General features: G+C 70.7%; 48 protein-coding genes (2 of these 48 only partly in view). 6 read left to right on the top strand and 42 right to left on the bottom strand.

Translation table 11 applies throughout. The features are described from left to right. Positions 1 to 2,681, bottom strand: partial view of a non-ribosomal peptide synthetase/MFS transporter gene (locus AP234_RS13565; protein WP_083502067.1) — the 5' portion only. Its footprint begins 2,896 nt before the window's first position; the window shows 2,681 of its 5,577 coding nt (coding positions 1-2,681); the start codon lies at positions 2,679 to 2,681; its stop codon lies beyond the left edge, outside the window. Between the two features lie 470 nt (positions 2,682 to 3,151). Between AP234_RS13565 and AP234_RS13560 the strand changes: the two genes are divergently transcribed. Genes AP234_RS13560 through AP234_RS13550 form a run of 3 tightly spaced genes read left to right on the top strand, consistent with a single transcriptional unit; the run spans position 3,152 to position 6,293 of the window. Next, positions 3,152 to 4,084: a thiamine pyrophosphate-dependent dehydrogenase E1 component subunit alpha gene (locus AP234_RS13560; RefSeq protein WP_055479967.1), complete on the top strand. Its 933-nt coding sequence runs from the start codon at positions 3,152 to 3,154 to the stop codon at positions 4,082 to 4,084. After that, entirely contained in the window at positions 4,081 to 5,142 is a 1,062-nt protein-coding gene (locus AP234_RS13555; RefSeq protein WP_235558157.1) for a transketolase C-terminal domain-containing protein, read from the top strand. Before AP234_RS13560 ends, AP234_RS13555 begins: the two co-directional genes overlap by 4 nt. After that, entirely contained in the window at positions 5,139 to 6,293 is a 1,155-nt protein-coding gene (locus tag AP234_RS13550) for a 2-oxo acid dehydrogenase subunit E2 (RefSeq protein WP_055479966.1), read from the top strand. The genes AP234_RS13555 and AP234_RS13550 overlap by 4 nt, the downstream gene beginning before the upstream one ends. A 76-nt stretch (positions 6,294 to 6,369) precedes the next feature. On the opposite strand, the gene lhgO is transcribed toward AP234_RS13550, so the two are convergent. The 5 genes from lhgO to AP234_RS13525 all read right to left on the bottom strand — a co-directional run bounded on the left by lhgO (position 6,370) and on the right by AP234_RS13525 (position 12,654). Next, on the bottom strand, positions 6,370 to 7,575 hold the full coding sequence (gene lhgO, locus AP234_RS13545) for an L-2-hydroxyglutarate oxidase (protein WP_055479965.1): 1,206 nt from the start codon (positions 7,573 to 7,575) through the stop codon (positions 6,370 to 6,372). A gap of 44 nt (positions 7,576 to 7,619) precedes the next feature. After that, positions 7,620 to 8,135 (bottom strand): MSMEG_6728 family protein, encoded by a 516-nt coding sequence (locus AP234_RS13540; RefSeq protein WP_235558156.1) that lies wholly within the window; start codon positions 8,133 to 8,135, stop codon positions 7,620 to 7,622. 121 nt (positions 8,136 to 8,256) lie between these two features. Then, positions 8,257 to 9,162 carry a hypothetical protein gene (locus AP234_RS13535; protein ID WP_152990398.1) on the bottom strand — a complete coding sequence of 302 codons (906 nt, stop codon included), beginning with the start codon at positions 9,160 to 9,162 and terminating at the stop codon, positions 8,257 to 8,259. 112 nt (positions 9,163 to 9,274) lie between these two features. After that, positions 9,275 to 11,392 carry a tetratricopeptide repeat protein gene (locus AP234_RS13530; protein ID WP_055479963.1) on the bottom strand — a complete coding sequence of 706 codons (2,118 nt, stop codon included), beginning with the start codon at positions 11,390 to 11,392 and terminating at the stop codon, positions 9,275 to 9,277. Between the two features lie 11 nt (positions 11,393 to 11,403). Further along, a complete protein-coding gene (locus AP234_RS13525; RefSeq protein ID WP_235558155.1) occupies positions 11,404 to 12,654 on the bottom strand; it encodes a hypothetical protein in 1,251 nt (416 codons plus the stop codon). A 536-nt stretch (positions 12,655 to 13,190) separates the two neighbouring features. On the opposite strand from AP234_RS13525, the gene AP234_RS13520 reads away from it, so the two are divergent. Further along, positions 13,191 to 15,494, top strand: a complete 2,304-nt coding sequence (locus tag AP234_RS13520) for a BTAD domain-containing putative transcriptional regulator (RefSeq protein WP_055479962.1) — start codon at positions 13,191 to 13,193, stop codon at positions 15,492 to 15,494. A gap of 235 nt (positions 15,495 to 15,729) precedes the next feature. Here AP234_RS13520 and AP234_RS13515 read toward each other — a convergent pair whose 3' ends face one another. From AP234_RS13515 to AP234_RS13425, 19 genes are all read right to left on the bottom strand, one after another. Next, a complete protein-coding gene (locus AP234_RS13515; RefSeq protein ID WP_055479961.1) occupies positions 15,730 to 16,374 on the bottom strand; it encodes a maleylpyruvate isomerase family mycothiol-dependent enzyme in 645 nt (214 codons plus the stop codon). Positions 16,375 to 16,396: 22 nt separating this feature from the next. Then, a complete protein-coding gene (locus tag AP234_RS13510; RefSeq protein ID WP_055479960.1) occupies positions 16,397 to 16,996 on the bottom strand; it encodes a TetR family transcriptional regulator in 600 nt (199 codons plus the stop codon). A 403-nt stretch (positions 16,997 to 17,399) separates the two neighbouring features. Continuing rightward, complete coding sequence (locus tag AP234_RS13505; protein ID WP_055479959.1) at positions 17,400 to 18,632, bottom strand: MFS transporter; 1,233 nt, start codon at positions 18,630 to 18,632, stop codon at positions 17,400 to 17,402. A 137-nt stretch (positions 18,633 to 18,769) separates the two neighbouring features. Then, positions 18,770 to 19,945, bottom strand: coding sequence for an epoxide hydrolase family protein (locus tag AP234_RS13500; protein WP_055479958.1), 1,176 nt, complete (start codon positions 19,943 to 19,945; stop codon positions 18,770 to 18,772). Between the two features lie 308 nt (positions 19,946 to 20,253). Next, positions 20,254 to 21,030 (bottom strand): IclR family transcriptional regulator domain-containing protein, encoded by a 777-nt coding sequence (locus AP234_RS13495; RefSeq protein WP_055479957.1) that lies wholly within the window; start codon positions 21,028 to 21,030, stop codon positions 20,254 to 20,256. A gap of 142 nt (positions 21,031 to 21,172) precedes the next feature. After that, a complete protein-coding gene (locus tag AP234_RS13490; RefSeq protein ID WP_055479956.1) occupies positions 21,173 to 22,315 on the bottom strand; it encodes an ABC transporter substrate-binding protein in 1,143 nt (380 codons plus the stop codon). Between the two features lie 86 nt (positions 22,316 to 22,401). Then, positions 22,402 to 23,253: an ABC transporter permease gene (locus AP234_RS13485; RefSeq protein ID WP_055479955.1), complete on the bottom strand. Its 852-nt coding sequence runs from the start codon at positions 23,251 to 23,253 to the stop codon at positions 22,402 to 22,404. Between the two features lie 3 nt (positions 23,254 to 23,256). Next, positions 23,257 to 24,048, bottom strand: coding sequence for an ABC transporter ATP-binding protein (locus tag AP234_RS13480; protein WP_162842201.1), 792 nt, complete (start codon positions 24,046 to 24,048; stop codon positions 23,257 to 23,259). A gap of 84 nt (positions 24,049 to 24,132) precedes the next feature. Next, a complete protein-coding gene (locus AP234_RS13475) occupies positions 24,133 to 25,233 on the bottom strand; it encodes a Gfo/Idh/MocA family protein (protein WP_055479954.1) in 1,101 nt (366 codons plus the stop codon). A 34-nt stretch (positions 25,234 to 25,267) separates the two neighbouring features. Beyond that, complete coding sequence (locus AP234_RS13470; RefSeq protein WP_055479953.1) at positions 25,268 to 26,029, bottom strand: N-acyl homoserine lactonase family protein; 762 nt, start codon at positions 26,027 to 26,029, stop codon at positions 25,268 to 25,270. Between the two features lie 9 nt (positions 26,030 to 26,038). After that, a complete protein-coding gene (locus AP234_RS13465; RefSeq protein WP_063842890.1) occupies positions 26,039 to 27,334 on the bottom strand; it encodes an acetyl-CoA hydrolase/transferase C-terminal domain-containing protein in 1,296 nt (431 codons plus the stop codon). Beyond that, positions 27,331 to 28,446 (bottom strand): NAD(P)-dependent oxidoreductase, encoded by a 1,116-nt coding sequence (locus AP234_RS13460; protein ID WP_055479952.1) that lies wholly within the window; start codon positions 28,444 to 28,446, stop codon positions 27,331 to 27,333. Before AP234_RS13460 ends, AP234_RS13465 begins: the two co-directional genes overlap by 4 nt. After that, positions 28,443 to 29,240 carry an enoyl-CoA hydratase-related protein gene (locus tag AP234_RS13455; protein ID WP_055479951.1) on the bottom strand — a complete coding sequence of 266 codons (798 nt, stop codon included), beginning with the start codon at positions 29,238 to 29,240 and terminating at the stop codon, positions 28,443 to 28,445. Before AP234_RS13455 ends, AP234_RS13460 begins: the two co-directional genes overlap by 4 nt. A 19-nt stretch (positions 29,241 to 29,259) precedes the next feature. After that, a complete protein-coding gene (locus tag AP234_RS13450; RefSeq protein WP_055479950.1) occupies positions 29,260 to 30,765 on the bottom strand; it encodes an AMP-binding protein in 1,506 nt (501 codons plus the stop codon). A gap of 16 nt (positions 30,766 to 30,781) precedes the next feature. Then, positions 30,782 to 32,251 carry an aldehyde dehydrogenase family protein gene (locus tag AP234_RS13445; protein ID WP_055479949.1) on the bottom strand — a complete coding sequence of 490 codons (1,470 nt, stop codon included), beginning with the start codon at positions 32,249 to 32,251 and terminating at the stop codon, positions 30,782 to 30,784. A 23-nt stretch (positions 32,252 to 32,274) separates the two neighbouring features. Next, positions 32,275 to 33,108 (bottom strand): SDR family oxidoreductase, encoded by an 834-nt coding sequence (locus AP234_RS13440; protein ID WP_055479948.1) that lies wholly within the window; start codon positions 33,106 to 33,108, stop codon positions 32,275 to 32,277. Then, positions 33,105 to 33,545: an OB-fold domain-containing protein gene (locus AP234_RS13435; RefSeq protein WP_083502066.1), complete on the bottom strand. Its 441-nt coding sequence runs from the start codon at positions 33,543 to 33,545 to the stop codon at positions 33,105 to 33,107. The genes AP234_RS13440 and AP234_RS13435 overlap by 4 nt, the downstream gene beginning before the upstream one ends. Continuing rightward, positions 33,542 to 34,726, bottom strand: a complete 1,185-nt coding sequence (locus AP234_RS13430) for a thiolase family protein (RefSeq protein ID WP_055479946.1) — start codon at positions 34,724 to 34,726, stop codon at positions 33,542 to 33,544. The genes AP234_RS13435 and AP234_RS13430 overlap by 4 nt, the downstream gene beginning before the upstream one ends. A 2-nt stretch (positions 34,727 to 34,728) precedes the next feature. Continuing rightward, positions 34,729 to 36,849: a CoA transferase gene (locus AP234_RS13425; protein ID WP_083502065.1), complete on the bottom strand. Its 2,121-nt coding sequence runs from the start codon at positions 36,847 to 36,849 to the stop codon at positions 34,729 to 34,731. A 237-nt stretch (positions 36,850 to 37,086) separates the two neighbouring features. Here AP234_RS13425 and AP234_RS13420 point away from each other — a divergent pair, with 237 nt between their 5' ends. Together AP234_RS13420 and AP234_RS13415 are read left to right on the top strand one after the other, a co-directional pair. Beyond that, positions 37,087 to 37,422 carry a TIGR04076 family protein gene (locus tag AP234_RS13420; protein ID WP_055479944.1) on the top strand — a complete coding sequence of 112 codons (336 nt, stop codon included), beginning with the start codon at positions 37,087 to 37,089 and terminating at the stop codon, positions 37,420 to 37,422. Beyond that, on the top strand, positions 37,419 to 38,426 hold the full coding sequence (locus AP234_RS13415) for an LLM class flavin-dependent oxidoreductase (protein WP_055479943.1): 1,008 nt from the start codon (positions 37,419 to 37,421) through the stop codon (positions 38,424 to 38,426). Before AP234_RS13420 ends, AP234_RS13415 begins: the two co-directional genes overlap by 4 nt. Before the next feature lie 88 nt (positions 38,427 to 38,514). Here the strand turns inward: AP234_RS13415 and AP234_RS13410 are convergent, their stop codons facing one another. The 17 genes from AP234_RS13410 to AP234_RS13335 form a co-directional block, all read right to left on the bottom strand. Continuing rightward, positions 38,515 to 38,922: a nuclear transport factor 2 family protein gene (locus AP234_RS13410; RefSeq protein WP_055479942.1), complete on the bottom strand. Its 408-nt coding sequence runs from the start codon at positions 38,920 to 38,922 to the stop codon at positions 38,515 to 38,517. After that, entirely contained in the window at positions 38,919 to 40,118 is a 1,200-nt protein-coding gene (locus AP234_RS13405) for an amidohydrolase family protein (protein ID WP_055479941.1), read from the bottom strand. Before AP234_RS13405 ends, AP234_RS13410 begins: the two co-directional genes overlap by 4 nt. After that, positions 40,115 to 41,830, bottom strand: coding sequence for a hydantoinase B/oxoprolinase family protein (locus AP234_RS13400; protein WP_055479940.1), 1,716 nt, complete (start codon positions 41,828 to 41,830; stop codon positions 40,115 to 40,117). The genes AP234_RS13405 and AP234_RS13400 overlap by 4 nt, the downstream gene beginning before the upstream one ends. Further along, a complete protein-coding gene (locus tag AP234_RS13395; RefSeq protein ID WP_055479939.1) occupies positions 41,827 to 43,905 on the bottom strand; it encodes a hydantoinase/oxoprolinase family protein in 2,079 nt (692 codons plus the stop codon). The genes AP234_RS13400 and AP234_RS13395 overlap by 4 nt, the downstream gene beginning before the upstream one ends. 3 nt (positions 43,906 to 43,908) lie before the next feature. Next, positions 43,909 to 44,910 carry an ABC transporter ATP-binding protein gene (locus tag AP234_RS36200; RefSeq protein WP_152990395.1) on the bottom strand — a complete coding sequence of 334 codons (1,002 nt, stop codon included), beginning with the start codon at positions 44,908 to 44,910 and terminating at the stop codon, positions 43,909 to 43,911. Next, positions 44,907 to 45,875, bottom strand: a complete 969-nt coding sequence (locus AP234_RS36195; protein WP_063842889.1) for an ABC transporter ATP-binding protein — start codon at positions 45,873 to 45,875, stop codon at positions 44,907 to 44,909. Before AP234_RS36195 ends, AP234_RS36200 begins: the two co-directional genes overlap by 4 nt. Then, positions 45,872 to 46,753, bottom strand: coding sequence for an ABC transporter permease (locus AP234_RS13385; protein ID WP_083502064.1), 882 nt, complete (start codon positions 46,751 to 46,753; stop codon positions 45,872 to 45,874). The genes AP234_RS36195 and AP234_RS13385 overlap by 4 nt, the downstream gene beginning before the upstream one ends. Continuing rightward, entirely contained in the window at positions 46,753 to 47,763 is a 1,011-nt protein-coding gene (locus AP234_RS13380; RefSeq protein WP_055479938.1) for an ABC transporter permease, read from the bottom strand. The genes AP234_RS13385 and AP234_RS13380 overlap by 1 nt, the downstream gene beginning before the upstream one ends. Next, positions 47,763 to 49,427 (bottom strand): ABC transporter substrate-binding protein, encoded by a 1,665-nt coding sequence (locus tag AP234_RS13375; RefSeq protein WP_055479937.1) that lies wholly within the window; start codon positions 49,425 to 49,427, stop codon positions 47,763 to 47,765. The genes AP234_RS13380 and AP234_RS13375 overlap by 1 nt, the downstream gene beginning before the upstream one ends. Positions 49,428 to 49,535: 108 nt before the next feature. Further along, positions 49,536 to 50,123 carry a cupin domain-containing protein gene (locus tag AP234_RS13370; protein ID WP_055479936.1) on the bottom strand — a complete coding sequence of 196 codons (588 nt, stop codon included), beginning with the start codon at positions 50,121 to 50,123 and terminating at the stop codon, positions 49,536 to 49,538. Positions 50,124 to 50,213: 90 nt separating this feature from the next. Beyond that, positions 50,214 to 51,677: an FAD-dependent oxidoreductase gene (locus AP234_RS13365; protein WP_063842888.1), complete on the bottom strand. Its 1,464-nt coding sequence runs from the start codon at positions 51,675 to 51,677 to the stop codon at positions 50,214 to 50,216. Next, positions 51,674 to 51,961 carry a (2Fe-2S)-binding protein gene (locus AP234_RS13360; RefSeq protein ID WP_055479935.1) on the bottom strand — a complete coding sequence of 96 codons (288 nt, stop codon included), beginning with the start codon at positions 51,959 to 51,961 and terminating at the stop codon, positions 51,674 to 51,676. Before AP234_RS13360 ends, AP234_RS13365 begins: the two co-directional genes overlap by 4 nt. Before the next feature lie 23 nt (positions 51,962 to 51,984). Beyond that, entirely contained in the window at positions 51,985 to 53,169 is a 1,185-nt protein-coding gene (locus AP234_RS13355; RefSeq protein ID WP_055479934.1) for an NAD(P)/FAD-dependent oxidoreductase, read from the bottom strand. A 4-nt stretch (positions 53,170 to 53,173) separates the two neighbouring features. After that, positions 53,174 to 54,097, bottom strand: coding sequence for a dihydrodipicolinate synthase family protein (locus AP234_RS13350; protein WP_055479933.1), 924 nt, complete (start codon positions 54,095 to 54,097; stop codon positions 53,174 to 53,176). Between the two features lie 201 nt (positions 54,098 to 54,298). Next, positions 54,299 to 54,835, bottom strand: a complete 537-nt coding sequence (locus AP234_RS13345) for a cupin domain-containing protein (protein ID WP_055479932.1) — start codon at positions 54,833 to 54,835, stop codon at positions 54,299 to 54,301. A gap of 197 nt (positions 54,836 to 55,032) precedes the next feature. Continuing rightward, positions 55,033 to 56,454, bottom strand: a complete 1,422-nt coding sequence (gene pntB, locus AP234_RS13340; protein ID WP_055479931.1) for a Re/Si-specific NAD(P)(+) transhydrogenase subunit beta — start codon at positions 56,452 to 56,454, stop codon at positions 55,033 to 55,035. 1 nt (position 56,455) lies between these two features. Next, a protein-coding gene (locus tag AP234_RS13335; RefSeq protein ID WP_055479930.1) for a Re/Si-specific NAD(P)(+) transhydrogenase subunit alpha crosses the window boundary here: on the bottom strand, positions 56,456 to 57,671 show its 3' portion. It continues 320 nt past the right edge of the window; only the last 1,216 of its 1,536 coding nucleotides appear in the window; its start codon lies off the right edge, out of view; its stop codon occupies positions 56,456 to 56,458.

The following is a 57,671-nucleotide window of genomic DNA, read 5'->3' as shown; positions in this document are numbered from 1 at the left end:
CCGGGCACGAACGGATCCGGGATGAACCGGTCGGCGGTGAGGTCGGGACGGCCGAGGTAGCCGCGGGCCAGTCCGGCGCCGCCGATGCACAGCTCACCGGCGACCCCGCGCGGGACCGGCCGGTGCCGCCCGTCCAGGACGTACAGGCCGGTGGCGGAGATGGGGCGGCCGATCGGCGGGCGCAGGCCGTCGTCGCGTAGCTCTGCGGCGCTGGCGATCACCGTGGCCTCGGTGGGCCCGTAGGTGTTGAACAGCCGGACCCGGCCGCCGAAGTGGCGGTGCCAGGCGGTGACCGCGGCCGCCTGCGCCTGGTCGGCGCCGATGATGGTGAGCCGCAGGCCGGGGGGCCACTCCACGGTCTCGATGTCGGCGACCAGCTCGTGCCAGTACGGCGTGGGCAGGTCGAGGACGGTGATCTGCCGGCCCGCCGGAGTGCGCAGGAAGTCGGGCAGGAACGCGCCGCCGCCGGGAAGCAGCACGAGCCCGGCGCCGGAGGTCAGGCAGGGGTAGATCTCCTCGACGTGGGTGTCGAAGCTGACCGTGGCGAACTGGAGCACCCGGTCGGACGGGTCCAGGCCGTAGGTCTCCCTCATCCAGTGGACCCGGGCGGCCAGCGCGCGGTGTTCCACCACGACGCCCTTGGGGCGGCCGGTGGACCCGGAGGTGTAGATCACGTATGCGGCCCGGCCGGGGTCGGGCTCGGGCAGCGGATCGGCCGTGCCCGCCGGCAGGTCGCCGTCCACGCACAGCACCCGGTCGGCGGTGAAGCGGTCGCGCAGGGCGGTGCCGGTGAGCACGGTCACCGCCCCGCTGTCGGCGAGCATCTCGGCCAGCCGCTGCGCGGGGTAGGCGGGGTCGAGCGGCAGGTAGGCGCCGCCCGCCCGCCAGACGGCCAGCAGCCCGGCCACGAGTTCGGGACCGCGCTCGAGGGCGACGGCGACGATCGACTCCGGGCCGACGCCGGCGGCGCGCAACGCCCGGGCGATCCGGTCGGCCCGGGCGTCCAGCTCCGCGTAGCTCCACGCCCCTGATCCGCCCGTCGTCCAGGTGACGGCGGTCGCGTCGGGGTGGGCCGCCACGGCGGCCGCGATGAGCTCCGGCACGGTGGCGGCGGGGACCGTACCGGTGCCGGCGCCCCACTCCAGGACCTGCCGCCGCTCCGGCTCGGAGAGCAGGTCGATCTCCGAGAGCGGCGCGTCCGGGTCGGCCGCGACGACGGTCAGCAGCCGGACGAACCGGTCGGCCAGCATCTCGATCGTGGTCCGGTCGAACAGGTCGGTGGCGTACCCGAACACCAGGTTCAGCCCGTCCGGCACCCGCCACGCGTCCAGCGACAGGTCGAACTTGGCCGCGGTGTACCCGGTGTCGAAGCCGGTGACCTCCTCGATGCCCGGCATTTCGGGGCGCTGCCATCCCTCGTTCTGCGTGTGCAGCACGAACATCGTCTGGAACAGCGCCGTACGGCTGAGGTCGCGCTGGACCCGCAGCTCGGTCAGCACCCGCTCGAACGGGATGTCCTGGTGGTCGAAGGCGTCCAGCACCGCGGCGCGGGTCCGCATGAGCAACTCGTCGAAGCTGGGATCGCCCGACAGGTCGCCACGCAGCACCAGCGTGTTCAGGAAGAACCCGATCAGGGGTTCCAGCTCCACCCGGTCGCGCCCGGAGGTGGGCGAGCCGACGCAGATGTCGTCCTGGCCGCTGTGCCGGGACAGCAGCGCCTGGTAGGCGGCGAGCAGCGTCATGAACAGCGTCGCGCCCCGCCGGCCGCCCAGCTTCTCCAGCGCCTCCGTCGGCCGCGCGTCGAGGAACACGGTGACGACGTCGCCGTGCGAGGAGTGCACGGCCGGGCGCGGCCGGTCGGCGGGCAGTTCGAGGGCGGGGGCGTCGGCCAGCCGGGTGGTCCAGTAGGCCAGCGACCGGTCCGCCGCTTCTCCCGCCAGGCGCTCCCGTTGCCAGGCGGCGAAGTCGCCGTACTGCACGGCGAGCGGCGCCGGGGCCGCGTCGTCCCCGGCCAGCCGCGCGGTGTAACGGGCGGCCAGCTCTCCGGCGAACACGTTCAGCGACACGCCGTCGGCCACGATGTGATGGCACACCACGCACAGGACGTGGTCCTCCGGACCCAGCCGCAGCAGGGTGACCCGGATCAACGGGGGGCTGGACAGGTCGAACGGCGTGTTGGTCCGCCGTGCGACCTCCTGCCTGGCCCACTCCTCCGCGTCGGGGGCCTGCCCGCCGTGCGGCCCGGGCGCGGGGCGGGACAGCAGCTCGATGGGGACCGGCGATCTCGCCGGTTCGACGGCCTGCCCGGGTCCGTCGAACCGCGCGGGCTCGACGGTCCGCACGGGTTCGACGATCTGCACGGGGCTGCCGTCATCGGAGCGGAAGCCGGTCCTGAGGGTCTCGTGGCGGGCCACGACGTCGTCGAGCGCGCGCTGCAGCGCGGCGGTGTCCAGCGGCCCGCGCCAGCGCTGCGCCAGGCACATGTTGAACGCCGGGTCGCCGGAGTCGAGCTGGTCGAGGAACCAGATGCGTTCTTGGCCGTAGCTGAGCGGGATCGGGGCGTGCGGATCCCGTGGCGGGATCGGCGCGAGAGCGGCGCCCGTGCCGCGCAGCCGCTGGAGGAGCAGCGCACGCTTGGCCGGGCTCAGCGCGGACACGCGAGACTCCGGGTTTTCGATCATCTTTCTCCTGGTGTAGGCGGAACCCGCGAAGGACGCGCCAGGGACAGGGCCGACGACGGCTCCCAGAGGTCAGCCAAGATCGTGGGATCGCTCCCACGTGGCAGCAGGCTAGGGACGGCCCCCACAAGCGTCAAGGCGATCAGGTGATATATCCCGATTTTTGGATGCCCGAAAGGAGTTCGCAATTCAGATATTGAGCTATGTTTCGGACATTGAGGGCAATATGGCCATCAGATATAGCGGGATTTCGGAATCACCTTGACACCCCAGCGGGCCGCTCCATACGGTTTGGGAGCGCTCCCAACGCATCCGCCAAAAACCGCCTGCCGACTCGGCCCGCCCATGCGCCGGCCGGATCGGCGGCACACGTGCGCCTCGCCCGGTCCCCGTTTCCGACCACGGCGAACGCACGGCCACCCCCGGCAACCTCCTCCGACGCTGGACCCGACGACGGGAAGGTTCGTCACCTCATGACCAGCACGATCTTGGACCGCGACACGGTCCCGCTGTCCCCGCCCAGCGGGGAGGATCTGGACCGTCTGCTGCTGATCCGGCACTTCGAGCTGACCCTCCTGCGCCTGTTCGGCGAGGGCCGGCTCAACGGCACCACGCACACCTGTTTAGGTCAGGAGTACGTGCCGGTCGCGCTGCGCCCGCTGCTGGACGACGACGACTACGTGTTCAGCAACCACCGCGGGCACGGTCACTTCCTGGCCAGACACGACGAGCCGCACGGGCTGCTGGCCGAGATCATGGGCCGGGAGGGCGCCCTCTGCGCGGGGGTCGGCGGCAGCCAGCACATCTACCACCGCAGGTTCCTGTCGACCGGCGTTCAGGGTGAGAGCATGCCGGTCGCCGCCGGGGTCGCGCTCAGCCTGAAAAGGGCCGGGGACGGCGGGCTCGCCTGCGTGCACATCGGCGACGGGACCTGGGGCGAGGGCGCGGTCTACGAAGCGCTCAACCTCGCGGCGCTGTGGCGGCTGCCGCTGCTGGTCGTGGTCGAGCACAACGGCATCGCGCAGTCCACCCCGACCACCGCACAGATGTCCGGCACCATCGCGGCGCGCGCCGCCGCCTTCGGCGCCGCCCATCACCGTACGGACTCCATCGACCTCAACCTGATCCGCCTCGAACTGGCCGAACCGGTGCGGCGGGTGCGCGAGGAGGGCCGCCCGACCGTGATCGAGTTCGTGACCCGGCGGGTCGGCCCGCACAGCAAGGGCGACGACACCCGCTCGGCCGAGGAACTCACCCGGGTGCGGGCGGCCGACTGGTACGTGCGCTACGCGGCCGCCTTCCCCGAGGTCTTCGCGGCGGCCGACGAGGCGCAGCGCCTCCGCATGGCACGGATCACCGACGAGGTGGCCGCCCGCCCGCCGTCCGTGTGGCGGGCCGCCCCGTGAGCGTACGGATCAGCGAAGGCGCACCGAACGCGGGCACGCCGGCCACGGGCGCCGCCCGCACCCCCCGGATGGCCGATCACCTCAACGCGGCGCTGCACACCCTGCTGGAGTCCGATCCGCGCGTGTTCGTCCTCGGCGAGGACATCCGCGACCCGTACGGCGGCGCCTTCAAGATCACAAAGGGGCTGTCCAGCCGGTTCGCCGACCGGGTGCTGTCCACCCCGCTCAGCGAGGGCACGCTGGTGGGCGCGGGGGCCGGGCTGGCCCTGGCCGGTGAGAAGGCGATCGTCGAGATCATGTTCTCCGACTTCGTGACGCTCGCCTTCGACCAGATCGTCAACTTCGCCGCGAAGTCCACCACGATGTACGGCAGGCCGGTGCCCGTGCCGCTCATCGTCCGCTGCCCCACGGGCGGGCGGCGCGGCTACGGCCCGACGCACAGCCAGAGCCTGCAGAAGCACTTCGTCGGGGTCCCTGGGCTGTCGCTGCACGAGCTGAGCCCGTTCCACCACGCCGGTGAGCTGCTCACGCACCTGCTGTCACTCGGCGAGCCGTGCGTGCTGTTCGAGGACAAGGTGCTCTACACCGAACGGATCTTCCGCGACGGCGTCGTGGACGACCTGTTCCGCTTCGATCTGGTCGGCGGGCCGTCCGGGTGGGCCCGGGTCGGCGTGCCGGGTGAGACCCGCTACGACTGCACGCTGATCGCGCCGGGCGGGCTGACCCGGCGCGCGCTGGCCGCCATGCGCGCGCTGCTCATCGAGGACGACCTGCTGTGCCGGCTGCTGGTGCCCGCCCGGCTCTACCCGCTGGACCTGGCGCCGATCCTCGGTGACGTGACCGGCCACGTCTGCGTGGTCGAGGACGGGACGGCCGGAGGCACCTGGGGTGCCGAGGTGGCGCAGACCCTCTATCCGCGGCTGTGGTCGCGGCTGACCAGGCCGATCGGCCTGGTCAGCGCCGCCGACAGCGTCATCCCCACGGCGGCGCACCTGGAAAGCGCGGTCCTGGTGGGCGAGGACACGATCCGCCTGGCCGTACGGGAGGCCCTTTCTTGATCGACATCAGGGTGCCCAAGCTCAACAACAACGACAGCAGCTATCTGCTGGTGGAGTGGACCGTCGAGGATCGCTCACCGGTGCTGGAGGGCGATCCCATCGCGGTCGTGGAGACCTCCAAGGCCGCGGAGGAGCTGGTCGCCGAGGCCTCCGGCGTGCTGCACCACGTCATCGCGGTGAACGCCGAGTGCGCGCCCGGCCAGGTGATCGCCCGCCTGTCGGCGCCGGACGCGGCGGCCGGGCCCGCCCCCTCCCCCACCGCCGAGCCTGACGGCGTCGCCCTCGTTCCGGAACCGGCCGAGCCGTCGCCCGCCACCCCCGCCGCCTCGACCACTCCGGCCGCCCCGGTCGGCGGCGAGCCCGTGATCACGGCTCCGGCGCGGGCGCTGATGGCGGAGCTGGGCGTCGACGCGGAAGACGTACGGGCGCTCGGCACGCGCGTGATCCGGCGCGCGGACGTGCTGGCCGTCGCGCGCGACACGATCGCGCTGACGAAGGCGCAGCGGCGCACCGCCGAGGTGGTCGAGCTGTCGCACCGCACCGTGCCCGCCGCCTACTCCGTGGTCCGGGTCGAGGTGACCCGGGCCCTGCGGCTCGCCGCCGAGCGGACCAGGGCGCTGCGCGCCCTGGTGGGCCTGCCCGAGCTGCTGGTCAAGGCGGCGGCGAGCCTCGTGGAGCGCTTCCCGCTGTGCTTCGCCACTCCGCTGGACGCGGCCCGGGTGCGACGGGCCGGCACCGCCGACATCGGCGTCACGATGGACGTCGGCGAGGGGCTCTACGTCCCGGTCGTCCACGACGCCGGAAACCGCCCGCTCGGCGAGATCGCCCGAGAGCTGATGGGCTATCGTACGGCCGCCTTCCGCGGCACGTTCCGCGAACGCGACCTCACCGGCGCCAACCTCACGGTCACCCTGCACAACGACGACGGCGTCGTACTGGCCGTGCCGATCGTGTTCCCCGGGCAGATCTGCGCGCTGTCGCTCGCCGGGCCGTACCGCGAGGCCGTCGTCGCGGACGACGGCCAGGTGGGCACGCGGGACGTCGTGAACCTGGGGCTGGCCTACGACCACCGCTATGTCAACGGCCGCGACGCCGTGCTGTTCCTGCAGGCGCTGCGCGAACTGCTCGAATCCCCAGATGTCATGACGTGAGGCCGCCTCGCGGCGGGGGTCCCGTCCCGTCCCCGCTCGATCGGTCGTCGCGGGAACCCATCCGTTCCACGGGTTTTCACGAGCTCACTTCGCCGTCGATGACGTCGACGACGTACTCCGCGATCGCCATGGACGAGGTCGCCGCGGGAGAGGGCGCGTTTCGCACGGTCGTGACCGGTCCGAGCCGGTTGATGCGGAAGTCGTCGACGAGGCCGCCGTCGCGGTCGAGCGCCTGCGCGCGCACCCCCGCGCCGGCCCGCACGACGTCTTTCGCGCCTATCTCCGGCACATAACGCTGGGCGGCCTTCATATAGGCACGTTTGGAGAGGGATCCGTACATTTCCCTGACTCCGGTCAGCCAGTGGCGGCGCGCCATCCGCCACATGCCGGGCCAGCTCGCGATGCCGAGCAGATCCGCCGGGGAGATCGCCGTACGGCGGTAGCCCTCGCGGGCCAGGGCCAGGACCGCGTTCGGGCCGACGTCCACCGCCCCCGAGATCCGCCGGGTGAAGTGCACTCCGAGGAAGGGATATCCGGGGTCGGGAACGGGGTAGATCAGCCCGCGCACCATGTGCGCCTTCTCCTCGGAGATGAGCATGTACTCACCCCGGAACGGGATGATCCGCGGCTCGGGCGCGTCACCGGCCAGCCCCGAGACCCGGTCGGCGTGGATGCCGGCGCAGACGATCAAATGGTTCACCCGGACGGCCCGCTCGCCCGAGCCGATCTCCAACTCCCCGCCGACCCGATCGATGCGGGTGACGGGATAGGAGAACCGCACCTCGCCCCCGGCCGCGACGATGTCGTCGGCGAACGACCGCGCGATGCGGGGAAAGTCGGTGATGGCGGTCCTGGGCGAATGCAGGGCCGCCAGGCCCGTGGCGTACGGCTCGATCTCCCTGATCTCCTCGGGACCGATGCGCCGCAGACCGGGCACGGCGTTCACGTCGGCCCTGGCGTAGAGATCGTCCATCCGCGCCACGTCCGCCTCGCTGACCGCGACGACGAGCTTGCCGCACTCGTCATAGGGCAGGCCGCGCCCGGCGCAGTACTCGCGCAGCATGTCCCGGCCCCGGGTGCACAGCCGGGCCTTGAGACTGCCCGGCTTGTAGTAGATGCCCGCGTGCACGACGCCGGAGTTGTGACCCGTCTGGTGGACGGCCACCCGGTCCTCCTTCTCCATGACGACGACACCGGTGCCCGGCCTGCGCCGGGTGATCTCCCGGCCGATCGCGAGCCCGACGATGCCGGCCCCGACGATGCCGACGACTTCGTCAGCCATACGTGTCTTCCGTTCTCTGGTTGTGGGTCCTGGACCAGGTCGGCCTATTGGAGGCTCGCGTCCGGTGGCGGCAGGCACCTCGGCGGGCGGTCGGAGGCGGGCCAGACGTAGGGGAGGTCGTCGGGCTCGTCGCCGAAGATCGGGCGGTAGAACTCGGGAGCCTTGCGTAACAGGACGGAGCGGTGGCTCAGGTGCAGGTCTCTGTCGCCGAGCCAGGGCGGAAGTTCGCCGGCCTCCCCCAGCAGGCGTTGCCGGCGCGGCGTCGCGAGGTCGCAGCGCTCGGCGAGCTCACGCACCATGCTCGCCGAGCAGGTGTCGGCCCGGCCCAGCGAGCACCACTGATCGCACACCTCCAGGCCGTACCTGACCAGGGCCTCCTCGTAGCCCGCCCACATGCGGACGACCGGATGGTGGCGCCAGCCGTACCCCCGCACGGTCAGCGCACGCAGGATCTGCAGTGCCTCGACTCTCTGCTTGCCGAGCCTGAGCGGGTCGAGCACCCGCGCCGTGCGGGCGAAATCGGGATAGGGCAGGAAGGTCTGCATCGCCGTCCGCTCCACAGCTCTCCACCGGGCCGCCCGCCCCTCGCGGCGAGCGCCCGTCCTGCCATCGTACGGGGGCACGCGCTTCGCAGCCCGAGGACGTCGTCGCCTTGGGGGCCCTGAGAGCGGCCCGGGTGTTCTACTTTTCCGTCCACTTTTCGTACGTATCGTCCCCCGGGAGCACCCAGACCTTCGTGTCGGGCCTGGCGATCGTCCGTACCAGCGTCGCCTTGCCGGTCGCCTTCGATACCCGGTAGATCGCCACTCCCGTACGGGTCTTCGACCGGACGATCAGGCGTCCCGCCCTGTCGAAGTCGAGGTCGTCGATGTACTGTCCGCGCGGCAGCCCCACGGCCACCGTACGGCTCGCGCGGCCGGTGCGCAGGTCGAGCAGGCGCAGTTCGCGGTACTTCTGCTCCTTGCCGACGGGCACGGCGGCCGTGCGGTGGTCGTTCGCCAGCGCCGTCGGCCACAGCCGCGTCTTCAGCCGGGTCCTGGCGCGGAGCCCTCGATCGAACACCGTCAGCCGATCCCCCGCCAGGAGCAGCCGCCCGCCGTCCGGGCTGAATCCGATGAAGCCCCACGCGTCCGTCTTCCCCGGAGGCGGCGACGTCTTGCCCTTACGCAGGTCCACGAAGACCCCCACGCCGGGGGCCGAGGTCGTCGTGACCACATAGCTTCCGTCGTCCGACACCGACGGCCATTCCTCGTCGATCGCGAACGCCGTGATCCGCCGCGACACCACCCTTTCCCTGCCGTTCAGGGTCCGCTCGACGAACAGCCCGTCCGATTTCCGGTAGTAGAAGAAATGCCGCCCGTCCCCGCTGACCAGGAACGGCGCAGAGGCGCCGGCGTTGACCGCGTCCTTTGGCGCCTTGGTGAGCGCCTCTGGCACCTCCACCACGTCTCCGTCTGTCAGCACCAGCTCCCAGGTCTGCGTTCGCTGCGCGTACGCGATCGTGATCGGCGCGGTCGCCGCGGCGGGCTGTCCGGTCAGGGTGACCGGCGTCAGGAGCAGCGCCGCGAGAATCGGTTGCAATCCCATGTTTCATGAGATGCCGGAAATCGTTGGAATGTTGCGGACCTTCGCCGCAGCCGGTCGCCGTCCGCCGTCCCGGAGCATCGCGCACGATCCGGGACGGCGGCTCGCCTCAGGATCAGGCCGACAGGTCGGCGCGGGCCTGAGCGCGCAGCGTGGTCAGGCAGGTGTCCAGGCGTTCCCGGGTGTCCTCGTCGCCGGTGGCGGCCAGCACGATCTCGTAGTCGGCTGCGGCGTCGGCGTAGCGGCCGGACTCCTGACGGACGACGGCCCGGTTGAACCGCATCTCGGGGGTGCCCGACAGTTCCACCGCCCGATCCAGGTCGTGCGCGGCCTCCGTGAGGTCGCCCAGGGCGTACGCGACCTCGCCCCGCAGCGCCCACGCCTCGGCGAGCCGTCCGTCGCGGTCGATCGCGGCCGACAGTGCCTCACGGGCGCCGCCCCGGTCGCCGCGCTCGGCGAGCAGCCGGCCTTTCAGGCACAGCAGGTGGGCATTGGCCGGGGCGAGCCCGAGCCCGGTCGTGACGTCCGCCCAGGCGTCGTGGGACCGGCCCAGCTCGCACAGCAGCCCGGCCCGGTTGATCCGGGCGTCCAGATGCGCCGGGTCCAGCTCCAGCGTGTAGCCGAAGTCGGCCAGCGCCCCCTCGACGTCGCCGAGTTCGAGCCGGGCGTCGCCGAGGTTGTAGTACGCCTCGGGGAACGGCGGCGACAGGCGCAGCGCCTGCTCGTAGGCGGCGATCGCCTCCTCGTCCCGGCCGAGCCTGCGCAGGATGTTGCCCACGTTGAAGTGGTGCTCGGGGAAGTCCGGGTCGAGCTCGACGACGGTCTGGTAGTCGCCGAGCGACTCCTCCAGCCTGCCCATCATGCCGAGCACCTGGGCGCGGTTGTAACGCAGCACCGCCCGGTGCAGGACGTGCTCCCCCGGGGCGAGCTCCCGGTTGAGCCTGGCCATGCCGTCCTCGAGCATGCGCAGCGCCTCGTCCGCCCGGCCCTGACGCACTTCGACCAGCGCGAGGCCGTTGTGCCCGAAGACCGTGTGGAAGGCGCGTTTCTTGGGATCTTCGGCAAGGGAGGCGATGGCGATCGACAGGTTCATCCAGGCACGCGCCCGCTGGTAGTCCCGCCGCGGCTCCGGATAGTGCCGGGCGTACAGCATCGCGGTGCTGTAGGCGAGCTCCATGTGCACGAGGGGATCGGTGCTGACGGCCCGGGCCTCGTCGTAGATGGCCATCGCCTCGTCGGCCCGCCCGAGCGAGGCGAGCGTCGTACTCGTCGCGTTGGTGAAGTGCCACCACTGCTCTTCCTGGGCGTACCGGTCCACGATCGCCCTGCCGCGCAGCCCGAGGTCCGCCGCCGCCTGGTAGAGGCCGATGCCGCGGCAGTGGTCCATCGCCGTACGCAGCGCGGTCAGGCCCGCGCCGGCGGGGTCGGCGCCGTGCTCGGCGTGATAAGGGATCGCGCCCAGCGACAGGGAGAACTCGCCCCGGCCCGCGAGCGTCGCCGCCCGCTCGTCGTGCAGCCGCGCCCGCTCCGCTTCGTCCAGCCGCAGGTAGGCCGCGAGCAGCCGGGGGTCGTCCGCCGTCCCCTCGCTGTCGACGTACGCACGCGCGCCCTCCGCCGCGTCCGGACCGGGGCCGGGGTCGGCGCTCGCCGGAGCGTCCACGCCTGTCGCGTGGCGTTCCAGGACCCCGGCCAGGGAGATCGGAATCTCGCCCGGCGGGTCGGCGATCGGCTCGTGATCCGTGCCGACCACGACGGTCAGCCCGCCGAGGTCGCCGCGGCGCAGCAGTACGGCGACGAACTCCTGGTCGGTGGGGTCGGCCTGGTACACGTTCTCGAAGACGAGCGTGCGGGGCTCGCCGCCAGACGCCCGCAGATGGTCGCGCAGCAGCTCCGCCAGGCCGTTGGCGATGTTGAGGGTGTGCAGCCGGGAGTAGAACCGAGTGCGCTCGCCCTTCCGTGCGGTCCACTCCAGCGACGTCCACATCGGGGGCACCAGGTGGGCGAGCTCCGGAGCGCTGGTCAGGATCTCGATGTTGTGCGCCGGCCCCAGCTCCGGCCGGCGCCGCAGCGCGTCCGGCACGATCAGCCGCATCAGCGCGCCCGCGGCGGTGTACGGCCCGCGCAGCCGCCGGTGGGCGTCGAGCACGGCCAGGACCGGCGGGAGGTCCAGTCCCTCCAGGAACCGTTCGCGGTCGCGGCGCAGGCTAGCCCTGATCCAGTGATGGTTGCCCATGGTGCTCCCTTTCAGGCGATGACATGGTCGAGCCGCCGGGCCCGGCCGCGGTACCGCTCGCGGGCCGCCACCCACGCGAGGACGACGAGTTGCCCGAGGATGAAGCCGGAGAAGACGAGCGAGTCCAGCAGCTCCGGCCAGGACGCGCCGTGTCCGGTGAAGCGGCCGAGGACTCCGGCGAACATGCGGTGGACGATCGGGACGATCGCCACGGCGAACGTGGTGAGGCTCACTGTGTAGCCCGCCACGATCAGCCAGGAGTACCAGCGTGCGACGCGCCGGTCCACGGGGTGCCAGTCCGACTCGTCCATGAGCCGGCGCCGGCGGCCGAGCAGCCGGTTCACCCGGTTGCGCAGCATGCGCATGGCCGTCGTGTGCAGATCGACGCAGCCGAGTGCGGTGGAGACGAGGACGTACAGGTCGGTGCGCAGGTACAGGGAGAACTGCCACAGGATGCGGAGCATGACGGCGAAGGCGAACGCCAGGCAGAACCGGCCCCCGGGCGAGGGCGCGCCTCCCGCGCCCCGGGTGAGGTCGGCCGCGATCGTGAGGACGGCCATCACGACCACGTCGGCCAGCATCCCGGCCACGATCGGCAGGTACCGCTTCCGGCGCGGCACGGCGACCAGGCCGTCCAGCGACGTCTCCAGCACCACGAAGTAGAGCCTGCGGGAGATCCGCAGGCGGGAGCGCAGACCGAGCCGCCGTCCGGCGAGCGCGTGGAAGCCCTCGTGCAGCAGCAGCTGAGGGATGGCCGCGACGAACAGCGCCGCCTGGATCACCGAGTAGTAGTCGGTGAAGAAGACGTTGCGGTAGCTCGGCACGAGATCGGGCCGGCGCGCCATCGCGATCAGCGCCCACGTGACGAGCAGGCCGTAGCAGATCCACGCGGGAACCGAGAAGAGCGCGGCGCCGAGCCGCCTCCAGCGTGGGGGGACGTCCGCCGGACCGTCCGCCGGACCGCCCGGAAGGTCCGACTCGCGGACGAAGCCGAGCTCGCCGAGCGAGGCGACCAGATCATCGATGTCGAGACTCTCCCGGTAGCGGGTCTCGTACCAGACCGCCACCTCACGCGGCGGCGTCCCCTGCTCCAGCCGGCGCAGCACCTCGGCTCCGTCGGGGGGGAAGATGCCGTAGGAGTCGATGTCCGGCCTGCCCACCGTCACCTCGTCGCCCTCCTCGAGGTAGACGAGCGGGTGCAGCGGAAGCGGACGGTCGAGATCGATCACGGGCCCGTCGTCCACGGCCTCTGCTTCGGTCACGGGCGGCCCTCCTGGTTCGGGATAAGGGCGGCGGGATGCGGGCGGTGGTGAACGGAGCGCCGAGCGCGGGCATGCCGTACCCGGCGCACCGCCCGGAACCCGCGTCAGTTCGCGTTCTTGTAAATCGAGCACGCCGCGGCGGTCAGGCGGACCGGGCCGGTCTTACGAATCTTGATCTTCTTCATCTCGCACCTCCTCCCGCTGTCGCAAGGGCTGCCTCCAACCATGACCGCCGGGGCTGGAGCGGCATCGGCACCGTGCTGGAACCGGCCGGGCCGGCGGCGCGGGTGCGTCCAGTCGACCGTCAGTGGAGTGTCAGCACGTACGGATGACCACGGCGGCCGCCCATCACGCCCACCTGGTGACCAGCGCGTGTCACTCACGGTCACACCTGAATGCTCACCGAGGAGACGGCGATCGGGCATGGCGAAAGGCAGAGGAGTTGGCCGTTATTGGACACACGACGACCTCGATTGATATTCGGCCGAATCATATGATGAATTCCCGACATCGCCGCAGATCTTCGCCGGAGAGAAATGACCGAGATACGGTTCAGCCTCCTGGGTTCATTACGGGTATGGCGCGGGGAGACCGAAATCACGCTCAACTCCGAAAAGCAAAGGGCCGTGCTCGCACTGCTGCTACTCAAGGCGGGGACACCCGTACGCCGCAAGGAGATCATCGATGCCGTCTGGGGCGATGGCGCGCCCGATTCCGCGGTCAATCTGGTGCAGACCTACGTGGGACGGCTGCGCCGACGCCTCGATCCGGCTCATGTCGCCCACTCCCGTCGCTCCTGGCTCACCGGGCTGGGCTCGGCCTACGTGATCCGGCTCGACCGGTGCGACACCGACCTCGTGCACTTCCGGGCGATGGCGGCCGAGGCCGGGAAGGCCGTCTCGCCCCGGGAGTCCCTGGGGTTGTCGCTGCGGGCGCTCCAGATGTGGCAGGGGCCCTGCCTGTCCGACCTGGACCATGTGCTCAAGGGACACCCCTGGGTACGCGCGATCGACCAGGAACGGGTCGACGTCCTGTTGCGCTGCGTGAAGATCGGCCTCGACCTCGGCCTGCCGAACGAGGTCCTCCCCCAGTTGCGTGCCGTCGCCTCGGGCGAGCCGCTGAACGAGGTCGTGCACTCCTGGCTCGTGCTCGCCCTCGCAGCGGCCGGAGCGCAGGCCGAGGCACTGGCGGAGTACGAGTCGATCCGCGCGAGGCTCGCCGACGAGCTCGGCATCGATCCCGGTCCGCAACTGCGTGAGGCGCACCTGCGTGTGCTGCGGCAGGACGCGGGGCCGTCCTCTCTTTTCGGGCCGCCGTCCACGGCGAGCCCGCCCAGGCCGTGCCTCCTGCCGGCCGACATCGCCGACTTCACCGGCCGGGAGAAGCTGGTGGAACGGATCGGGGACGCGCTGACCGGCCGTACGTCCGGACCCGTCGCGGTGGCACTCGTCACCGGGCCGGGCGGGGTGGGCAAGACGTCGGCGGCCGTGCGGGTCGCCCACCGGCTGAGTGACGCCTTCCCCGACGGCCAGCTCTACGCCGACCTGTCGGGCACCGGCGGGCGGCCCGCCGACCCCGTCCGGGTGCTCGGGCGGTTCCTCCGCTCCCTCGGCGTCCACGGCACTGCGCTCCCCCAGGAGCTGGAGGAGCGCGTGGATCTGTACCGCAGCCAGCTCGCCGGCCGCCGGATCCTCGTGGTGCTCGACGACGTCGGCGACCACGCGCAGGTCAGGCCCCTCCTGCCCGGCACGTCCACCTGCTCGGTGCTGGTGACCAGCCGGTCGCGGCTGGCCGACTGGCCGGGGGCCTCGTCGTTCGATCTCGGCACGCTGCGGCCGGAGGAGTCGCACGACATGCTGGCGGCGATCCTCGGGCGTGGGCGCGTCGAAGCGGAACGCGACAGCGCCGCCGAACTCGTCCGGCTGTGCGGTGGCCTGCCGCTGGCGCTGCGCGTCGCCGGGACACGCCTCGCCGCCCGCCCGCACTGGACGCTGGGCCGCCTCGCCGCGCGCCTGTCGGCAGGCGGGCTGGAGGAGCTCGCCCTGGGGGACCTGGACGTCAGGGGCAGCGTCGCGGCCGGCTACCACCGGATCGGCGAGGCGGCGCAGCGCGCCTTCCGGGTGCTCGGACTCCTGGAGCTCCCCTCGTTTCCGGCCTGGGCGATCGCGATGATGCTGGAGACGACGCCGGAGTCGGCGGAGGAGCTCGCCGACACGCTCGCCGACGCCCGGCTGCTGGAGGTGACGACGCCGGACGGCACCGGGCGGACCCGTTACCGGTTCCACGATCTGGTCCGCCGCTTCGCGCGTGAGCAGGCCGCCGCGCACGAGAGCGACGCCGCCGTCCGCATCATGATCACGCGTACTCTCGCCGCCCTGCTCTCCCTGGCCCAGGAGGCCGACGATCATCTGCCGTCGCGCCTGTACCCCGCGGTCCGCGGCAGGGCGCCGCGCTGGCCGCCTCCGGGCGAGGTCCGCGCGAGGGCGGCCGCCGACCCGCTCGGGTGGTTCGCCGACGAACGGGACGCTCTGGTCGCGGCCGTGCTGCAGGCGTCCGCCCTCGGCCTGGCCGAGCTGGCCTGGGAGCTGGCCGCCTCGCTCCTGAACGTCGCGGCCGTACGGTCGCACTGGGCCGACGTCGAACGCACCCATCGGGCCGCCCTGACGGCCTGCCACCGAGCCGGAGATCTGCTCGGCGAGACCGTGATGCTGCATGGGCTCGCCGAGGCGCATCAGGCCGGCGGACGCCGCGGCGAAAGCCTCGGCTCACCGGCCGCCGAGCTCGGGCTCCCGGCCACGGCGGACGGTGTGCTCCTCCGGAGGACCGGCCTTTCTCCGTGAATTTCCGGAAGCCGGCATGACGGATGGTTATTACCTATGGTAAATATCGGTCGACAAAGAGTGGACGCGGGTGGAAATCGGCGGGCCGCACCGCACGGATGTGCAATCACCCGCCATCGCGAGAACGTGGTCTTCAACCCGGCCCGGCGTCGATCGAAAACCCGTATAATCCCCCCGGTAATCCGCGCCCGGAATGGCCCGAAGTCCCCCGGCCGCGGCCATGGCAGTGGCCCTGCTACGGCAGTGGCGCGAGGCGTGCCCGCAGGGCGGCCGCGCCGGCGCCGTCGAGCAGGGCCATGGCGGCCGGTCGGCCGGTGAGCAGGAGCAACAGCGCACTGATCGGCCCCGTCACCTCTTCGCCCTCGCCGGCGCTCCAGCGGACGTCGTTCGCGACCAGCCGGAACCCGGCCAGTCTCCGGCGCGCGTGGAACATCCGGTCCCGGCTCCACAGCCGGTCGGCGGCGGCCAGCGCGGCGACCGGCGGCGTGTCGATCCGGCGGTCCAAGGGCAGGGCGATGTCCTGCGCGTGCACGAGGTAGTCGATGGCGGTCTCCCGGAATGTGACGCTCGGGAGGGGCCGCCACACACCGATCCGGCCACGGATCTCGGCGATGATCTGCTCGGTCGGCCGGCTCGCGTGCCGGCACGCCATGGCTCGGATCCCCGCGTTCATGCCGCCCGATCTGACCGCGTCCAGCATGGCCCCCGGCAGCGCCGACCAGCTCATGTTCTGCAGGGCGACGTGGGCGGCGACGTCTCGCACCGTCCAGCCCTCGCAGAGCGACGGGCGCCGCCACTCCGCCTCTGACAGATCCTCCAGCAGGTCGACCAGGCCGCGCCGCTGCACGTCGATCGCCTTCCACACGTCCTCGCGGTCCATGCTCCCCTCCTTCTGCGTGAGATCACGCGGGTTCGGCTCCGCCGCCGGCCACCGGTGAAGCCGTCCGATGGCCGATCAATGACTCGATCAGCGCGGTGATCTTTTCAGCCGGATCGAAGCCGGGGGCCGGGACGGCCAGCTGGTGCAGCACCAATCCGCTGATGTAGTTGCCGACCACGTGCACGTCGCGCCCCGGGTCGCGCGAACCGGCGAGCCGCAGCCAGTTCGCGAACCAGGCGTTGACCCGGCTCCCGGTGGCGGCCAGCTGCGCCCGGAGGGCGGGTTCGTGCGCGGCCTCGACGAGGATGGCGTAGCGGGCCAGCGTCAGCGTCCGGTTCCGGCCCGCTGAGTCGCGCGCGAACTCGGCCAGGACGCGGCCCAGCTCGGCGGGGGTGGCGGGGAACGTCCGGGCCGCCATGTCGTCGAAGTCCGCCCGCTCGCGCGCGGAGAACCGCTCCACCACGGCATTGAAGAGGGCGTCGCGGGTGGAGAAGTAGTTGGCCGTGGAACCCGCTGCCACCCCCGCCGCGGCATCGACGGCCCGATGCGTGACCGCCCGCACCCCGCCTTCGCCCAGGAGGCAGATCGCGGCATCCAGGAGACGTTCACGCCGGTTCGACATGGATGGACACTACTACGGTTGTTCAAAACACAACAGTAGTTGTTTCGCTAGAATGCTCGGCGGCGACATGGAACGGAGCCCCTCACCTGTGTCGTCGGATGGGTGGGATCGGTGCTGCGGGAAACTTCGCGGTCTGGCGGGCGACAAGCTGATCTCGGTCGATCAGGTGTTGTGATCGCCGACGCGATCAGCGAAGAGTGGGCGCGGCGGAAATCGGCGTCCCGTACCGCACGGGCATGTAATCGTCCCGCTGTGCGAGAACGGACCTGACCCGACCGCGATGGAAAACCTGAATAATCTCCTGGCATATCGATGCCCGGAATGGCGCCGACCTCCAGGCGAATCCGCCTCGGACAGATCCCCCAGCAGGTTCACCGGGCTGCGCCGCTGCGCGCCGATCGCCTTAGCGCACATCCTCGCGGTCTGTGCTCTCCTCCTGCTGCGTCAGATCACGCGGGTTCGGCTCCGCCCTCTCCGGGGTGCGGACGACGAATGCCGCGATCGCAACCGCCAGTGGCAGTAAGGCAGTGATGAGAAGAACAGGTTGATATGACTCCGCGAGCTCCCGACCCAGCGCGAGCATCAATGGGCCGAAGGCGGAGACCCCCACGGTAATGCCGTGCACGGTGCCGCGGATCGCGCCGAGATGTACTGTTCCGAAATGTCGCGCGAAGACGGCCGCTTCAATGGCGCGTATCCCGTTGGCAGCGGCGCCTATCGCGAGACTGTAGACCACCACGGTGGGGCCGCGTGAGAGCCAACCGGCTCCGATGATCCCCAACACGACGAAGATCATGGTCAAGGCGAGCAGGACGCGTGCGGACAAGCGATCGGCGAGCCAGCCCGCGACAAGGGTGGTCAGCAGTCCGGCGATGGTCTGCGGTAGGAATGTCGCGGCTGCCTCGCTCTGGGTCAGGCCCCGTTCGCCAAGCACCGATACCTGGTGGAAGTGGAGGGCGGCGGCGACCAGGGCCACGATCGCCACACCACCGGTGACGACCCAGAACATGCCGGTACGCAGCGTCCGCCGCAGGGTCCAGTCTTCGAACTCTGCGGGCCGCCGAGCCGGCGGTACCCCGACCGCCGTACCCTTGGCCGGTCGGCGGGGCAGGAGGAGCAGCACTGCCGGAACGACCAGCGTGACCACCGAGACCCCTTCGATGATCCACACGGTTCGCCATCCCCACGCCGAGACCAGTCGCTCTACGAGCACGGGTGCCAGCGAGATGCCCGCCGCGCCGAAGGCCGAGCTGATCCCGATCCCGAGACCGCGGCGTTCGTGGAGGTAGGCGGCGACGATGGTGGTGGCCGCGAGTTGCAGCGCTCCCTGACCACTCACACGGATACCTACGAACGCGACCGTCAGCCCGACGATATCGGTGGCGACACTCGATGCGATGAGGATCACTCCGAAACAAAGCGCGATGGCACCGGTGGCCCGGCGGAGCCCGTAGCGGTCGATCGTCCGGCCGAGGAAGGGCACGAGCATCGCGCAACCAAGCGTTCCCACCAAGTATGCGGTGGAGACCGCCGAGCGGGAGACGCCGAGGGAGGCGATGAGCGGGTCGACGAACACGGACATGGTGGTGGTCTGTGCCGGCGCGGTCATCATGAAGGCGATCGAAGACGCTGTCACCACCTTTGGTAGGTCTGCGCTTTCCGCTCGATGGGGGGAGACGCGGGGAAGCGAAGGACCAACTTCTGGAAGCACCGTGAACCGTCCTCCGTCGGTCTACTCGACGCATCAGTAGAGAATCGGCGCAAAACTTGGCATCAGCGGAAACGATGGAAGAACTTCCTGATGTCCTCGACGAGCAGCAGCGGCTGTTCCATCGCCGCAAAATGTCCTCCCCTGTCGAATTCCGACCAGTGCACGATGTTGTTGTCACGTTCCGCGGTGGACCTGATGGGCTGGGCGATGTCATGCGCGAACACCGCGACGCCGGTGGGCGTCTCCGACGGAGCCGGTGGACCCCAACTCCCGGAGCGGGAGAATTCGTAGTACAGCCGGGCCGAGGAACCGGCGGTGCCAGTGAGCCAGTAGAGCATCACATTGGTCAGCATCCGATCACGATCGACGGCGTCTTCCGGTGCGTGCTCCGAGTCGGTCCACTCCTTGAACTTTTCGACGATCCAGGCCAGTTGGCCGACCGGAGAGTCCGTCAGCGCGTATGCCAGGGTCTGTGGCCTCGTCGCCTGAATCTTCATGTAACCGGACAGCTCCGCGTGGAAGCGATGCCGGCGGGCCAGCCTGGCACGGTCCTCGTCATCGAGTCGGGCCATCTCGGCCGGATGGTCCGGTGCCGCGGCGACCATCATGTTCACGTGCACCCCCACGACATGCTCACGATCCTGAGCGCCGAGTTCCCAGGAGATCCTCGCCCCCCAGTCCCCGCCCTGCGCCCCGTAGTTCCGATAGCCGAGCCGTTCCATCAAGACCGCCCATGCAGCGGCGATCCTCCGGACATCCCATCCCGTCTCGCGGGTGGGCCCGGACAGCCCGAAACCGGGGATGGACGGCACCACGACGTGGAAGGCGTCAGCGGCGGCGGCGCCATGTGCGCGTGGATCCGTCAGCGGGCCGAGGACGTCCAGCATCTCCACCACCGACCCCGGCCAGCCATGCGTGATGATCAGCGGTAGCGCGTCCGGCTCCGGGGAGCGTACGTGGATGAAGTGCACGTTCGCTCCATCAATCGCGGTGGTGAACTGTGGCAACTCGTTGAGCCGTGACTCGTGTTCCCGCCAGTCGTAGACCGTCCGCCAATACTCGACAAGTTCGCGCAGATAGCCGAGCGGTGTGCCGTAGTCCCAGCCGACACCGGGAAGCTCGTCGGGCCAACGAGTCCCGGCGAGCCGGTTTCGCAGATCATTCAGGGCGGCCTCCGGAACCTCGATCTTGAACGGGCGAATCTCGCTATCGCCACAGTTCGGGTGCATTACGCTCATTTCGTTATCCATTTCGAGTCAGGAGAGATGATTTGGACCGGTCAGGGCTCGTCGGGTGGGGAATGACCCGAATCGGTGCAGCAGCACCATGAGCCTGCGGGCGCGCGTCGGCCGGTGTGCGATGTGGGAAGTCGTCGCTGCGGGGAGCCGAGGGCTCCCGGTCCTGAGGGGTCACTTCTCATACGGCATAACGAAGGGCAGCGGAACCCATCACACCGGACGGGTGATGCCGTCCTGGTGGCCCCTCACCGGTTGGTCGTCACCGGTGATCGGTCTTCAGCGGCACGGCCGGCGGGCCGGGCCTCCTCTCAGGGGATCATCTGGCCGATGGCACTCGCCGCGCGGCGCAGCGTCGACGCCAGCGGCGAAGTGTGGTCCATCTGATCTCCGAGGTCGACTCCGGAGACGCTGATGGCCGCGACCGGTGCCTGCCGCCGGGACAGGATGACCGCCGCGATCGCCTCGACTCCGGGCACCGCCTCGCCTCTCGACAGGCCGATCCCCCCGGCGAGCCGCACGCTTTCCAGGATCGGGGCCAGTTCCTCGCTCAACTCGGCGCCGACGACCTCCGCGAGCTTGTCCGGTTCGTAGTACGCGAGCATGCTCCGCCCGGTCGCCGTGCTGTGGATCGGAAAGGTGTCGCCCACGGCGAGCACAAGGTCGAGCGGGGTACGAGGGGTCCAGATCCGTTCGATGACCGCGGAGACGTCGCCGACAGCGATGGACAGGGTCGCCGTCCAGGGCTTGTCGGCGATCTCGCCGGACTGCATTTCGACCATGTACGGCAGCGCCAGCCGTCGGACGAGCAGGTCGTCGTGGTATCGATTCGCGAGGAGAACCGAGGCGGGTCCGATCCGGAACAGGCCGCGTTCCTCGATCACCATGTCCTGCTGGAGCAGCGACCGCAGCAGCCGGTGGACCACGGTGCGGTCCAGACCGCTGCTGCGGGCGAGGTCCTGAACCGACATGGGGGAGCTGGTGTCACGCAACAGGTTCAGCACGTCGAAGGCCCGAGTCACCGACTGCACCACCGACCGCCGGGACGCCTGATCTTCGGCATTCGCCTGAGCCCTGCTTGTCGCCACTTGCCCCTCCTCAACTCATCACACTCTAAAATAGTGCTTAGAGCGTGCGTAATGCGCATTTTCTGTGCGCTCAACCGATCAGTTGTCGCGACGCTCCGGCTTGGCATCTGTCGGCCGCCGCGTCTTCCCGCGCCTTCGCGGTTCACACTCGGGCAGGTGGCCGCCAGCCCAAGGCCGACAGCGCGGCATCGACGAACCGCATGTCGACCACGTCGTCGAAGGGGAAATCCCCTGCGTCGGCATCCGCGACGAGACCGTGGTCGAACCAGGCGGCGAGCGAGTCCCGGGTGACATGGGGTGAGCCCCACGAGCTCTGAAGCAGCTTCCAGGCATAGTTCCAGATCGGCTCTTCGAGCTGGCTGAACCTCGTCTTGCGAAGCAGCGCCCCGGCCTCGTCGGGGTCGTCCAGGAGCGCACGCATCCCCCGGACCTCGGCCCGCATGACGGCCTCGTAAAGGTCCGGGTTCGCGGCCACATCCTGCTCGCGGGCCTGCAAGGTCATGCCCTGCAGGCGATCAGCGCCGCTGATCTCTCCCTCCTGGTTGATCAGAAGAGGAACCGCGTCCAGTTCGAGCACCGCCTTCTCCGCGACCGGGGGAACCCCGACGAAGCCGTCGATCTGGTCGTTGGCCAGCGCCGCCAGCGAGTTGCCTGCGGTCTGCAACGGTACGATCTTCGCATCCTTGACGGGGTCGAGGCCGGCCTGTTTCAGGGCGATCCTGGTGAAACCGTCAGTCTGGCTGCCCGGCGCCGTGATGCCGTACCGGCCGCCCTTGACCTTGCCGATGGCCGTCTTGCGGTCGTCGAGCGGGCTCTCGGCGGTCACCCCGATGCGATCCGCGAACTTCTTACTGACGACGAACATCGACGGCATGCTGTTGGTGTGTGCCAGCAACACCTTCAGCCGTTGCCCCTTGCTCACCGCGGAGAGCAGTTCACCAGGCGCGGACAGGTTGGCGTCTCCCGCTCCGGACAGCAGCCCGGTCAGCGCCGCGGGACCTCCGCCGAGGAGGACCCGCTCCACCGCGAGTCCCTCCTCCTTGTAGAAACCCTTGTCCTCGGCCAGATAGGTGATCGACCACAGGACAAGAGGATCCTTGGACGCGTGGATCAGCTTGACGGTGCGGGGCTTGCCCCCGCCGCCTGCCGAGGTGGTTCGGTCGTCACCGGCACAGGCCGACAACGCCGGTACGGCGGCCGCCGCGGCGCCGGCCACGCCGGCCCAGCGGAGAAACTCGCGGCGGGAGGCCATGGCCATGGGGAACTTCGAGTTCGGGGACGTCATGGTGGATCGTTCCTTCCTGTGATGACGGGGAATTTCGGTGACCGCCCCCTGATGGCCATCCCCGGAGCTGAATTCGATCGTCGGGATCAAGCGCTGTGCAAGCGCCAGCGGAGAGCGCGCCGCTCCAACTGGCTCACGCCCCAGGTGAGGGCGAGGCCGAGTACGGTCGTGACCAGCAGGCTGGCGAACGACCCGGCGGTGTCGTACTGGTTGGCGGTGACCGCGATCAGATATCCGAGGCCCTCGTTCGAGGTGAACATCTCGGCGATCACCGCGCCGATGAGCGCGAACGGAATGGACATCCGCAGCCCGGCGAACACCCATACCAGCGCGGAGGGAATGAACACCCGCCGGACCACATCGAGCCGGGAGGCCCCCATGACCCTGATCACGTCGATCAGATCGCGGTCGACATCGCGGGCACCGGCGAACGTGTTCAAGAAGACTGGAAAGAACACCAGGGTCGCCGCGAAAAGGAGCTTCGTTTCGAACCCGATGCCGAACCACAGGATGAACAGCGGGATCAGGGCGACCCGGGGGATCGAGTTCAGCGCGACGAGGTAGGGATCGAGGATGCGCGCGATGAGCGGACTGATCCCGAAGGCCAGGCCGACCAGGATGCCCGCACCCGCTCCGGCCGCGAAACCGGCGGCCGTTTCGAGCAGCGTCACCCATACCGCCGGCAGCAACTGCCCCTCGACCGCGAACCGCAGCAGCGCCGACCAGATCGCGCTCGGGCTGCTGATCCAGAAGCTGGAGATCACCCTGTCGCTGACCAACTCCCAGACCACCAGGCCCAGAACCGCCAGCGCTGAACGGGAGACGGCCACGATGACCGTCTGCCGACGCCGCGCCCTGACGCTGGGGTCGACCAGGAAGACCTCGTCGACCGGGGACCGTGAGCCGACGCCTGCCTGGTTCACTGCCGTGTCGGTCATCGCTCAGACCTCCTGTCCCTGGCGGATGTCCTCGCGCAGCGCGGACCACAGTCGTTCGAAGTAGTCGCCGAAGCCGGCGGCGAAGCGGATGCCGAAGACATCGCGCGGCCGGGGAAGGTCGATGTGCTCGATGGCCCGGATGCGGCCCGGCCGGGACGACATCACGATCACCCGATCGGCGATCGAGATGGCCTCGGTGAGGTCGTGGGTGACGAACACGAGCGTCTTGCCGGTCCCCTCCCACATCTGCAGCAGTTCCGCCTGGAGGACGAGCTTGAGCTGGGCGTCGAGCGCGCCGAACGGCTCATCCATGAGCAGAACGTCCGGTTCGTAGACGAGCGACCGGGCGAGCTGGGCCCGCTTGCGCATGCCGCCGGACAGCTCACTCGGGTAATGCTTCTCGAATCCACCGAGACCGACCATTTCGATGTAGCGGGCGACGCGCTCGCGACGATCGTCCCTCGATGATCGCGCGCGCTCGCCGAGTCCCAGCGGAAGCGCGACGTTGTCCTCGACGGTACGCCACGGCAGCAGGTTGTCCTTCTGTGTGACGTAGCTGACCTGGGTGTTGACGCAGGTGAGTGGCCGGCCTCGGTAGATCACCTCGCCTGTGCCGGGCTCCATGAGCCCGGCGCTGAGGTTGAGCAGCGTCGACTTCCCGCAGCCGCTCGGGCCGACGATGGCGAGCAGTTCGCCCTCCTCCACCTCGGCCGTTACGTGAGCCAGGGCATGAATCCGCTGCTCACCTTTGAAGAAAACCTTGGACAGGTCCCGATATTCCAAGATCGGGGTCATACGCACCATCCGCGTTTTTGATTCGGTACGTCAGGTCGGGATTTTCTGTCCCGGTATGTGCGCATTGCGCTTAACATGTGCGCTCTAGTATGAGTATCGACTCACGGCACTGTCAACGGCCTGGGCGGCGATATCGGCCAAGAATTTGTGCAGGTTGACGGCGGACCGAAAATCGGGCAGAGGCACGTCCGCGTGTCCGGTACGGATGGCTGCGGCCATCGCCGCATAGGCCGAGGCGACGTTGTGTCCGGGATGCCCTGCGGGCAGCGGCGAGCCGTAGGACAGCTCCGGGCTCGGCTCCACCGTCTCGGCCGTCCGGGACCCGAACGGCGTCAGGCTGAGCGTCAGTCCGCCGAACTGGGGCTGGCCGGTTCCCGCGAGGCGCAACAGGCCCTCCGTGCCGAGGATCTCCAGTTCGAATGATTCGTTGGGACCTGTCTGGGAGAATTGGGCGACCGCGACGACTCCGTCGTAATCGAGCACTGCGACGAGGTTGTCCGGCGCGTCCCTGGGCAGCCTCTCTCCCGTGTCCGTCACGAACTCCGGAACGGCCGACCACAGACGGGCGGCGCCGACCCGGGAGGGCCCCAGCACCATGCCCAGCATGTCGAGGGTGTGACCTCCCTGGATGCTCAGCACGTTCGCGGCCACGCCGCGATGACGTAGGTGCGCTCGGTGCGCCGGTCGTGGCATCAACCCATGGGGCAGGAACAACCGCAGGTTGGCCGTCAGCGGCCTGCCTATACGGCCCGCCGCCAGCAGCCGCGCGGCCGTGCGCACCTGGGGCGAGAAGCGCCCCTGCAGGCCGGCCAGGTGTACCCGGTCGGGTCTGCCGTCCGACAGCACCCTGAGTCGTTCGGCCTCCGCCACGTCGACCGCGAGCGGCCACTCGCAGTACACGTGCTTGCCTGCGGCGATCGCCGCCTCGACGATCGCCGCGTGCCGGGGCACGCGAACGGTCACGGCCACGATGTCCACGGTGTCGTCGTCCAGAACCGCGTCCAGTTCGTGGGTCGCGTCGACCCCCCACCGCTGCGCGGCGGCGGCAGCGGATGCCGGGTTCGAGGTCACCAGGCGGCGCAGACAAAGATCGCCGAAGGCCGCGATGGCGGGAAGGTGTGCCGTGCCGCTCCAGTGGTCGGCGCCGGCGCCGACCACCGCGACGCCCAACGCGGATGCGTTCATGGAAACTCCCAAGGATCAGGTGCAGTGGATGGCATCAGGTGTAGAAGGCGGGACCGTGCCGCAGCGCCGACTGCTGGTCGAGGTCGTGCTGCACCCACAGGGTCGCGTTCTCCTCGGCGAGCACGCGATCGGCCAGTTCGAGGCTGCGTACGGTCTCCTGCGGATCGCTGTTGAACGTCGGCACGACGCGTCGTGTCCAGTTCTCCATGCTGTGGACCAGATCGCCGGAGACGAGCACGGAACCGGTGTCCGGCAGCCGTACCAACAGTGACTGGCTCCCCGGCGTGTGGCCCGGTAGGCGCTTGATCACCACGGTGCCGTCGCCGAAGACGTCATGGTCACCGTGGAGTGGAGCCACCGGCCGCTCGCGCAGCACAGCGTAGGTCTGCGGATCGAATCCATGATCGCCAGGCGAGGCGCCGAAGGCGGCCGCGTATTCATCCCCCTGTACAAGTAATGTCGCGCCGCGGAACAGTTCCACGTTGCCGACGTGGTCGGGATGGAAATGCGACAGCGCGAGGAAGTCGATCTCGTGCGGTGGATGTCCGAGGGCGGTCAGCCGATCCGCCAGCGGCTCGGTCACATGGAAGACCGCCACGCCGGGGATCGTGTGCCCCTCCGCCACTCCGGCCAGCCTGTCGGGGAGCCCCGTGTCCCACATGAGGGTTCCCCGGGGATGGACGATGAGATAGCAGGAGTCGGAGATCCATCGCCGGACTCCCGGCCCCGCGTCCGGCTGGAATCGCGCCCAGTCCAGGATCTCGATCCGCCCACCGTCGAGTACGTACAGCTTCATCGTCTGCTCCTATCTGTATCCGGCGATCTGGTCGCGTGCCTGACGGTCCAGCGCCTCCCGATCCTCCGGGTGTGCGATCGCGATCATCCGGCGTACTCGCTCCGCGATCGCCCTGCCGCGCAGCTCGGCCACCCCGTATTCGGTCACGATCACATCCGCCTCGGCGCGTGCCGTGGTGACGACGCCGGAGGCGATGCGCGGCACGATCCGCGGCCGGCCGGACGACAGGGTGCGCGAGGGTAGCGCGATGACCGACCTGCCGCCGTCCGAGGCGAGTGCGCCCCGGACGAAGTCCACCTGCCCCCCGACCGTGCCGACATAGGATGAGCCCGCGACCTCAGCGGCCACTTGCCCGGTCAGGTCCACCTCCAGGGCAGAGTTGATCGCGGTGAAGCGCGGCAACCGGGCCAGGATCTCCTGACTGTGGGTGTAGGTCACCGGTTCCACCCGCAGCCGGTCGTTGCCGTGCGCGAAGTCGAAGAGCCGGCGGGTGCCGACCAGCCCGCCGGTCACGCTCACACCCCGGTCCACCGGCTTGGCGGCGTTGGTGACCGCGCCGGAGCGGATGAGGTCCACCACGGCGTCCCCGACGACACCGCTGTGCAGACCGAGGCCGCGTCTGCCGGCCAGCAGCTCGGCGACCGCGTTCGGTACGGCGCCGATGCCGATCTGGACTGTCGCGCCATCGGCGACCAGGTCCACGACATGCGCGGCGATGACCTCGTCGAGCGCCGACGGCGCCCGTGACGCCACTTCCACCAGTGGCCGGGACGTACGGACCGCGATGTCGACGCGGCCAACGTCCACCTGATGACGGGAGTGAGTCCACGGCGCCTGGTCGTTGATCTCGGCGACCACCGTCCGGGCGGAGCGGATCGCCGTTCCGACGTAGCCGCTTGCCGGGCCGAAGCTGAGGGCGCCCTGCTCGTTCTCACTGAACTGCGCGATCACCACGTCCACCCCGAGCACGCCCGAGGCGATCAGTCGTGGCAGTTCTGACAGGTGGCAGGGCAGTATGTCGGCCACACCGGCGGCGCACAGCACCCGGTTGGAGCCGACCCCGCCGAGTGTCCGGAAGGAGATCACGTCGGCGTGCTCGGGCCGTACCGTGTCGGCATAGCCCGCGCCGCCGTACAGAACGGAGAACGCGCCGATGTCGCGCCGCTGGGCGAGCAGCCGTTCCATCAGGGGCAGCGGTTCGCCCACTCCCTGCGTCCAGAGCACGGTGTCACCCGGCCGTACGATCCGGGTGAAGTCGAGGTCGGCGAGCGCGACAGTCCGCGGCGCGAGGTTTCGGGCCGTCATCCCGCGCCCACCACGCGTCCGTGCGGCGGTGCCTCGCCGGCGAGTGCGTGCCGGATGTTGTCGAATATCAGAGCGACCTCGTCGAGGACGTCCAACCTGGAACCTCCGGCGATGTGCGGAGTCAGTACGACGTTGTCCAGGGCGCAGAACCTGTCCCCGGCTGGACGCGGTTCTACGAGGTGGACGTCGAGGCCCGCCCCGCCGAGGCGGCCCTCGACCAGGGCGTCGTAGAGGGCGTCCTCGTCGACCAGCCGGCCACGGCTCGTGTTGACGAGCAGCGCGCCCGGTCGCATCGCGGCGAGCTCCACCCGGCCGAGCAGCGGTGCACGAGCGGTCGTGCCCGGGGCGTGCAGGCTCACCACGTCCGCTTCGGTGAGCAGTGTGGCCAGCGGGCGGTGCTCGACGCCCAGCTCGGCCTCCCGGCCGGGCGGCAGGCGGACCACGTTGGCGTAGAGCACCCGCATCCCGAACGCCCGGGCCCGCTCGGCGACGAGTTCGCCCACCTCGCCGAGCCCGACGATGCCGAGCGTCCGTCCGGCGAGACCGCCGAGGCCGGTGAGGCCGACCCAGTTGTAGGCGACGGCCCCGGCCGTTCCTAGACCGCCTACGCCGACGCGCACCATTCGGTCGGCCAGCGGCAGACGCTTGGCGAGGGCGAGCATCAGCAGAATGGCGTGCTCCGCGGTGCGCATCAGACTCGGCCGGGCCAGGCAGGACACCTCGACGCCGTGCTCGCGTGCGGCGTCGAGATCGATTCCGTCGCGGCGCCGTCCGAGCCGCTGCACGAGCCGCAGCCGGGGACTCGACGCCAACAGCCCGCGGGTCACCTCGCCGCGACGCAGCACGAGCACCGTCGCCTCCGTGGGAACGGACTCGGCATCCACGCCGTCTGCGGGCTCCAGGCCGGTACGCGTGCGCCGCAGCGCGTCCGGATCCACCACGTCGGGCGCGAAGAACGCGGACACCGCCGCCCAGTCGGCGTCGGTACGTGCGGTGAGCAACCGGCGGATCATGTGGAGGACATGATCGTCATCGAGGAACGCGACGCGCGCCACCTCTTCGCCCCCGCGATCGCCCCGGAAGCCGGGGTGGGACACCGAGAGAGCGGTCATGCCATGACCCTGCGGAAGTCCGGCTTACGCTTGGCACGCAGCGCGTCGCCGCCCTCCTTCGACTCCTCGGTGCCGAAGTACAGGGCGAGCGCCTGGAAGCCGAGCAGCCCGGCCCCCCGGATGTTCTCGGTGTCGGCGTTGAACGACCGCTTGGCGATCGCGAGGGCGGTCGGGCTGAGGTCGTTGATCTCCCGGCACCACCGGTCGACCTCGTCGTCCAGCTGGTCGTCCGGGACGACCTGGTTGATCAGGCCCATCGCCAGCGCCTCCTGCGCCGAGTACTTCCGGCACAGGAACCAGATCTCACGGGCCTTCTTCTCCCCGACGATCCTGGCGAGCAGCGCGGTGCCGAAGCCTGGGTCGACCGAGCCCATCTTTGGGCCGGCCTGCCCGAACATCGCGTTCTCGCTCACGATCGCCAGGTCGCACAGGGTCACGATGACATTGCCGCTGCCGATCGCGTACCCACGCACCTTCGCGATCACCGGCTTGGGCACGTCGCGGATGGCGGTCTGCATCTCCTCTACCGGAATGCCCAAGGTCCCTCGCCCGTGGCCCACCCGGTCGGATTTCTTCTCCGACGAGTCGCCGCCCACGGCGAACGCGCGACCACCGGCGCCGGTGAGCACGATGGCGCCGATGTCCCGGTTCCATCCGGCGCGCAGCACCGCGTCGGTGACCTCCATGTAGGTGTGGCCGCGGAAGGCGTTGAGCTTTTCGGGACGATTGAAAGTGATCGTCGCGACGTGGTCTTTCTCTTCGTAGGTGATGTCCGTGTAGGCGTGCTCGGTCATCGAGTTCTCCCTGGTTCGGTCAGCCGGCGGTGATCGCCGCGCGTAGTTCGGTCTTGAGGACCTTGCCGTAGGCGTTCTTCGGCAGGTCGGGTACGACGTGGTAGTGGCGGGGGCGCTTGAATCGGGCGATCAGCTCGCGGCAGTGCCGGTCCAGGGTCTCCTCGTCGAGGTCGGTGCCCTCAGCGGGAACGACGAACGCGACGACCAGTTCCCCCCATTCACGGTCTGGCACTCCGATGACCGCGGCCTCGGCGACGGCGGGGTGCGCTGTGAGCGCATCCTCCACCTCGCGCGGATAGATGTTGGAGCCACCAGAGATGATCAGCTCTTTGGAGCGGCCGGACAGGGTGAGGTAGCCGTCCTCGTCTAGTTGCCCGAGATCGCCGGTACGCAGCCAGCCATCGCGCAGGACTTCGGCCGTCGTCGCGGGGTCACGCCAGTAACCCGCCATGACCGTGGCACCCTTGACCTCGATCTCGCCGATTCGTCCCGGTGGGAGCGGGCGGCCGTCGGGGCCGCACACCCGCACCCGCACCGCGCTCTGCGCGGTGCCGACACCGGCCAGGCGGTGCCCGTACCGGGGGTGGCCGGTGTCCGCGTGATCCTGCCTGGACAGCGCGGTGATGGTCATCGGCGACTCGCCCTGACCGTAGATCTGCACGAACCGCTGCCCGAGAACCGAGATCGCTTCCTGGATGTCGGCGAGGTACATCGGGCCGCCGCCGTAGATCACGGTCTTCAGCCCCTCCCCGTCCTCGCCCTGTGTTCGGGCGACGTGTACGAGCCGCCGAACCATGGTGGGGGCGGCGAACAGGGATGCCCGCCCCACCGTCCGGGCGAGGGAGAGCACCTCCCCGGGGTCGAACCGCCCGCTCACCGGAAACACGTGCCGGGAGCCCATGCGCACGTGGACGAGGCCGTACAGACCGGCGCCATGTGAGATCGGGGCGGCGTAGAGCACCGCCTCGTCCGGTCCGATCGGATCGACGTCGGCGAGATGGCACCACGACATCGCCATCAGGTTGGCGTGGGTGAGCATGACGCCCTTGGGTCGTCCCGTGGTGCCCGAGGTGTAGAACAGCCAGGCCACATCGTCCCCTTCCCGCTCAACGGGCGCCGCCGGGCCCTGCCCGGAGTTCGTGAGCCGGTCGTCGCCCATCACGGGCACGAACGTCACCCCCGACACTGCGGGTGAAGACCCCTCGTCGGTGAACACGACCGATGCCTGTGCGTCTGTGACGATGGCGGCCACCTCGCCGGGGGCGAGCTTCCGGTTGATCGGTACGGCGATCGCGCCGCACCACCAGATGCCGTAGAGGCATTCCAGGTACCGGGTGCTGTTGGCGAGGAAGACGCCCACGCGATCACCCGGTCCGATGCGATGCAGCTCGGTGAGGTATCCGGCGATCGACGCCGCGGTGGCCGCGAACCCGGCGTAGTCGGACACCACCTTGTCACCGGTCAGCAGCGCCGGCGCGTACGGCCGCCGGCGCGCGGTCGCGGCCAGCCACTCTGCGATGTTCATGCGTGTGGTACCGCCCTCACCGCAGCAGAATCTGCACGGTCTTGAGTTCCTGGAACTCCTCGAGGCCTACCTGGCCGAACTCCCGGCCGGTGCCGCTGTCCTTGTAGCCGCCATGCGGCATGTCGTCGATGCCGGCGGTGTTGTAGCAGTTGACGAACATCTTGCCGGTGCGCACGCCCTTGACCACTCGTAGCGCGGTGTCCATAGAGCCGGTCCACACGCCGCCCGCGAGCCCGTAGGCGCTGTCGTTCGCCAGCGTGACGGCCTCCTCCTCGGTCTCGAACGGGATCACCGAGAGCACCGGACCGAAAACCTCTTCCTGCGCCAGCCTGGAGGAGTTGCTCACCTCGTCGAACACGGTCGGCTCGACGAAGTAGCCGCGCTCCAACGCCGGGTCGGCCGGCCTGCCGCCGCCCGTGACCAGCTTCGCCTCGGCACGCCCGAGATCGATGTAACCGAGCACCCGCTCATGCTGCCGCCCGCTGATGAGCGGGCCCATGGTGGTCGTCGCCTCACGGGGGTCGCCGAGCACCTGCGCCGACGCGTGCTCGGCGAGCATGGCCACGAACTCGTCGTGAATGTCTCGGTGCAGGAGCAGTCGGCTACCCGCCGAGCACTGCTGACCGCTGTTGAAGGTGAAGGCGCCGATCGCGGTTCGCGCGGCCTCCTCCAGCGGCGCGTCGGGGAAGACGATGTTCGCCGACTTTCCACCGAGCTCGAGTGCGACCCGCTTGGTGTTCACCGCCGCGGCACGCATGACCGCCCGGCCGCTGGCCGTGGATCCGGTGAAGGCCACCTTGTCGACCTTCAGTGAGGAGGCGAAATGCTGGCCCACCACCGCGCCCTGCTCCAACTGGGAGGTGACCACGTTGAAGACGCCGTCGGGCAGCCCGGCCTCGGTGAGGTACCGCGCCAGCAGCATCGCCGGTCCCGGGCAGAGGTGCGACGGCTTGGCGACGACGGTGCAGCCGGCGGCCAGGGCCGGCGCGAGCTTGCACACCACACCGAGCAGCGGGAAATTCCATGCCGTGATGAGCGCGGCGACTCCGACGGGTTCGCGGAGGACGAGGCCGAGCGCGCTCGGGTTGCGCTCGCTGATCGCCGAGCCCTCGGTGGACAGCGCGAGCCCGGCGTAGTACTGCAGGCAGCGGGCCGAGGACGCCACCTCGCCGAGGGCGAGGGTGATCGGCTTGCCCGACTCCAGCACCATGCGCTCGGCCAGCGCCTGGGCGTTGGCCGTCAGCAGCCTGGCGGTCTCGGTGAGGATCTCGTAACGACGGCGAGCCGGAGTGGTGGGCCACCTGCCGGTGTCGAACTCGCGGCGGGCGATGTCGACGGCCCGTTCGGCGTCCTCCTCACCGCCGTCGGCGAAGACTCCGGACGGGGCGCCGTCGTACGGACTGTGCCGCTCGAAGCAGGCGCCTGAGGCGGCTGGGCGAGGCGCTCCGTCCAGCCACAGATCGAACTGAGGGTTCGATGGGTCCATGGGGTTCTCCTTGCGAGAGGGGGTCAGGTGTGGGTGAGGCCGCCGTCGCAGGCGATGGTCTGACCGGTGATGAATCCGGCGGCCGGGGTGCAGAGGAAGAGCACGAGGCCGACGAGGTCCATCGGCACCTCTTCTCGGGGGATGCACTGGTTGGCGATGAGCTGCGCCTTACCCTCCGGGGTCACCGTCTGGCGCGGCACCTCGGTGAACGTCCCGCCCGGCTGCACGGCGTTGACCGTGATGCCGGCCGCGCCGAGTTCCCTGGCCAGCGAGTTCGTCATGCCGACCATCGCGGCCTTGGACGTCACATAGTGCAGGTAGTTCCTGACACCGAGCGGCACGGCGCCCGACATGATGTTGACGATGCGTCCCCATCCGGCCGCGCGCATATGCGGCGCCACGGCTCTGGTGCACAGGAACGAGCCGGTGACGTTGACTCGCAGCACCGCGTCCCACTCTTCGAGCGGGATCGTCTCAAACGGCCGCATGGTGAGGCTGGAGAAGATCGCCGCGTTGTTGATGAGCGCGTCCACCCGGCCGAATTCACCCAGCGCGGTCTCGACGAGCGCGTCGACCGATGCCGGATCGGCGACGTCGGTGGGCACGGCGAGAGCCGTTCCGCCTGCCTGCTCGATCTCCTTGACCACATTGCGCGCCGAGTCCTCATTGATCTCCGCGATCACCGGCAGCGCCCCCGCGGCGGCGAATTCACGTGCGTACTCGCGGCCGATTCCCTGCCCACCACCGGTGATGACGACGACGCGGTCGCGGACCGCGAAGTCGCGCCCTCGTGACACTTCCGCGGATTCGGCGGGGTGACCGGCTGTCGCGGGGTGCCGGATATCGGTCTGGGTCATGCTTGCTCCTCACGGTGGGGTCGGTCGTCGGGGTGAGTCCACTGGCAGATGCGCAGCGGGCCGTCCGCGGTGGTCACGTCTTCGAAAAGGGCGGTCAACGGCATCTCGTGGGTGAGGTCGGAGGCAGCGGCGCCGACGATGTTCCCGATGAGAATCGGTCCCTCCGCGGTGCGCACGGCCGCGACGATGTAGGGCACCGGAACTCCCGGGAAGTACTGGCGGTGGAACACGGTCCAGGCGAGCAGGGACCCCCGTCCGGACAGCGCCGCCCACTCGTGCTCCGCGGAGAGGCACTCGGGGCAGGAGGGTCCGGGCGGGTAACGAAGGCCACCGCACGCCGCGCACCGTTGCACGCGTAGCTCTCCTGCGGCGGCGTACCTCCAATAGGGCTCGTCGAAGACGCCGCGTCGCGGTGCGGGACGGTGCGTGGTGGTCATGTGCCTGCCCTCCGGTAGATCAGTGAGGTGACCTTGCCGGCGACGTCGGAGATGTACTGCGCGTTCCGGGCACCGGGGACCTGGCGGCCGGCGGCCTCGGCACGGAGCTGGCGCACACACTCGACCTGGTGGCCCCAGCCCTGCATGTAGCTGCCCGACAGGTGACCGCCGGAGGTGTTCACCGGCAACGGCCCGCCCGGACCCAGGTCACCGGAGGACAGCAGCTTGCCGACCGCTCCGTCGGCGCAGAACCCGAACCCCTCCAGGGCAAGGGGAACATGAATGCTGAAGCTGTCGTAGATCTGCAGCACGTCCATCTCCGACGGCCCCATGCCTGCCATCGCGTAGACCTGGTCGGCCGCCTGCCGCTGCGCCGGGCGGTAGAAGTACTCCAGGCGTGGCCGCAGGCTGGTCGCCTCCCGGTTGTGGTCGCTGCGCCCGATCCCGCTCAGCAGCACGGCGGGCCGGTCCATCCGGCGGGCGCGTTCGGCGGTCGTGACGATCAGCGCGACACCGCCGTCGTTGACCAGGCAGTAGTCGAAGAGCCGCAGCGGTTCGCAGATATAGCGGCCGTTCAGGTACTCGTCGATGTCGAGCGGCCGTCGCATGACGGCGTTGGGGTTCAGCCGGGCGAAGGCCCGCTGCGCGACGGCGACCCCGCCGAGTTCGCGCTCGCTGAGCCCGGTGACGGCCAGGTAACGGTTGGCGAGCAGCGCGTACAGCGCACCCTGAGAGGTGAGACCCCACGGAGCGTAGTAGGTGTAGGCGAGGTGGCGCTCCCCGCCCATGGCGTTGGGACCGCCGTACGCCGTGCCACCGGTGCGCTGATCGTTGCCGTAGACCAGGGCGACGCATTCTGCGACCCCGGAATGGATCGCCATCGCGGCCTTGAGCACCGCCTGAACCGCGTCGGCCTGGTCCGCCCACCGCACGTCCATACCGAGCACCTCGCCGAGTCGTTCACCGGCGAGAGCCGGGCCGGCGACGAGCCCGTCGATGTCCCGTCGTTCGAGGCCGGAATCGGCAAGGGCCCGCCGGAAGGCGGCCGCGGCGTAACCGTAGGCGTCCTGGCACCGCTCACCGCGGCGGGCGCGGCCGTAGTCCTGTGGGTAATCGGTTTCGCCGACGCCCACGATGGCGACGGTGTCCCGCAACGCGGACAGGCGAGCGAAGTCGACCATCGTCAGGCCCCCTTCCCGACCGGAGAACCGGCGCGGAACGCCCGGCCGTCCGGCCCCGTCGCCAGGCGGAACTCATCGGCGAGATCGGGATCCAAGGCGCCGAGCCGGGACATGGCCGTGGAGACGGTGGCGGGGGTGGACAGCAGACGCATCGGGGATCCGAGCACCGTCCAGGAGCCGCCGTCGGCGGCGGGCCGATCGACGATCAGCCCGCGTGCCGCGGTCTGGGGGTGGGCGAGGACGTCGTTCACCGTCGACACCGGGGTGCGGCTCCCGTCCTCGTCCAGCCATGGTCCGTCCTTCGCCGCCACGATGCGAGCTCGCGGTGAGCCACCGTTCCACAGCCGGTGGGTCGCCCATGCGGAACCGTCCTGCATCGCGAGGTCGAGCGCCGCCCCGGGGCCGCCGTACGCCTCGCGATGTTCGATCGCGACCAGCACTCCCAGCAGGCCGAACAGCCCGCCGAGCTGGTCGGAGACGGAGATGCCGGCCTTGGTCGGGACGCCGTCGACCATCGTCGCGCCCATCAGGCCGGACATCGCCTGCACGACCGTGTCCAGGGCAGGCCGTCCGGGGTACACCGTGTCATGGCCGAACCCGTTCACCGAGCAGTAGATGAGATGCGGCAGCATCGCCTGAACCTGCTCCGCTCCGAACCCCAGGCGCCGCAACGAACCCGGTTTGAGGTTCTCGATGAGCACATCGGCCGAGGCGAGCACGTCCCAGAGCACCTGCCGGTCCGAGTCCTGGCGCAGGTCGAGTACGAGCCCTCGTTTGTCGGTGTTGAGCAGAGCGAAGATGTACGACTGCCCGTCAGAGCGGAGCGGGGTGTTGTGCCGGTTGGAGTCTCCCCTCGGTGGCTCCACCTTGATCACGTCCGCGCCGAGCGCGCCGAGCTGCCGGCCGGCCAGGGGACCGACAGTGTTCATACCGATCTCCACTACCCGGATCCCGTCAAGCGGCCGCGCCTGGGAGACCGGATCGCCGATCGCCTTCTCGGCGACGGGCGAACGCCGGGCGATGAGCGCATCGATCGCGGCTCGATCCGCGTCCCGGGCCGGCACCGGCATGGGCCGCTCCGTTCCGTGCCAGCGGACCGGGCACCCTGGCAGCCACACGCGCTCGCCGGATTCGGGATCGACCGCGGAGCGCACCATTCCCCGATGCCGCAGGTTCGGTTCGTCGGCCAGCCCACCGACCGGCACCACGGGTCCGCTGGGGATCACATGGCGACTGAGCACGTCGACGCACTCCGCCACGGACCTCCCGACCGTCCAGGCTCCGACAACCTCGTCGATCTCATCGGTGTGGTCCATCCTGCTGCCGGGTGTCGCGAACCGCGCATCGCTCACCAGCTCAGGGCGATCCATCGCCTCACACAACCGGACCCACTGCTCGTCCGTCGGCGCGCAGATCAGGACCCAGCCGTCTCGGGTCCGGTAGGCGTTCCACGGCGAGAGAGTCGGATGACGGTTGCCGTTGCGGGTCGCGGACCGGCCCGTGAACGCCAGCGGGAAGAACGTCGCCAGAGCGTTCACGGCCACGTCGTAGAGAGAGACGTCGATGCGCTGGCCGAACCCATGCCGGCGTCGGACGCGGAGCGCGGCGATGACCGCCGATGCAGCGTAAACCGCGGTCTCCATCTCCAGCAGCGGCGCGCCGAGCAGGACCGGAAGGCCGTCGCGGCGCCCGGTGGTGTCGGCGACGGCCGAGACCGCCTCGACGAACGCCTCCGATCCCGGCATTCCGGCGAGCGGACCGTCATGGCCGAACGCGGTGAGATCACAGAGGATCTGCCGGACAGGCCGGGCCGACCCCCACAGCTCACGATCGGAATCGGACAGGTCCGTGGACAGGAGGACGGCATCCGCAGCGCGGACCAGATCCTCGAACAGTCTTCGATCGCCGGGCAAGGCCCGATCGATCACGACGCTGCGTTTGCCGGCGGCGGTCGCCGGCCGGTCGGCCCATTTGTGGTCCGCCCTCTGTCCTCTCGGTTCGACGAGCACGACATCGGCGCCGAGTTGTGCGAGCAGTCCGCCGCATCCGGCTGCCGAGACTCTGTGACCGACCTCCACGACGAGGCAGCCCTCCAGCGGCATCGGAGAAGTCGCAGTGTTCATCTACACCTCTTGTGCGCAATGCGCTCATCTAGTGCGCGATGCGTTGAGATTATCCGCAAAATGTGGAGCCGTCTAGAGCCGATACCCTTTTGTCGGTTTACGCCGAGAGGCCGCCCGAGGGCCCGGCGAGGATCGTGGAGGGAACCGCCATCCCCGGCGATCTACTGTTCGGCTACCGCTAAAGTTCTCATTGACTCCATGACGGCTCACACGCACACGAATCGGAAAGAAGGTCATATGTGCCCGGCGGGTGACGACCCAGAGGTCACCGAGCTCTACGACCTGAGGGTCAGCGTCGAGAAGATCGACGGCCGATCCGTGTGCGGTCTGCGAGTCGGCGACCACTTCGAGCTCACCGAGTCCTCGCGGCTGAGGATTCCCGACGGCCGCCATTTCTGCGTCTACGCGCTGCAGGCCGTCCTGCCGCTGCTGCCGGCCAAGCAGCGTGAGCTGGCCCCGGGCGACTGGATGGCCAAGGACTCCATGATCGCGTGCCCCGACCCCGACGAGCGCCTCATCATGCGCGTGGAGCGCATCGGGAAGCGCGCCATCCCCACCGGAGACCTCACATGACGGCCCCGATCGCGTTCGGGCTCGGCATCCAGAGCGACAAGACCGCCGATGCCTACGCGAGGCTCGCCGTCGCCGGGGAGGAGCTGGGCTTCGACGTCCTGTCGGTCTTCAGCGACCTGATGTACCAGCCGCCGATCTTCCCGCTGACCGTCATGGCCCGCCACACCAGGCGGGTACGGCTCGGCCCCGCGTGCCTGAACCCCTTCTCCATGCATCCGTACGAGATCGCGGGGCAGATCGCGGCGCTCGACATCGCCTCGGACGGCCGGGCCTACTTCGGGATCGCGCGGGGCACCTGGCTGGACGCCGTCGGCGTGGTCCAGGACCGGCCGCTCGCCCACATCCGGGAGACGGTCGAGGTGGTGCGGCGGCTGCTCGGCGGCGACGACGGCGGGTTCGAGGGCGAGGTCTTCCGCCTGGCGCCCGGCGCCCGGCTGCGCTTCGCGACCCGCAGGCCGGAGGTGCCCCTGCTCGTCGGGACGTGGGGCCGCCGCCTGGCCGGGCTCGCGGCGCGGCTGGACGCGGCCGAGGTCAAGGTCGGCGGCTCGGCCAACCCCGATTTCGTGCCGCTCATGCGGAACTGGCTGGCCGACGGCGCCGCCGGGACGGGACGGCCGCGGGCGCCCCGGGTCGTGCTCGGCGCGGTGACGGTCGTGGACCGGGACGGCGTGGCCGCACGCGCGCTGGCCCGGCGCGAGGTCGCCATGTATCTGGCCGTGGTCGCCGGGTTCGATCCGACGCTGACCGTCGATCCCGAGCTCATCGCCAAGGTGCGCGCGCTGGTGTCGGCCGGGGACGAGTCGGGCGCGGGTCTGCTGATCCCCGACGACGTGCTGGACCGCTTCGCCTTCTCGGGCACGCCGGAGCAGGTCGCGGCGCAGGTGGAGCGGCTGATCGCGGCGGGGGTCGACCGGGTGGAGTTCGGCACTCCGCACGGCCTGCGCGAGCTCGACGGCATCGAGCTGCTCGGCCGCGAGGTGCTCCCCCGCTTCCGCGGCGCCTGACGTACGGAACCTCCCGCGAATACGGCGGCGGCGACCGGATGGGTCCGGTCGCCGCGAGCCGTCGGCCTGCTGTCAGCGGATTATACGGTCAGCCCCAGCGCTGCTCGTGGTGGTGGACGACGAGCCAGCCCTCGGGCGAGCGCCTGAGCACGTCCGTGGTCCGGATCCTGGCCGCGCCGGCGCCCTCGACGACCAGCCAGTAGCGGGCCAGCGCCGTGTCGCCCCAGACGTCGATCACCGGCTCCAGGCAGCGCAGCGCGTCCGGTCCCGGCCCGGCGTCGGGCGCGGCGTCCCGCCGGTCGCGATGCGCGTCGAGGTCTCCGCGGCCGAACATGAGCGACTCGACCTCGGCGTCCCAGACCGTGCCGTCGGGATGGATGTGGGAGTCGATCCGCGCCCGGTCCCCGTCCATGAACGCGGCGTAGATGTCGGTCACGGCGGCCCAGACGTCGGCGGCCTCGCCGGCGGGCGGCGTCGTGGTGGTGGTGGTGGTCATCGCAGCTCCTCCCTGATCACCTCTCCGGCCTGGACGACGAGCGAGATCTCCCGCATCGCGGCCAGGTCGGCCAGCGGGTCCCCGGCCACCGCGACGAAGTCCGCCGCGAATCCCGGGGCGATCCGCCCGATCCGGTCGTCGGCCCGCAGCAGCCGGGCGGCCGTCGTCGTGATCGACCGGAGGGCGGTCAGCCGGTCGAGACCGGCCTCGTGCATGAGCAGCAGCTCGTAGATCGCGGCCGGGACGCCGCCCACGTCGTCGCCCGGCGGGATGTCGGTGCCGTTGACCAGCCGCACCCCGGCCGCGATCGCGTTGCGCACGCTGCGCAGATGCGTCACGTTCTGCTTCCTGGCGTTCTCGATCGTCGACTCGGCGAAGTCGTTGGCCCGCATCCACGGCTCGGAGCGGGTGACGCACAGGGTGGGCGTCACGTAGGCGTCCGCGGCCGCCAGCAGCCGCGCCGTGTCCTCGTCCAGGTCGTAGGCGTGCTCGAAGGAGCGCACCCCCTGGGCGAGCGCCTGCCTGATCGCGGTCGAATGGCCGGAGTGCGCCACGACGTACGCATCGTGCTCCCTGGCCGCGCGCACCGTGCCGGCCAGTTCCTCGTCGCTCATCTCCGAGGCGGTGACGTCCTCGCCCGCGGCGGCGATGCCGCCGTTGATGAAGACCTTCACGTGGTCGGCCCCGGCCGCCAGCTCGGCGAGGGCAGCGCGGTAGAACTCCTCGCCGCCGGCGGCGACGACGCAGTCCGAGCCCGACCCGTGCCCGTTCGGCGTGGTGATCGCCTGTCCCGCGCCGAAGATGCGGGGGCCGCGGAACCAGCCGCGCCCGATCGCCTCGCGCAGGAACATGTCGACCCTGTTCTGCTCGTGCACGCAGCGCAGCGTGGTCAGCCCGGCCCGCAGCGCCTCGTGCGCCCGCTGCGCGGCGCGGAACGAGGTCAGCACGCCGGGCTCCGCCGGGTCGAGATCGGAGAACGGCACGACCAGCGACAGGTGGGTGTGACAGGAGATCAGCCCGGGCAGCAGGTGCCGGCCCGCGACGTCGATCACCCGGGCGCCGGGCGGCGGCACGGCCGTCCCGACCTCGGCGATCACGCCGTCCTCCACCCGGACGCTGCGGTCGCGCCGGACGGCGCCCTCGTCCACGTCGACGACGTGCGCCCCGGTCAGCCATACGGTGCCACGCGTCCTCATCGCCGCACCGCCGTGATCTCGCCGCGCTCGTCGATCTCGACGCCGTAGTCGGCCAGCGCCGCCTCCCGCGAGACGTAGCCGTCGAGCACGTCGGCGCGCACCGCCTCCGGGTCGCGGGCGAGCGGGTCGCCGTGGCCGGCGCCGCCCGCCGTACGGACGACGATCAGGTCGCCGGGTTCCACCGGGACCCGTTCTGTGCTGATGTCCCGCTCCCGGTCCGTGCCGGGGAAGACGACGATGCGGTTCGGTTCCGACTCCCGGCCGGCGCCGACGGGCCACGGGGCCGTCTTGGTCTTCTGCACGACCATCAGGAACTCCCCGGCGCCGCGGAACCTGATGTGCCGCTCGATGCCGACGCCGCCCCGGTGGCGTCCCGGGCCACCCGCGTCCGTGCGCATCTCCAGCCGCTCGATCAGCATCGTCGTCTTCTGTTCGAGCACTTCGATGGGGGTGTTCCTGACGATCGACTCCGACAGGTGGATGGTCGCGTCGGCGCCGTCGTGGTCGGGGGCGCCGCCCCAGCCGACGACCTCGTTGTTGCTGACCGCGAACATCCGTCCGGTGTCCGGGTGGGTGCCCACCATCATGAAGCCCGGCATGTCGCCGCCGGACGAGGCGCCGAGCCGGTCCGGCATCGCCTGCGCCAGCGCCTTGAAGATCAGCTCGAACGCGACGATGCTCGTCCACTGGGTGAACGTGGGGGCGGGATAGACGGCGTGGAAGAGGTTGCCCGGCTCGGCGAGCACGGTCAGCGGGCGCGCGTGACCCGCGTTGCTGGGCTCGTCCGGCGAGGTCAGCGACTTCAGCGCGACCTTGCACATCGCGATGGTCGAGCCGAAGGGGATGTTGACCGGGCCGACCGCGGTCCCGTGCGAGCCGGCGAAGTCCACGGTCATCTCGCCGTCGGCGATCGTCACGGTGCACTGCATGCGCAGCGGCTCGCCGGTGTTCCAGTCGCCGTCCGCGTAGTCGACGGCCGTCCAGCTCCCCTGCGGGAGGCGGGCCAGGGCCGCACGGGTGGTCCGCTCGCCCTCTTCGAACAGCCGCCGGGTGACCTCGGTCACCACGCCCGTGCCGAACTTCTCGACGACCTCCTTCATCCGGCGCTCGCCGGTGCGGATCGCCGACACCTGCGCGTGCAGGTCGCCGAACACGAGGTCGGGCATCCGGGAGTTGAACCGGATCAGCTCAAGGATCTCGTGGTTCGGCTCGTACTTCTTGAAGACCTTGGTGCCCGGGAAGAGCAGGCCCTCCTGGTGCACGTCGGTCGAGTCGAGCACGTAGCCGGGGTCCTTGGCGCCGAGGTCCATCCAGTGCGCGCGGATGCAGAGGTAGGCGAACGGCCGCTCGCGCTCCGCCCCGGTGCCGCAGAACACGGGCGCGAACAGCGTGGCGTCGTAGGAGTGCGCCGAGTTCCAGAACGGGTAGTTCATCAGGACGACGTCGCCCTCGTCGAGGTTGTCCACCCCGACGTACTCGACGGCCTTGCTGATGGCGTAGTCGTTCGCGCCGAGGAAGAAGGTCAGGCCGGGCGCCTCGGAGATCAGGTTGAGGTCGGCGTCGTAGATGGAGATGCCGAAGTCCAGCACCTCGTAGATCACCGGGTTGAACGCGGTGCGCACCAACGTGGTGCGCATCTCCTCCGCTGCGGACAGCAGGTAGTTGTGCACGACGGACGCGGTCGCCCCGTCCACGAAGGTCGTCTCGCTCACTTGGTCGCTCCTCGGATCAGCAGATGCCCGTATTCGTCGACGGTGCAGGCCTGGTCGCCGTGGACGACGGTCACCGACGTGCCCTCCTCGACGAGGGCCGGGCCGGGCACGACGTCGCCGGCCTCCAGCAGGTCCCGGCGGTAGACGGCGAACGTCGTCATCTCGCCGGTCGCGAAGTCGTAGGCGAGCCGCTCCCCGCTTCGCGCCTGCGCCGGGTCCGCGTCGCCGGTCGGGATCCGCGGCAGCTCCGGCTGCTCCAGCCGGGCGACGCCGCGCACCCGGAGGTTGAGCACCTGGACCTCGTTGTCCATCGCGTGGCCGTACAGCTGCTGGTGCCGCTCGCCGAACGCCTTGCGCAGCGTCTCGGCGTCGGCGATCTCCGTGCCCACCGCGATCCGCAGGGCGTGCTCCTGGCCGAGATAACGCAGCTCCAGCTCACGCTGGACGACGACCTCGCCCCCGCCGGTCACGTCCTGCGCGCGCAGCAGCTCGGTCACCTCGGCGGCCAGCTCGTCCAGTCCGGCGGCGAGGTCCGGCAGGGCGTCCTGCTCCAGGGTGCGCAGCACGGTGCGGGAGGCGTCCTCCGCGACGTCGGCGCTGAGCATGCCCCAGGCGGAGAACGCCGAGGGCGCCTGCGGCACGATGACCTCCACGACGCCGACCTCGCGGCCCAGCATCGGGGTGAGCAGCGGTCCCGCGCCGCCGAAGGCCAGCATGGAGAACCCGCGGGGATCGCGGCCGCGCTCCACGGTGATCTGACGGATCGCGCCGACGGTCTTGGCCAGCATCACGGAGAAGACACCGGCGGCGGCGTCCTCGACCGACATGCCGAGCGGCTCGGCGAGCCGTACGCGCACGCCCTCGCGTGCGCCGTCGACGTCGAGGGCCATGTCGCCGCCGAGGAAGCCGCCGGGGTCGATGTAGCCGAGCACGACCGCGGCGTCGGTGGTGGTGGGCTCCGTACCGCCTCGGCGGTAGCAGATGGGGCCCGGCTCGGCGCCTGCGCTGCGCGGACCGACCTGGAGCATCCCCTTGTCGAGCGAGGCGATGGAACCACCGCCCGCCCCGATCGTACGGATGTCGTACACCGGGATCAGCAGCGGCATCTGCTCCAGCTCGGCCTCGTGCACGACCGCCGCCTCACCGCGCTCGAATACGGCGGCGTCCAGCGACGTGCCGCCGATGTCGACGGAGATGAGGTCGTCGCGGCCGAGCAGGCGGGCGACGAACGACGCGCCCACGACACCGCCGGCCGGGCCGGACAGCACGGTGGTGGTGGGGGCCAGCCGCGCCGCCGCCGAGGTCATCGCGCCGCCGCCGGACCGCGTGATCAGGAAGTGGCCGTCGAAGGAACGCTCGGCGAGCTCCGTCTCCAGGCGGTCGACGTAGCGCTCGAAGATCGGGCGGATGTAGGCGTCGAGCACCGCGGTCGAGGTGCGTTCGTACTCCCGGTGCTCGGGCGCGATGTCGGCGGAGACCGCGACGTGCACGTGCGGGTACATCTCCCGCACGATCTCGGCGACCCGATGCTCGTGCACGGGGTCGCGGTAGGAGTGCAGCAGGCACACGGCGATCGAGGTGACGCCGGACTCCTCGACCAGATAACGGGCGGCGGCGCGCACGCTGTCCTCGTCGAGCTCGGTCACCACCTCCCCGTGTGCGTCCAACCGGCCGACCACGCCGACGGTGTCCCTGCGGGCCACGATGGCGGGCGGGCGCCGGTAGGTGAAGTCGTACATGTGCGACTCGGGGACGTTGCCGCGCCCCATGAGGAACACGTCGCGCAGGCCCTCGTTGGCGATGATGCCGACGCGGGCGCCGCGCCGCTCCAGGATCGCGTTCAGCCCCAGCGTGGTGCCGTGGATGAACAGCTCGGTCGCGGCGAGGTCGGTGCCGAGCGCGTCGAACGCGTCGAGCACGCCCTCCCACGGGCGGCGCGGCGTCGTCGAGGCCTTCCTGAACCGGATCCTGCGCGTGTCGCGGTCGAGCTCGACGGCGTCCACGAAGGTGCCGCCGATGTCGACGGCCAACCGGTAGCGTGCGGGCGGGGTGTCTGGCCGTGCTTCGTCGGGCATGCGTTACCTCGGATTCGTTGGACCTCCGGCCGCTTGGGCCGGGTCGATCCGCGTGACGGGCAGCTCGGGCAGCCGCGGACAGGCGGCGGCCCTGCCGGGGGACAGGGGGGTGAGTGCGGGAACGGTTTCGCGGCACTCGGCGACGGCGAAGGGACAGCGCGGCGCGAGCGCGCAGCCGCCGTCGGCGTCGACGGCGTCGAGCGCGCGTTCGAGCCGTACCGGCCCGGTGACCTCGCTGCCGCGCAGGCTCGGCGCCTCCGACAGCAGCGCCCGGGTGTACGGGTGGGCCGGCTCGGTGAACACCTGATCGGTCGGCCCCTCCTCCACCACCCGGCCGAGGTACAGCACGGCGACGCGGTCGCACATGCCGCGCACGGTCGCCAGGTCGTGGGAGACGTACACGTACGCGCGGGGGCGGGCGGCCATCAGCTCGCGGACCAGGCGCAGCACCTGAGCCTGGACCGTGACGTCCAGGGCGGAGGTCGGCTCGTCGAGCACCATGACATCGGGGTCGACGAGCAGCGCGCGGGCGATCGCGATCCGCTGCGCCTGCCCGCCGGACAGCTCGTGGGCGCGCCTGCGGGCGAACGACGGGTCGAGGCCGACGCCGCGCAGCGCCTCGGCGATCCGGCTCTCCGGCGCGCCGCCGTCCGCGCCGCCGAGGAGCCGCAGCGACTCGCCGAGCTGCGCGCCCACGGACAATCTCGGGTTGAGCGACCCGACCGGGTCCTGGAACACCATCTGGACCCGGCGGCGGAACTCGCGGAACCGCCGCTCGGGCAGCCGGGCGACATCGGTGCCGGCGATCCTGATGCTCCCCGAGGCCGGGTCGACCAGGCGCAGGATGCTGCGCGCCAGCGTGCTCTTGCCGCACCCGCTCTCGCCGATGATCCCGAGCGTCTCGCCGCGGTCGACCGACAGCGTGACGCCGCGCAGGGCGTGGTGCCGGGTCGCGCGCCGCCTGCCGTACACGACGTGCAGGTCCTCGATCTCCAGCAGACTCACCCGCGCGCCTCCTCTCGTGCGGTGACCGGACAGGCGGCCAGGTGAGCCGGGCCGATCTCGACCAGGGCGGGCCGCCGCCGCCCGCACTCGGCCTCGCCCGAGGGGCAGCGCGGCTCGAACGGGCAGGACTGCGGGGCCGCGCCGAGCATGGGCTGCCCGCCCCGCATCGGCTGCCCCGGATCGCCGTGCAGGCTGGGCACGGCGGCGAGCAGTCCGCGCGTGTAGGGGTGGCGGGGCGCGTCGAGCACCTCGGCGGCCGGGCCGTGCTCCACCAGGGTTCCCGCGTACAGGACGGCGAGCCGGTCGCAGACCGCGGCGATGCCCGCGATGTCGTGCGAGATCAGCAGGACGGCGCGGCCGTTCTCGGTGGCCTCGCGCCGGAACAGCGCGAGCATCTCCCCCGCGAGCGTCACGTCGAGCCCGGTGGTGGGCTCGTCGGCGAGCAGCAGCCGCGGGCCGCACGCCAGCGCCAGGGCGATCATCACCCGCTGGGCCATGCCGCCGGACATCTCATGCGGGTAGGCGCGGAAGCGGCGTTCCGGCTCCCGGATGCCCACCTGGCCGAGGAGTTCGACGGCGCGGGCCCGCGCGGCGCGGCGTGCCGCGCCGCCGTGGGCGACGAGCCGGTCGACGAGCTGGTCGCCCACCCGGCGGACCGGGTTGAGCGCGAGCAGCGGCTGCTGGAAGCACATCGCGGCGCCCGCCCCCCGGTGCCGGCGGAGCCGGTCACCGGTCATGGCGAGCACGTCGTCGCCCTCGAACAGCACCTGCCCGGTCGCGCTCGCGGTGTGCGGCAGCAGCCCGACGACGCTGCGGGCCAGCATGCTCTTGCCGCCGCCGCTCTCGCCGACCAGCCCGACGACGCTGCCCGGCTCGATGTCGAGCCGCACGCCGCTGAGCGCGGCCACGTCGCCCGTCGATCCGGCGATGGTGACGGACAGGTCTCGGATGGAAAGCAGGCTCATGAGCGCCTCACCCTGGTCGCGGACTGCAGCCCCTCGGAGATCAGCGCGAGCGCGAGCACGGTGACGAACAGGGCCGCGCCGGGGAAGACCACCGGCCACCAGTCACCGGACAGCGCGTCGCCGGCCCCCGTGTTGATCATCGCGCCCCATTCGGCCTCGGTCACCTCGACGCCCAGGCCGAGGAAGGACAGTCCGGCCAGCGTGATCACCGCCCAGCCGCAGTTGAGCGGCGCCAGCACGAACACCGGCCGCAGGCAGTTGGGGACGATGTGGCGCAGCAGCAGCCGCAGCGTGCCGTTGCCCGCGCACCGGGCGGCCTCCACGTAGGTCGCCGACCGCACCGCGCGCACCTCGCTGCGCATCAGCCGGATGTACGGTGCGACGTTGACCAGCGCCAGCACGAGAACGAGGGCCACCGGGCCGCCGCCGAGCACGGCCGCCACCGCGAGGGCGAGCACGAACGCGGGGAACGCCTGCAGGATGTCCACCACGCGCATGCCGACCTCGTCGGCCCATCCGCCGAGGTAGCCGACGGCCGCGCCGATCAGCGAACCGACCACCACGGCCACGACGACCGCGCTGACGCCGACGAGCAGGTCGAGCCGTACGGCGTGCAGGACCCGGGAGAGCACGTCGTAGCCGAACCGGTCGGTGCCCAGCAGGTGCCCTGCTGTCCCCGGCGGGACCAGCGTGTTGACGTCGTCGGCGGCCCGCGGCCCCCATGACGACAGCAGCGAGGCGAACAGCCCGCCGCAGACGACGAGGCCGAACAGGACGGACCCGGTGATCAGCGCCCCGTTGGCGCCCTGTCGGCGCACGCGCCTGCGGGCACCCGGCGCGGTCGCGATTCCACCGCGGGTCAGGGGATCACGGGCCATCAGATCTTCACCCTCGGGTCGAGCCAGGCCTGCACCACGTCGGCGATCAGGAAGAGCAGCAGGTAGGCGACGGCGGTGACGAGCACGAACGTCTGGATCACCGGGTAGTCGCGGGTGACGAGACCCTTGAGCGCCCACTGGCCGAGGCCCTGCCAGGAGAACATCGTCTCCACCAGCACCGCCCCGCCGATCAGGTTGCCGAAGATGAGCGCGGTCAGCGTCGGCAGCCCGGCCAGGGTCGGGCGGGCGAGGTAGCGCTTGATCACCGTACGGCGCGGCAGCCCGTGCGCGACCGCGCAGATGTAGGCGTCGGAGTCCATGACGGAGACCGCGCCGGAGCGCACGGTGTTGAGCAGCGGCGCGAGCACGACGAGCGCGAGCGTCGTCACCGGCAGCGCGAGGTGCGCGAGCGCCGATCCCAGGGCGGGCAGGTTGCCGCCGAGGACGGCGTCGAACGTGCTCGCCCCGGTGATCGGCACCAGACCGGTCGATCCGTCCACCCGCCCGTCCGGGGCGGGCGCCCAGCTCAGCGACCCGTAGAAGACGATGATCAGGATCAGGCCGAGGACGAACTCGGGGATCGCGTTGCCCGCGATGCCGACGAGCCTGGCGCCCTTGTCGAGCAGCCCGCCGCGGCGGAGTGCCGCGGCCACGCCGATCACCGTGGCGACGAGCAGCGCGATGATCATCGCGTAGCCGATCAGCTCGATCGTGGCGCCGATCCGCTCGCCCATCTCGACGCCGACGTCCTGGCCGCTCTGGAAGGACGTGCCGAGGTCGCCGGTCGCGACGTTGCGCAGATAGATCAGGTACTGCACGGGCAGCGGCGCGTCCAGGCCGAAACGCTCCCGTGCCGCCGCCACGTCGGCCTCGGTGGCCGACTGTGGCAGCACTGTGCGCACGGGGTCGCCCGGCAGCACCCGGACCAGCAGGAACGTCAGGATGCTGACGCCCACCAGCACCGGGAGCAGCAGGAGCAGCCGCCGCCCCGCGTAGCGTGCCAGCCTCATCACTTGCCCAGGAAGCCCAGTCGGAACAGGCCGTCGACGGGCTGCGCCCAGCCGGTCACGTGAGACCGGACGGGGAGCTGGAAGTCGGGCTGGCAGAGCATGAGCCAGGGGACGTCCTCGGCGAGGATGTCCTGCAGCTCGGCGAACGCCTTCTCCCGCTCACCCTGGTCGACCGCGACCGTCACCCTCTCGAAGATCTTCTCGACCCGCGGGTCGCGGTAGTCGGCGTAGTTGAGGAACGAGTCCTTGGTCAGGCTGGTCGCCATAAGGTATTCGGCGTCGTTGACCCAGAGCTGGCCGACGGCGATCTGCATCGGGATGTCGTTCTTCGCCCGCCGCTCGGCGAACTGCGCCGGGTCGAGCTTGGAGATCTCCAGCGTGATGCCGATCTTGGCGAGCTGGTTCTTGACGATGACCGCCATCTGCTCCTGGATCTGGTTGTCGGCGTCGATCGCCAGCGTGGTCGTGAAGCCGTCCTGCTTGCCCGCCTCGGCGAGCAGCGCCTTCGCCTTCTCCAGGTCGGTGTCGTACGGGTAGCCCTTCTCCGAGTGACCGGGCATGTCCAGCGGCAGCGGGCTGGTGCTCCGCCGGGCCTTGCCCTGGAAGACCGTGGTGAGGATCTGCTCGTACGGCATGGCGTAGGCGAGGGCCTGCCGGACCTTCCTGTCGTCGAACGGCGCCGTCGTGACCGAGAGCGGGATGTGATAGAACTCCGTGCCCGGCGCCGAGATGACCTTGATGCCGGACTTGCTCTCGAGGTCGGCGATGTCACGCTGACCGAGCCCGAAGGCGATGTCGATGTCGCCCTTCTCCAGCTGGAGCCGCCGGTTCGCGGGTGACGGCACGATCCGCACCTCGACCTTGGGGAACGGTGTGACGCCGGTGCCGTAGACGTCGAGCGGATACTTGTCGTTGAGCTGGAGGATCATCTGGCCGCCGCGCTGGTAGGAGGCGATGTTGTAGACGCCGCCCCCCGTGGCGTTCTTGGCCGACCACGCCTTGGCCCAGGGGTCGTCGGCCGTCGCGTGCTTCTTCATCTCGACGCTGTCGCAGATGTACAGCGCGATGACCTGGATGGCGCTGGACAGCGCGCTCGGCTTCGATTGGTCGAAGCGGACGGTGTAGCGGTCGACGACCTCGACCTGTCCCGGCTCGGTCAGCCCGATCATCCGGTAGATGCCCGCGACGTTGGCCTTGGCCTCGAAGGCCCGGTCGCGCGACCACTTGACGTCGTCGGCGGTCAGCTCGTTCCCGCTGGGGAAGGTGACGCCCTGCTTCAGCTTCAGCGTCCAGACCCGGCCCGTGTCGTCGGAGGTCCACGACTCGGCGATGACGGGCAGCGCCTTGGTGGTGTCCTGCACCATCGCGTCCCCCTGCCTGACGTAGGGGTGGTCGATGAGGTACGGGTAGTAGTTCTTCATCAGGGCGAGGCCGACCAGGTCGAAGGCCAGGTAGTCCTGGTCCAGGCTGCCCGGGTCGGACGGCACGGCGATGCGCAGCGTGTCGGTCGAACCGCCGCCGGACTGCGCGCCCGCCCCGTCGGTCGAGGTGCCTCGGGCACAGCCGACCAGGAGCAGCGCGCCGGCGCCGAGCTGGAGCTGGAAGAACGACCGGCGGGAGAACCGGGATGCGTTCGACGCGGCGGAATCCTTGAGCGGGGCCATGGCTGTCCTCCATGGAGTTCGAGTGAGAGCACGTGACGGGGCGCGGGAGGCGGCTCGGGCACGCCTCACTACGGCGAGATCGGGATTTACGGATATGCGGCGGCTGGGTCAGGACAGCCGCGGGGTGAGGACGGAGACGACGGTGACGGTGGCCGTGCCGTCGTTCCGGATGCTGTGCGGGATCGACGATCGCAGGTGAACGCTGTCGCCGGGGCCGAGAAGGTGGTCGACGCCGTCGACGGTGACGACCAGCTCGCCCTCCAGGACGTAGGCGAACTCCTCCCCCTCGTGGACGCCTTCGCGGTCCCACCGCTCCCCCGCGTGTATGCGGACGAGCATCGGCTCCAGCTGCAGATGCGCCGAGCGCTTGGAGAGGAACCGGTAGTAGCGGTCGCCGATCTGCAGCGTCTCCGCCGCCTCGGCGCCGCGCTGGATCCACCAGTACGACCCGTCGGCCTCGGCCGGCGAGCCGGCCAGGAAGTCCCGTACGGACAGGCCCAGCGCCGCCGCCACCGACGACATCGACGTGAGGGCGAGCGAGGACAGGCCGCGCTCGACCTGGGAGAGGAAGCCGTGGGACAGGCCCGCCTTCGCGCTGAGCTCGCGCAGCGACATGCCCTTGGCCTGGCGCACCTGGCGGATGCGGCGGCCGACGGCGGCGGCGTCGAAGCCGGGATCTCCGTGCTCGACGCTCATCAGCTGCCCCTCGGGATCGGAACTTTCACCTTGCATGGATGTTCTATCAGACTAAACATGAACCCGACAAGGCTCACTTTACCTGCGATATCAATACTTAACACTCGTGCCATGTTCACGATCATGAACATCGGTGAACGGCGTGGGGGACCCGCCCAGCTCACCCACGCTCAGCGGCTTCACCGGAACCCGCGCGGTGAACACTCCCGTCTCCTCGACCGGACGGCCGGTGTGTTCCGCGACGAGGTGAGCGAGCGTGACCCCGCAGTAACGGCCCTGACACGGCCCCATGCCACAGCGCGTCAGCAGCTTGGCCGCGTTGACCGTGGTGACGTACGGATGCTCGGCCAGCGTCCGCCGCACCTGCCCGGCCGTCACCTCCTCGCAGCGGCAGACGAGCGTGTCGTCGTCCGCCAGCCGGGTCAACGCGTCCAGCCGGGGCGCGAACTGACGGCTCACGACGGCGGCGAAACGCCCGGCTCTGGCGAGGTCCCGCCTGGCCCGGCGCTCCTCGGCCCGGTCCACGGGGACGCCCAGCCGCCGCAGGACGCCGAGCGCCGCAAGCAGTCCCTCGGCCGCCGCCCGTTCCGCACCCGCCACCCCCGTGATCTCCCCGGCGACGAAGATCCCCGGTACGGACGACTCCTGCCATCGGTCGTGCTCGACGACCCAGCCGCCCTCGGCGGGCGCCCAGCGTACGGCGCAGCCGGCCTGGCGGGCCAGCTCGGCCGAGGCGAGGAACCCGAAGCAGAGCGCCACCGCGTCGCAGTCGACCGTCCTGACCCCGCCGACCGGCCGCCAGTCCGCGTCCACGTCGGCGAGCTCGACCCCCTCCACAGCGTCGGTGCCGAGGATCGCGCGCGGCAGCGTCGACCAGCGCACGGGCACGCCCGCGCGGTGCAGCGCCGCCAGCGCGCGGGCCCCCTCGGCCAGCTTGGCCGCGCCCCACACCGCGCCGGGCGCCGCCAGCAGCGCCGCGCCGACTCCCGGCCGGGGCCCCGCCATCGCCACCTCGACCACCTCGGCTCCGGCGGCGACCAGCTGGGCGGCCACCACCGGCAGCAGCGGATGGGCGCCGGCCAGGACGATCCGGCCCTCCGGGACGAGGCGGCCGGCCTTGGCCAGGGTCTGGACGCCGCCGGCGCTCATCACCCCCGGCAGCGTCCATCCCGGCAGCGCGGCGGGCAGGTCGTAGGCGCCCGAGGTCACCACCAGCGCGGGAGCGCGGATCTCCGCCGTCCCGGCGCTGTCGTGCACCCCCACCACGTGCTCACCGCTCCCGCCGTCCGCGTCGTCGAAGACACCCCAGGCGAGCGTGGAATATCGCCAGGTCGTTCCCGGCGCCGACCGTGCGGCGGCCAGCAGCCGGGCGCGCAGGGGATCCCGGCGGGGCCGGGCCTCCGGCAGCCCCTCCGGGGGCCGCCGCCAGATCTGCCCGCCCGCCGCCGGCTGCTCGTCGACGACCTGGACGGCCAGGCCGGCCTCGGCCAGTCGGGCGGCTGCGGCGAGACCCGCCGGTCCCGCACCGACCACGAGAACGTCCGCCCTGTTCATCTCGGCTCCCCCGTCGTGACCCGCATCCCCGCCGACACCGGGGTGACGCAGGATCTGACCCCGCGCCGCCCGTCCACGTCCACCACGCATTCGAAGCAGGCGCCCATGTTGCACAGCGGGGCGCGGGGCGCCCCCGACGGTGTCCGGCGGAAGGCACGGACGCCCGCCGCGAGCAGCGCGACGGCCAGCGGCTCCCCGGCGTACGCGGGGACCGCCTGGTCGTCGACGACGATCTCGACCGGATCGGGGTATCCCCCCTTCACCGGCACACGGCGCGTCAGCATCGGATTCCCTCCTGTCAGACCTGTCAGGCGAACGTGAGATGGCCGAACCTGGCCGGGCCGTAGTCGGCCACGGGCAGGTCGGGGCGCTCCCCCTTCATCAGCCGGGCGAGCAGCCGCGCGTAGGTGGGCCCCAGCGTGAACGCGGAACCGCCCGTGGCCGCGTACAGCCCGGGACGCCGGGGGATCTCACCGAGCAGCGGCATCTGGTCCGGCAGCAGCGACGTCGTCCCGGTCCAGACCCGCAGCAGCCGCAGCGGGGCCACCTCGGGCGCGACGAGCGCGGCCGCCGCGTTGCCTCTGATGGAGTCGAGTCGGGGGCGCGGCGAGGCGGACAGGTCGACCCGGCCGTCGTGCGCGATCAGCCGGGAGGGCCATCCCCCACCGATCAGCACGTTGCCCTCTGCGGTCTGCTTCATCGACAGCCGGCGCCCGGCGTGCTGCACGAGATGCGAGATGATCGGGCGGGCGCGCTCGGTGACCGACATGGTCAGCGCGACCGGGACCACCGGCAGGCGGACGTCCGCGAGCTGGGCCACCTCGCCCGTCCACACGCCGGCGGCGATCAGCACCTGGCCGGCCGTGATCTCCTCCGGGCGTCCGCCCGCGGGATCGGCGACGGAGATCCGCCACCCGCCGGAGCGCCGGCGCAGCCCGACCACCGAGGCGCCGGTGCGCACCACCGCCCCGTGCCGCCGCGCCGCCAGCGCGTACGCATGGGTGACCCGGCGTGGATCGGCCTTGCCCTCGGCCCGGCACAGCGCGGCCGCGATCACCCGGCGGGACAGGTACGGCGCGGCCGTACGCAGGGCCTCGCCGTCGAGCAGCTCGACGGGCAGGCCGTACCCGGTCTCCAGCTCGGCCTTGAGCTCCAGTGCCCGCACCTGCTCCCGGGTCTCGGCGAGCATCAGCCCGCCGGTCCGCGCCACGCCGGCGCTCGTGCCCAGCCGGTCTTCCAGCTCGCCCCAGGCCCGGGCCGCGTCCACGTGCAGCGGCAGCGCCCGCGCGTTGTGCTCGGCCTGGGCCGTCCCGTGCTCGAACATCCGGTATTCGAGCTGGAAGTGGAGGCTCCCGGCGTTCTGTCCGGAGGCGTGCAACCCGAGTTGATCGCGCTCCAGCAGCAGCACGCTCGCGCCGGCCGAGGCGAGATGGTACGCGGCGGAGACGCCCAGCAGTCCACCGCCGACGACCACGACGTCACTGGTCACCATCGCCTCAACCGGGGAGCAGGCCGAGCTCGTCCATCGTGGCGGCGACGCGGTCGACCTGCTCCGATGTCAGCGGCAGCAGCGGCCGCCGCACATGGCCGGCGGGCACCCCGCGCATGCGCAGCGCGGTCTTGAGAATGCCCTGGGCGCTGGCGAACCGGGGCCCGAGATCCTGGGTGAACCAGCGCTCCATCAGCACGCGGTCGCGCGCCCCGCAGCGGCGCGCCGCCGCCAGGTCGCCGGAGGCCACGTGCCGGAAGAAGTCGGCGTGGTCGCCGCCGAGCACGGCCCCGGCGCCCATCGTGCCGTCTCCCCCGACGTCGCGCAGCAGCGTGATGCCCACCTCGTTCATGGGGAAGCCGAAGTAGCGCACCTGGTCCTTCAGGGCGTACAACCCGTCGATCCAGGCGGCGAAGTTCCCGGTGGAGTTCTTGATCGCGACGACCCGGTCCACCTCGGCGAGGCGGGCCAGCAGTTCCGTCGGCATGTCGACGTTCGTGCCACGCGGCCAGTTGTAGACGCAGATCGGCAGTCCGACGGCCGAGGAGACCTCCTGGTAGAAGGCGACGATCTCGTCGGCGTTCGGCACGACGTACGGCGGCGGGGTGAGGAGGATGCCGTCGCAGCCCGCCCGTTCGGCCGCCCTGGCGTGCCGGATCGCCTCCTCGGCGGTGTAGGCGTTGCAGCCCGCGATCACCGTGATCCGGCCGGCGACGCTCTCCACCGCCACCCTGCAGAGGTCGGCCCGCTCCTCCTCGGTCATGCTGAACCACTCGCCGGTGGTCCCGGCCAGCACGACGCCGTGCAGCCGCTGCTCCACCATCCACTCCAACTGGGCGGCCCACGCGGTGAGATCGAGCCGTCCGTCCTCGCCGAACGGCGTCGTGACCGCGGGGATGTACCCGTGCCAGTCCACCGTGGTGCGGTCCATGTGAAGTCCTCCTGAACAGGGATCGACGCCGAGGGCGCGTGCGACCGATGGCACGGCCGCCCGGCCGGCGATCGGAAAGACGATGAGGGATCGGACCCGATCGCGGGCATGGCGGATCGCCGCCCCGGCGTGCGCCGCGTCGTCGTCCGAACGTCGGGTTTTCGAGCTGTGGTCTTGGGGGGAGCCCCGCCGGGGCGATGATCAGGGGGAGGGCGGGGTGATCGCGATCATCAGGCGGGCCGGGTCGGGCCCGCGGTTGACGTAGCGGTGCGGCTGGCGCGAGTCGAACGTGATCGCCTCGCCGGCCAGGACCTCGTAGGACCGGCCGTCGACCTCCACGGTCACGACGCCGTCGAGCACCACGGCGCATTCGATCGACGGATGGGGCCTGGCCTCGGGCGCCGAGACGTCACCCGGCGCGAGGTCCGCCTGCAGGACCTCGAGTTGCCCGTTGCCGGGGGTCAACCGGTCGTAGCTGATCCGGCCGCGTGGAGCGTGCAGCCGCATCCGCTCCCCCGGCTTGGAGATCCATACGGCCGGCACCTCGGGCTCCTCGAACAGCCGGGCCACCGACTCGCCGAAGACGTCGGCGAGGCTGCGTAAGGTGGCCAGACTGGGATCGACCAGCCCGCGTTCGATCTGACTCAACAATCCGGCGGACACACCCGCCTGCTCGGCGAGAGCACGCAGGCTGAGGCCACGCGCCTGCCTCAGCTCTCTGAGGCGCTCTCCGAGCATCTGCGACCTCCGTTTCGTCACATTAACTATGTATATGCACACTAAACGACGGGGCATGAGCAGGTCAACCGGCGGCATCATCCGTCCCAAGCCGAGCCCTCCGCCCGCCGGCTGCACCGAGCCGTGGGGGCCGAGCCGACCCGGCGGCTCGGCCGTTGTGCCGGTCGTCGCGGGAGGTGGGGCGGTGTCGCCGCGGGTCAGAGGACGCGGAGGATGTCCTCCACTCGGTCCTTCGCGTCGCCGAAGAGCATCGCGCTGTTCTCCCGGAAGAACAGCGGGTTCTGCACGCCGGCGTAACCGGAGGCCATCGAGCGCTTGAACACGATGACGTTGCCGGCCTCCCACACCCTGAGGACGGGCATGCCGGCGATGGGGCTGCCCGGGTCATCGACGGCCGCGGGGTTGACCGTGTCGTTGGCCCCGATGACCAGCACGACCGAGGTGCTCGCGAAATCGTCGTTGATCTCGTCCATCTCCAGGACGATGTCGTAGGGCACCTTCGCCTCCGCGAGCAGCACGTTCATGTGGCCGGGGAGGCGGCCTGCCACGGGATGGACGCCGAAGCGGACGTCCACGCCCTTCTCCCGCAGCCTGCGGGTGAGCTCGGCGACGCCGTGCTGCGCCTGGGCGACCGCCATGCCGTACCCGGGGGTGATGATCACGGAGTCCGCCGTGGCGAGCGACTTCGCGACGTCCTCGGCCGTGACCTCCCGATGTCTGCCGTAGTCGGTGTCGTCGGCGGGCCCGGCCTCGATCCCGAAACCACCGGCGATCACGGAGATGAAGGACCGGTTCATCGCCTGGCACATGATGTAGGACAGGTAGGCGCCCGAAGAGCCGACGAGCGCACCGGTGACGATGAGCAGATCGTTCTCGAGCAGGAAGCCCGAGGCCGCGGCGGCCCAGCCGGAGTAGCTGTTGAGCATCGACACGACCACCGGCATGTCGCCCCCGCCGATGGAGGCGACCAGGTGCCAGCCCAGAAGCAGGGCGATCACCGTGACGACGATCAGCGGCCACAGTCGCGGCTCGATCACGAACCATGCCGTGAGCACGCCGAACACGGCGAGTGCGCCGATGTTGAGGATGTTCTTGCCCGGCAGCATCAGCGGGTTGGACCTGATCCGGGCGGACAGCTTCAGGTAGGCCACGATCGAGCCGGTGAAGGTCACGGCGCCGATGAACACGCCGATGAAGACCTCGGCGCTGTGGATGCCGAGCATGTCCTGACCGCGCAGCAGAGCGGCCTCGGAGCCACCCAGGTCGGCCTCCACGTGGAGATACCCGTTCCAGCCGACGATCACGGCGGCGAGACCCACCAAGCTGTGCAGCAGCGCGATCAGCTCCGGCATGGCGGTCATCTCGACCCTGCTCGCCCGGTGCAGCCCGATCGCGGCGCCGATGAGGACCGCCACGATCAGCAGAGCCAGGCCGGGGCCGCTGATGTCCTGATCCACCGCGAGCGCGATGGTCGCCGCCAGCGCCAAAGCCATGCCGGCGATGCCGAACGTGTTACCCGCCTTGGCGGTCTCGTGCCTGGACAGACCCGCCAGCGCCAGAATGAAGAGCAGGGCCGCGACGATGTACGCCGCCTGCGCCCCCGATTCGATGGTCACCATGTCAGCTCCTGGAGAACATGGCGAGCATGCGGCGCGTCACCGCGAAGCCACCGAAGACGTTGACGGCCGCGACCAGGATCGCCACGAACGACAGCGCGGTCACCACGTTGCCGCCGTGCCCGAGCTGCAGCAGGGCGCCGACGACGATGATCCCCGAGATCGCATTGGTCACCGACATCAGCGGCGTGTGCAGAGCGTGGTGCACGTGCCCGATCACGTAGTAGCCGATGACGATCGCCAGCGCGAAGACCGTGAGATGCCCCCGCAGCGCGGCCGGCGACAGCGCCACGATCAGGAACAGTGCGACCGCGCCGACGCCGACGAGCGCCGACCGCCGGGCCGGGACCGGCCGCTTCTCATGCGGTCGGGCCTCGGTGGTCGGCGAAGAAGAGTCGGTGGGCGTCGGCGGCGGCGCCGCCGACACCGGGACCGGCGGAGGCGGCCAGGTCAGCTCGCCGTCGCGTACGACCGTCATCGAGCGTTGCACGGCGTCCTCGAAATCCAGCACGAGCCGGCCGTCCCGGTCCGGCGTCATCAGCTTCATCAGGTTCACCAGATTGGTGCCGTACAGCTGCGACGCCTGCGCGGGCAGACGCCCCGCCAGATCGGTGTAGCCGATGATCGTCACGCCGTTGTCGGTGACCACCGCCTCACCCGGGACGGTCCCCTCGACGTTCCCCCCGTTGGCCGCGGCCATGTCGACGATCACGCTGCCCGGCTTCATGCTCGCCACCATCTCAGCGGTGATCAGCCGCGGCGCCGGCCTGCCGGGAACGAGCGCCGTGGTGATGATGATGTCGACGTCCGTGGCCTGCTCGGCGTACAGCCGGGCGGCGCGCCGGTTGTAGTCGTCCGACATCTCCTTGGCGTAGCCGGTCGCGGACACCTCCACGTCCGCGGCCTCGACGGCCAGGTACTCGCCGCCCAGCGACCTCACCTGGTCGGCCACCTCCGGCCGCGGGTCGGTCGCCCGCACGATCGCGCCCAGGCTGCCGGCGGTACCGATCGCCGCCAGGCCGGCGACACCCGCACCCGCGACGAGCACCTTGGCCGGCGGGACCTTACCCGCAGCGGTCACCTGACCGGTGAAGAACCGGCCGAACACGTGCGCCGCCTCCACGACCGCCCGGTAGCCCGCGATGTTGGCCATCGACGACAGCACGTCCAGCGACTGCGCCCGCGAGATCCGTGGTACGGCGTCCATCGCCAGTGCCGTG

The sequence above is a fragment of the Sphaerimonospora mesophila genome (assembly GCF_001417795.1).
Classification (GTDB): Bacteria; Actinomycetota; Actinomycetes; order Streptosporangiales; family Streptosporangiaceae; genus Sphaerimonospora; species Sphaerimonospora mesophila.
Note: the sequence above shows the minus strand (reverse complement) of the source record. Positions and strands in the feature narration are given on the sequence as shown.

Coding starts and splice junctions, on each gene's coding strand:
- AP234_RS13365 (WP_063842888.1), bottom strand. CDS start 51,677: ATGAACAGGGCGGACGTTCTCGTGGTCGGTGCGGGACCGGCGGGTCTC.
- AP234_RS13510 (WP_055479960.1), bottom strand. CDS start 16,996: ATGTCGAACCGGCGTGAACGTCTCCTGGATGCCGCGATCTGCCTCCTG.
- AP234_RS13475 (WP_055479954.1), bottom strand. CDS start 25,233: ATGAACGCATCCGCGTTGGGCGTCGCGGTGGTCGGCGCCGGCGCCGAC.
- AP234_RS13490 (WP_055479956.1), bottom strand. CDS start 22,315: ATGACGTCCCCGAACTCGAAGTTCCCCATGGCCATGGCCTCCCGCCGC.
- AP234_RS13380 (WP_055479938.1), bottom strand. CDS start 47,763: ATGAGGCTGGCACGCTACGCGGGGCGGCGGCTGCTCCTGCTGCTCCCG.
- AP234_RS13410 (WP_055479942.1), bottom strand. CDS start 38,922: ATGACCACCACCACCACCACGACGCCGCCCGCCGGCGAGGCCGCCGAC.
- AP234_RS13450 (WP_055479950.1), bottom strand. CDS start 30,765: ATGAACATCGCAGAGTGGCTGGCCGCGACCGCGCGCCGGCGGCCGTAC.
- pntB (WP_055479931.1), bottom strand. CDS start 56,454: ATGGTGACCATCGAATCGGGGGCGCAGGCGGCGTACATCGTCGCGGCC.
- lhgO (WP_055479965.1), bottom strand. CDS start 7,575: ATGGCTGACGAAGTCGTCGGCATCGTCGGGGCCGGCATCGTCGGGCTC.
- AP234_RS13515 (WP_055479961.1), bottom strand. CDS start 16,374: ATGGACCGCGAGGACGTGTGGAAGGCGATCGACGTGCAGCGGCGCGGC.
- AP234_RS13560 (WP_055479967.1), top strand. CDS start 3,152: ATGACCAGCACGATCTTGGACCGCGACACGGTCCCGCTGTCCCCGCCC.
- AP234_RS13415 (WP_055479943.1), top strand. CDS start 37,419: ATGACGGCCCCGATCGCGTTCGGGCTCGGCATCCAGAGCGACAAGACC.
- AP234_RS13460 (WP_055479952.1), bottom strand. CDS start 28,446: ATGACCGCTCTCTCGGTGTCCCACCCCGGCTTCCGGGGCGATCGCGGG.
- AP234_RS13435 (WP_083502066.1), bottom strand. CDS start 33,545: ATGACCACCACGCACCGTCCCGCACCGCGACGCGGCGTCTTCGACGAG.
- AP234_RS13465 (WP_063842890.1), bottom strand. CDS start 27,334: ATGACGGCCCGAAACCTCGCGCCGCGGACTGTCGCGCTCGCCGACCTC.
- AP234_RS13485 (WP_055479955.1), bottom strand. CDS start 23,253: ATGACCGACACGGCAGTGAACCAGGCAGGCGTCGGCTCACGGTCCCCG.
- AP234_RS13370 (WP_055479936.1), bottom strand. CDS start 50,123: ATGAGCGTCGAGCACGGAGATCCCGGCTTCGACGCCGCCGCCGTCGGC.
- AP234_RS13385 (WP_083502064.1), bottom strand. CDS start 46,753: ATGGCCCGTGATCCCCTGACCCGCGGTGGAATCGCGACCGCGCCGGGT.
- AP234_RS13360 (WP_055479935.1), bottom strand. CDS start 51,961: ATGCTGACGCGCCGTGTGCCGGTGAAGGGGGGATACCCCGATCCGGTC.
- AP234_RS36195 (WP_063842889.1), bottom strand. CDS start 45,875: ATGAGCCTGCTTTCCATCCGAGACCTGTCCGTCACCATCGCCGGATCG.
- AP234_RS13440 (WP_055479948.1), bottom strand. CDS start 33,108: ATGACCCAGACCGATATCCGGCACCCCGCGACAGCCGGTCACCCCGCC.
- AP234_RS13350 (WP_055479933.1), bottom strand. CDS start 54,097: ATGGACCGCACCACGGTGGACTGGCACGGGTACATCCCCGCGGTCACG.
- AP234_RS13430 (WP_055479946.1), bottom strand. CDS start 34,726: ATGGTCGACTTCGCTCGCCTGTCCGCGTTGCGGGACACCGTCGCCATC.
- AP234_RS13480 (WP_162842201.1), bottom strand. CDS start 24,048: ATGACCCCGATCTTGGAATATCGGGACCTGTCCAAGGTTTTCTTCAAA.
- AP234_RS13425 (WP_083502065.1), bottom strand. CDS start 36,849: ATGAACACTGCGACTTCTCCGATGCCGCTGGAGGGCTGCCTCGTCGTG.
- AP234_RS13395 (WP_055479939.1), bottom strand. CDS start 43,905: ATGCCCGACGAAGCACGGCCAGACACCCCGCCCGCACGCTACCGGTTG.
- AP234_RS13445 (WP_055479949.1), bottom strand. CDS start 32,251: ATGGACCCATCGAACCCTCAGTTCGATCTGTGGCTGGACGGAGCGCCT.
- AP234_RS13530 (WP_055479963.1), bottom strand. CDS start 11,392: ATGGGCAACCATCACTGGATCAGGGCTAGCCTGCGCCGCGACCGCGAA.
- AP234_RS13355 (WP_055479934.1), bottom strand. CDS start 53,169: ATGGTGACCAGTGACGTCGTGGTCGTCGGCGGTGGACTGCTGGGCGTC.
- AP234_RS13535 (WP_152990398.1), bottom strand. CDS start 9,162: ATGGGATTGCAACCGATTCTCGCGGCGCTGCTCCTGACGCCGGTCACC.
- AP234_RS13420 (WP_055479944.1), top strand. CDS start 37,087: ATGTGCCCGGCGGGTGACGACCCAGAGGTCACCGAGCTCTACGACCTG.
- AP234_RS13345 (WP_055479932.1), bottom strand. CDS start 54,835: ATGCTCGGAGAGCGCCTCAGAGAGCTGAGGCAGGCGCGTGGCCTCAGC.
- AP234_RS13375 (WP_055479937.1), bottom strand. CDS start 49,427: ATGGCCCCGCTCAAGGATTCCGCCGCGTCGAACGCATCCCGGTTCTCC.
- AP234_RS13455 (WP_055479951.1), bottom strand. CDS start 29,240: ATGACCGAGCACGCCTACACGGACATCACCTACGAAGAGAAAGACCAC.
- AP234_RS13500 (WP_055479958.1), bottom strand. CDS start 19,945: ATGAGCGTAATGCACCCGAACTGTGGCGATAGCGAGATTCGCCCGTTC.
- AP234_RS13405 (WP_055479941.1), bottom strand. CDS start 40,118: ATGAGGACGCGTGGCACCGTATGGCTGACCGGGGCGCACGTCGTCGAC.
- AP234_RS13470 (WP_055479953.1), bottom strand. CDS start 26,029: ATGAAGCTGTACGTACTCGACGGTGGGCGGATCGAGATCCTGGACTGG.
- AP234_RS13520 (WP_055479962.1), top strand. CDS start 13,191: ATGACCGAGATACGGTTCAGCCTCCTGGGTTCATTACGGGTATGGCGC.